A 55,227-nucleotide genomic window follows, 5' to 3' on the forward strand; every position below is an offset into this window, starting at 1 on the left:
GAGCCCGGCCTTGGCGCGAGTTGGCAGTTCACGGCAGTGTCTTCGCAGATTACTGCCGTGAACTGCCAAACCGGTGTGGGGAACGTGGGTTCCGGGCGAACGCGATCCACTCCGTCTGCTGCCCGGGATCCAGGTGCCCCGCGGTCAGTCGGCGGAACTTGTCCTCCACCTCGGCCGGGCTGAGGGGATGACGCGCCCCGCCCCGGGCATGTTCCACGCGCGAGGCGAAGGTGCCACTGTCAGCCACGACCTCCACCAATGGCTCCCGCCCGGCCTCCGGATCCCGTACAGCCTCGATGCGCGCCAGCTGCGCCAATACTCCGGGGCTGTCGAAGTCCCTGAAGTCCTCTGGCATCAGCTCCTTGCCCTCCATCAGAAGGGCCAGGGACACCGGCAGGCTCATCCGGGCCTGGGCGGCGTCAGCGGGTGCGGGCGGGCAGATCATGGGGCGCAGGAAGTCGCTGACGTGCACCCGCACGGCCCGGACATCCTCGGGAGCCAGGCCTTCCGCGGCGAGGATGCCGAGGAAAGCGTCGACGGCCGTGTGGGCGCTGCGGCAGCTGGCGTAGGGCTTGATGGCGGAGTTCCCGAAGTGCCAGGTGGAGCCCAGCCCTTCCACCAGGAGACCGGGATCGACGCCGTCCGGGCCGCCGCCGTGCGTGGCGAAGAACCCGCCCCACACCGGCTCGAATACCTGCCACGGGCCGCTTCCACCTGCCTGCGCAAGAAGCGCCGCTTCGAGCCCTGCCCGTGCGGCCTGCCCTGGATGGAACTGTTTGGTCATGCTGCCGTCGGCGGAGAACGCCCAGCCTCCGGCGCTGGAACTTGCCGCGATGCCCAGGGCCGACGCCGACTGCCCGCCGTCCAGCCCCAGCATCACCGAGGCGGCGGCCGCCGCCGCGAACACCCCGCAGGTCGCCGTCGAGTGCCAGCCCCGCGCGTTGTGCCGGTCGTAGCCGCCCAGGGCGAGCTGCACCCGGCGTCCCACCTCGTAACCGGCCACCAGTGCGGGGAGGAGGCGCCCGTCCGGGCGGGACCCGCCGTCGGGCGCTGCGCCTCCGGGAAGAAGAGACAGCAGGACCGGGACCACGACGGCGCCGGAATGGTCGCATCCTTCCGTGTCGTCGATCTCGAGGCAGTGGGCCGCCACGGCGTTGACGAAGGCGGCGTCCTGCGGATCCAATGTGGCACGGTTGTGCCACAAACCCGCGACGCCCGCCACCGGCACGGGTCCGGGCCGCTGGAACACGGCCCGCGCAGCCCTGGCCGCGGGTTCGTCCTGGCCTGCCACCATGGCGCCAAGCGTGTCGAGGAGATGGTCGGAGGCCTTCTGCGCCAGAGCGGGGGAGAGCGGCCGGGAGGCCATCCCGGCTACCCATTCCCCCAAACGCACGGCCAGCGGCGGGAGCGCGAGGGGGCGGGCCGCCGTCGTCATGATTCCCGCGGCGCCGGGTCAAGCGCCAGGTCCAGGAACCGGCGGTAGGGGTGGTCCGCCTCCACCGGCTGCCCGGCCCAGTGCGCGGCAAGTTCGCCGGACGTCGCCAACCAGGCCTCCCCGGAGGCGATTGTGGAGGACAGGAAGTCTTCCAGCAGCCGCGCCCGTCCCGGGGTGCCCATGATTTCCGCGTTGAGCCGGAGCGTCAGCACGGTCCCGAAGCGCCGGGCGGCTGCGAACTCGATATCCCAGTTGTCCCGGACGGCCTCCAGGCTCTGGATCCGCGACTGTCCCGGCGGGAAGGGCGGGTCCAGGTTGAAGCCCAGGTACTGCAAGTCCTCCAGCTCGTAGCGGAAGGGCAGCTCCAGGACTCCGCTCCCGCCCAGCGGGAAGGGGCGGTCGTCGCCCGGCAGGGAGGAGGACCACTGGAAACCGGCGGCAGCCATCGCTTCCGGAAAGCCGGGCTTCCACTCGCCGGAGGGCGTGCGGAACCCGCGGGCCTGGATGCCGGAGACTTCCTCCAGTGCGCGGGCGCCGTCGAGCATTTCGGCCAGCTGGGCATCGAGGTCCAGGCTGTCGAAGTCCAGGTGGTGCATGCCGTGGCAGGCCAGTTCGTGCCCGCCCTGCAGCACGGACCGGACCAGCTCCGGGTGCTGCTGCGCGATGGCCCCGGGAACGAACCAGCTGGCCGTCACGCCCAGCCGTTCCAGCACGCGCAGGAGTCTGGCGGCGCCATGGTCCGGGCCGTACTGCCCCACGGAGCGGGACTTCAGCCGGTCCCGGTAGCCGGGGTCGAGCGCCAGGAAGGGCAGGTCGCCGTCGACGTCGATGGTGACGACGACGGCGCAGCGCGCCCCGTGCGGCCAGCCCGGCACCCGCGGCCCGTCCGCCGCGGCGGTGACTGCCGCCGTCGGGCTTTCCGGAGACACGGGGCTTTCCGGTGGGGTGTTCATCGCGGGAGCCTTTCGTTCCAGTCCTCGGCCACGGCGCGGGAGGTGGTCACCTGGACCCGCCCCGAGTCCTGGAGCGTGCCGAGGAATTCGTCCAGCAGGAGGGCCCGGCCGGGTGTGCCGATCACCTTCGGATGCCAGATGGTGCTGACCATCAGGCCTTCGTCCGCCGCGGCGAGGATCTCGTCCCGCCAACCGTTGAAAACCGGCCGGTAGGGCGCCACCCGGTCCAGTCCGGACGGGAAGTTCGGGGCGCGGTGGTAGGCGAAGGCGGTGTAGTCGTCGAAGAGGGACTTGGCCGGCAGTTCGATCAGGCCGTTCTCCGCGTGCCGGAAGGGCAGGTCACCGTTCCGGAGCGAACTGGAGTACAGCAGGCCTTCCTCCGCGAGGAGCTGCGCGGTCCGCGGATGCCAGTCGCCGGAGGGGGCACGGAAGCCCGCCCCCGGGGCACCGAGGAGCTGCCGGAAGATATCCCGGCTGCGGCGGATGATGGCTCGCTGCTCGTCCTCGGGCTTGCCGAAGAACACCTCGTGGCGGTGCCCGTGATGGGCCATTTCGTGGCCCTCGTCCAGCACCCTCCGGCAGAGCTCCGGCCACTGTTCCACCACCCAGGACGGGGTGAAGAAGGTGGCTGAGAGCCTGTGCCCGGCCAGGATGTCCAGGATCCGGGGCATGGCCCGGTGCGGACCGTAGGCCCCCAAGGTGAAGTAGCCCGGTTTGCGCCAGAGGGCGCCGCTGAGCATGGCGTCCCCGGTGGGCCCGTCGAGGTCAAAGGCCAGGGCCAGTGTGGCGCTGCGCGGTGTGGCGCTGCTGTCCACACCGGCCCCGGCGGTATCAGGCTTCACCGCTTACTTGACCCCGTTCAGGACCGGATCCGTGAGGCCGTAGCTCACGTTGTGGGAGTCCAGGATCTTCTTCAAGGTGCCGTCCGCCTTCATGTCCTGGAAGGCCTTGACCACCTTGTCCTGGAGCGCAGCGTTGCCCTTCTTGGTGGCGGCGCCGAACGGAAGCTCGGTGACGTTGCCCAGCACCATGGCGTACTTGCCCGGGTTCTTCTTCTCGAAGTAGACCAGGTTCTCCGCACCCTGGATGGCAAGCTGGGCGCGGCCCTGGTCAAGCTGCAGGCGCGCTGCTGCGCCGGAGTCGGTGGGGACGATGTTCACGGCCGGCTTGCCCGCGCCCTCGCACTTGTCCTTGCTGAAGCGCTGCAGAGCCGGGTAGTAGTCGGTCTTGGAGCTCACCGCCACGCTCTGGCCGCAGGCGTCGGTGTCCTGCGTGTACTTGGCCTTGTTGGCGCCCAGCGCGTAGAAGCGGCCCACGGACTTGAAGTAGTCGATGAAGTCGACGGTCTTCTGGCGTTCCACGGTGTCGGACATGCCGGAGAAGACGATGTCCACGCGGTCGGTGCGGACGGAGTTGATGAGCTGGTCGAACTTCTGCTGGGTGTATTCGACCTTCAGGCCCACGCGCTTGCCGATTTCGGTGACGATGTCCACGTCCACGCCCACCAGCTGGTTGCTGGTTTCATCCAGGTATTCCATCGGCGGGAAATCGGGGGACAGGCCGACGCTCAGCACGCCGTCCTTGATGGTGCTCAGCTTGGCGTCGGCGCTCTTGGCCGGCGTACCGCAGCCGGTGAGTGCGAGGGCAAGGCCGAGGACGGCGATGCCGCCCGCGAGGACGTTCTTCTTCATGTTTCTTCCTTCGGGGGGAGTGGGTTTTTCGGGGGAGGGAACGGGGGTGAGGCGCCGGAAGGAGCCCTACTTAAGGCGCCCTATTTAAGGACCCGGGACAGGAAGGCCCGGGTGCGGGGGTTCTGCGGGTTGTCGATGACTTCGGCGGGGCTGCCTTGCTCCACGATCACGCCGCCGTCCATGAAGACCACGCGGTCCGCCACCTCGCGGGCGAAGCCGATTTCATGGGTGACCACGATCATGGTCAGGCCGCCGGCAGCGAGTTCCTGCATGACCTTGAGGACTTCGCCCACCAGTTCCGGGTCCAACGCGGAGGTGGGCTCATCGAAGAGCATGAGCCGGGGCTCCATGGCCAGGGCCCGGGCGATGGCCACGCGCTGCTGCTGCCCGCCGGAGAGCTGGCGCGGATAGGCCGTGGACCGGTCTGCGAGACCGACCTTCTCCAGCAGGGCCATGGCCGCCTCGTTGGCCGTGGACACGCTGTGCCCGCGGACCAGGCGCGGGGCATGGGTGATGTTTTCCAGCACGGTCATATGCGGGAACAGGTTGAAGCGCTGGAAGACCATGCCGATCTCGCTGCGCTGCCGGGCGATGGCGTTCTCGTGGACCTGCTGGAGGACCTCGGGGTCCTCCGTACGGCGGTGCCCGATGACTTCGTCGCCCACGAAGACCAGCCCGGCGGTGGGTTGTTCGATGAAGTTGATGCAGCGCAGCAGCGTGGACTTTCCCGAGCCGGAGGGGCCCAGGATGCAGACCACTTCCCCGCTGCTTACCTCCAGGTCGACGCCCTTGAGGACTTCGTTGGGGCCGAAGTTCTTGATGATGTTGTCGAGCCGGACAAGTGGCTGGATGCTCATGCGACGCTCCTACGGCTGGTGAAGAACCAGACCACCTTCTGCCAGGGGGTCAGAGGCAGTGCCTTGCTGGAACTGCCCTTGGCGAAGCGGCGTTCCACGTAGTACTGGATGACGGACAGGACGGACACGGCCAGCAGGTACCAGATGCCGGAGACGATCAGCAGCTCCATGATCATGTTGTTGACCAGGTAGACGTGCTGGGCCTCGTTCAGGACTTCCGAGGCGCCGATCGCGGACGCCAGCGAGGTGGTCTTCAGCATGCCGATCGTTTCGTTTCCGATCGGCGGCAGGATGACCCGCATGGCCTGGGGCAGGACCACGGTCCGCATGGTCGCGGTGCCGGGCAGGCCGAGCGCCTTTGCGGCTTCGCCCTGGCCTTCATCCACGGACAGGATGCCGGCGCGGACCACCTCGGAGGTGTAGGCGCCCTGGTTCAGGCCCAGGCCCAGGATCGCCGCCACGAACGGCGAGACGATGTCCACCGTGCGGCCTTCGAGGAGCCCGGGAATGCCCACGCTGGGGAACACCAGGGCAATGTTGAACCAGAGCAGCAACTGCAGGTAGACCGGGGTGCCGCGGAAAAACCAGACGTAGATCCACGCGATCCCGCTGACCACCGGGTTGGAGGAGAGCCGCATGACCGCGACCAGCACGCCCAGCGCGATGCCGATGAACATGGACACGACCGTCAGGACCACGGTGATGCCCATGCCGGACACGATCGCCGGGAAGGTGAAGTATTCACCCACGGTGGGCCAGTCAATCTGGGCGCCCGCAAAGGAGGCGACGATCCAGGCCAGCACGGCCGCCGTCGCGATCGCGGCAATCCAGCGGGCCCAATGCTTGACCGGAACAATCCGGTAGGTGACGCGTGCAGTGACCTGGGTGGGCGTCATGGCGAAACCTCCTGGGAGGGGTTGGGGGTGGCGGAGTCGGGGGTGGCGAAGCCGGAGAGGCTGCCGGCCAGTGCGCCGCGCAGGGCGCTCGCCTGCGGGTCGATGTTCGACGGCGAGGTGCCGCCGGGTCCGGAGCGCCGGGCCAGTGCGGACTCGATGCTGAGCCGCTCGAGTGCCGCTTCAGTGATGCGGGAGTCGATGGACTGCGCCTGGGCCAGGCTCAGTTCTTCGAGCCCGATGCCTTCCGTCTCGCAGAAGTGCACCACTTCACCGGCGACGTCGTGTGCCTGGCTGAACGGGATGTCCTGTTCCGCGAGCCAGTCGGCCAGCTCGGTGGCGAGCGTGAAGCCCTGCACCGCCTGGCGGCGCATCGTCTCGGCGCGGACAGTGAAGGTGCGCACCATGCCGGTGATCGCGGGCAGGACCAGTTCGAGGGTGTCCGTGCTGTCGAAGGAAAAGTGCTTGTCCTCGGCGAGGTCGCGGTTGTAGGCGAAGGGCAGTCCCTTGAGCACGCCAAGCATGCCGCTGAGGTTGGCGTTCAGGCGGGCCGCCTTGCCGCGGGAGAGCTCGGCGATGTCCGGGTTCTTCTTCTGCGGCATGATCGAGGAGCCCGTGGACCAGGAGTCGTGCAGTCCGATCCAGCCGAACTGGGTGGTGGACCAGAGGCAAAGCTCTTCGCTCAGCCGGGAGATGTCCGTGGCCAGCATGGCGGTGGCGTAGAGGAAATCGGCTACGTGGTCGCGGCTGGAAACGCCGTCGATCGAGTTGACCACCAGGCCGGAAAAGCCCTGCTCGCGGGCCGCCGTCAGGGGCTCATGGCTGAGCGGGTTTCCCGCCAGTGCCGCCGCGCCCAGCGGAGAGAGCGACGACGATTCCCACGCGTTGCGGAGCCGCTGGACGTCGCGCGAGATCGCGGAGGCGTGCGCCAGCAGCTGATGGCCGAAGGTGATGGGCTGGGCGGGCTGCAGGTGGGTGAAACCCGGCGCGGCGACGTCGCGGTTTTCCTCCGCCCGCTGGATCAGCGCCTCGACGAGTCCGGCCGCTCCCGCTGCAAGGCGGGCCGCCGCGGCCCGGAGGTAGAGCCGCAGCTCGTTGGCGGTCTGGTCGTTGCGGCTGCGGCCGGCCCGGAGCTTTCCGCCCAGGGTGCCCAGCCGCTCCACGAGGACCCGCTCCAGGTAACCGTGGACATCCTCGTCCTCGGCGGCGGGGCGGACCTGCCCGGATTCGTGGTCAGCCACGATGTCATCCAGCGCCCTGCTGATTGCGGCGCGCTCGCTCTCGCTCAGGAGGCCTGCCCGGAGCAATTCACCGGCGTGGGCCTTCGAGCCGATCACGTCGAAGCGGACCATGCGGTAGTACTCCGGAGGGCAGCGGGAGATGTCTTCAAGGGCCTTGGCCGAGGGGGCGGAGAAGCGCCCGCCCCAGAGCTTTCCGGCCTCATGGTGCCCGGCGTCTTGTGCCTGAGCAACGCTCATTCTGTGATCCTTCCCACAAGTTTCTCCGTGAATGTATGACAATATTTGCCACAAGTGCCTACTAAGTCAAGAAATTGTCTGGCAAAATTGGTTTCATGACGTCGAATGGTGCGCTGTGGGGAGATCTGGGAACATGAGCGGCATGAGTGAAAGCAGGGGGGACACGGGAGGGGCATCCGCCCCCGCGGCCGAGACCATTGCCGAGGAGATCCGCCGCGCCGTCGTCAGCGGCGAGCTTGCCGCGGGTGCTCCCGTAACCGAGAAATGGGTTGCGGGCCAGTACTCCGTTTCGCGCACGACCATCCGTGAAGTATTGAACTACCTCATCGGCGAGGGTTACCTGGTCCGCCGCCCGTACCACAGTGCCCAGGTGCGCTCGTTTACGGAGAAGGAAGTCCGGGACATCATGGAGGCCCGCGAACTGGTGGAAGTCCACGCGGGGATCCGGTCCATCGCGGCGGGCCAGGGCAGCAAGGAGCGGCTCAGGGAGGCCCTGGCCAGCTACCTTGAAGCGATGGATTCAGGCGACATCGCGGAGAGTTCCCGGCGGCACCGCGAACTGCATGTGGCGTTGGTGGGGATGTCGGGGAACGAGCGGCTCATGAAGCAGGAGGAGCAGCTCATGATCGACTCCTCGCTCTTCGTGGCGGTCATCGATTCCCGGCGCGACGACGTCGAGAAGATGAAGCGCGTCCACACCCAACTCGTGGAGGCCTTCCTGGAAGGCGACCAGGAACTTTCGGTGCAGCTGGTCCGCCAGCACCTCGGCATGGTGGAAAAGGCCGCGATCGAGGAGCTGGAGCCCTCGCCGCGCTGAGGTTCCCCGGCAGATGCCCGACGGCGGCCGGCCCTTCCGCCCTTGGCGAGTTGGCAGTTCACGGCAATGTCTCCGCAGATTACTGCCGTGAACTGCCAAACCGGTGTGGGCGCTCAGCCCCGGGCCGTCACCGGCGGGAGGGCCGACCACGGGAAGGTGATCCACTTGTCCGTGCGCCGCCACTCGTAGTCCGGCTCCAGGATGGTGCGGGGCTTGGTGTACAGGCACACGGTCCTGACCTCGGCGCCCCAGTCGGCGATGAGTTCAACCACCTTGGCCAGGGTGCGGCCGGAATCCGAGACGTCATCCACCAGGAGCACCTTCTTGCCGTGAACCGCGCCCTCGTCCAGCATCGGCGGCAGGACCACGGGCTCGGGCAGCACGGTGCCGATGCCCGTGTAAAACTCCACGTTCAGGGCGCCGCACGCCTTGACGCCCAGCGCGTACGAGATGGAACCGGCCAGCAGCAGCCCGCCGCGGGCGATCGCGACGACGACATCCGGCTGGAACCCGCTGTCCACCACCGTCTGGGCGAGCTCGCGGGAGGCATCCCCGAAGGCGTCCCATGTGAGGACTTCGCGTTCGGGTTCGGGGAGGACGGCAGCGCCGGAATCGTCGAGGGTGGTCACCTCAGTATTCGCCCTTGATCACGAAGAACGAACCCCGGATCTCGCCGGCCAGCTTGGACTTCTGGCGGGCGAACTTGAAGCGCTCCGCAAGCTCCGCAGGCACCTCCATGCCCTGGGAAAGCTTGAATCCCACGGCGCGCTTTGCGCCTTCCGCCAGGCCGTACATCACGTTGATGGACAGTCCGGACTCGTAGAAGACGTAGTCCATCCGCAGGCCGTCGACCTCGAAGGATGACACCTCCAGCGGGGTGGAGGCGATGACGATCTCGCGCTCCTCGGCCAGGATGCGATGGATCCGCTCCAGGATCTCCGGAGCCTCCGCCGCGGGCGTGACCGTGAAGACGTGGCCGTATTTGTTCTTGTAGTAGCGGGCCTCGTTGGCGCGCAGCCCGGCGAGGGCCTCCGCCACGGGGGACGACTCCAGGCCCGTGGTAGAGACCTTCTCAAAATCAACGACGTACGACATGCACCCTCCCGATAGACGTCCTGTTCAGGACAACCATAGCGAGTCGGGGGTTTGTCAGCGCCGGGCCGCGCTGGGCCCGTGCCGGAGGCCCGGCTGCTACCGGGCCGCGCTGGGCCCGTGCCGGAGGCCCGGCTGCTACCGGGCCGGGTCAAGCTCCGGGGTGTGCGAGGTCATGCTGATCAGACGGCCGTGGGCGCCGAAGGTGAAGTGCACCGGCTCGGTGCCGGCTTCGTCCCAGCCGAAAAGGTAGCCGTGCGAGCGGATGGCCCTGACATCGCGGTGGTCGGCAATCGTCACGGAGCCGCAGGGGATGACCTTTTCGCGCCAGGTGAAGACGTAGATGCCCGGACGGATCTGGAAGGTGGTGTTGGTGTCGGTGTCTGCCAGGCCGCGTTCGGGTCCGGCCAGGCACTGCCACGTGTACCACTGCGGGCTGAGGTAGACGTGCTCGTAGGCGTGGATCTCGCTGTAGACCCACTCCACCCGGCGGCCGAGCAGCGCAGTGGTCTCCGCAACCGGCTCGCCCGTAGGCTCGGATCCGGCGATCACGCCGGGCAGGAACTCATGGCGGACGGCGGTTTCGCCTGGCTCCGCATGACCCAGGACGGCACCGACGAACAGCGCGCGGCCGAAGTCAAGGTCCAGGAAAAGCGACACCGAGTAGTTGGGGTCCGCTGCGGACTGCCACTGGGCGTAGTAGAGGCCCTCGGCCACGGCGAACGCCTCGTAGCGGTCGTCCCCGGACCGTCCCCCGGCGCTCCAGGCAACGGTGCCTGCGCCGAACTCGAAAACGAAGCTGCCGCCGTCGTTGTTCGCGGGATCGATCTTCACGGTCAGCTTGCTGCCTGCCAGGTCCTGGACGGGAGTGGCCTTGTTGGCGTCGAAGCCGGGAGCCAGGCCGTCCAGGGGCAGCCAAGTGGAGGTGTCGAGGAGGTTGTTGCTCATGGTGTGTCCTTATGTACAGCCGGCGGCTCGAGGACCGGCCGACGGCGATGGCGGCATCGGGCCCGCTGTGTGCCGGGTCACGTTTCGCGGCGGGCTTGGCTCCAGCGTAGGGAGGGTGCCGGGCCACTTCCTTGTCTGCGAGCGAAGGCCGCTTGTCGAAACCGGCAAGGCCGCTCCGGCGACCCGTCCTCCCCAAGCCCGGCGCCCAGCGACAAGTTGCGTTCGCGGCCGGTCAAGTGCCTGGGCAGGATCCGCTGGCAGCATGGGGGAAAAGTTTCCGGACAGGAGCATGTGGTGGACCTTGGATTGACGGGTAAGGCAGTGCTGCTTTCGGGCGCCGCTTCCGGGATCGGCCGTGCGTGTGCGCTCGCCTTTGCCCGCGAAGGCGCGCGGGTTGCGCTGCTTGATGTCGACGACGACGCCGGAGCCGCCCTCCAGCGGGAACTCGCCGCGGTGCCGGGGGCGGGAGATTCCCGCTTCTTCCGTGCCGACGTCAGCGATGAGGCGGACGTCCGCCGGGCCGTGGAGGCGACGGCTGAGGCCTTCGGCGGGATCGACGCCGTGGTGGGCTGCGCCGGGATCTCCGGACCGGTCGGAACCGGCCTGGAGGATGTGGCCGTGGCCGAATTCAGGCGTGTGATGGACGTGAACGTCACCGGGCAGTTCCTGCTGGCAAAGCATTCCGCGCCCTTTCTTCGGGCCTCCGCAAGCGGCGCCCCCGGTGCCGGGGCCATGGTGCTGCTGGCCTCTGATTCCAGCTTCGTGGCCGCCCCGGGAATGGTGCCGTACAACGCTTCCAAGGGTGCGGTGCTGCAGCTGACCCGGGCGCTGTCCGTGGAGCTGGCCGCCAACGGTGTCCGCGTCAACTGCGTCTGCCCGTCCGTGGTGGACACCCCGATGGCGCGCGCGGACCTGGGGGAAAGCTCAGAATCCCTGAACGCGCGGGACTTCCCGGTCCAGAGCCCGGAGCAGGTGGCCAACCACGTGCTGTACCTGGCTTCCGCTGCCTCCGCGCCGGTCAATGGCACCAGCCTCGTATCCGACTTCGGCTACCTCGCCCGTTCGTCCTTCCCCGCCTGAACAACTCCTGAACCTGTTCCACGATCCCCTACCCAAGGAGCAACAGTGACCAGTACCAAACCACTCGCCGGACAGGTGGCCCTCGTGACCGGAGGCGGCACGGGCATCGGCGAGGCCATCGCCGCGAGGCTGCTGCAGGAAGGTGCCGCGGTCGCCGTCGTCGGACGCCGCAAGGAACCGCTGGACGCCGTCGCGCAGAAGCACGGGGCCTTTCCGGTGGTCGCGGACGTGGCCGATGCCGCGCAGGCGCGGGCCGCCGTCGACGCTGTGGTGGGGGAGTTCGGCCGCCTGGACATGGTGGTGGCGAACGCCGGCGGGCACGGTTTCGCCTCGGTGGAGGAAACGGACGACGCCGCGTGGCAGGCCAGCCTGAACGCCAACCTGACCACGGCCTTCACCACCCTGCGCGAGGCCCTGCCGCAACTGAAGGAAAACGCCGGCCGCGCCGTGGTGGTCTCCTCGCTGGCAGGGCTGTTCGCGGGCCCGAACGTGGCCGGATACACCGTGGGCAAGCATGCGCTCATCGGCCTCACCAGGTCCCTGGCCCGCGACTACGGCCGCCATGGTGTCCGGGTGAACGCCCTCTGCCCGGGCTGGGTCCGCACCCCCATGGCCGACGCCGAGATGGACCAGTTCGCCGAAGGCGCCGGACTGTCCGGGCGCGAGGAAGCCTACGGTGCCGTGACCGCGAACGTTCCGCTGGGCCGGGCAGCGGAACCCGCGGAGATGGCGGGCGTGGTGAACTTCCTGCTGTCCGCGGACTCTTCGTACATCACCGGCGCAACGATCGTGGCCGACGGCGGCGCGCACGTGGTGGACCTGCCCACCATCGCGTTCGACGGGGTGGTGTAGCTGGATCCGGCTTTCACGCGAGCGATGCCTTGAGGAGATCGACGAGAGCATCGGCATGGGTCAGTTGCGGGTGGTGCCCGGCACCCGGCACCGAGATCAGCTCGACGTTCGGAAGCGACTCGAGCTGCTCAACCGCGCCCGGGGCAATTGGGTCGTCGCTTCCCGTGATGATGCGGACCGGGCCGCTGAATCGCCCAAGCACTTCCTGGAGTTCGGCGCGCCACTGCTTCGATCCCGCAAGGGCGAGCTGCTCGGCCACCCTCTTGGCGCTGCTTCGCTTGAGGTCACTGAGACTGGACCCGAGAGCAGCCGCGCTCGCTTCTGATCCGGTCAGTTGGTGTGACAGCCGTGCCAGGTCGGTGTGCCGCAAGTAGCAGCATACGAGCGGCCGCAGTCTGGCCGAAGCACCCAGCGGGGCTTGGAAGAAGAACGGCGCGATCAGCGTGAGGGACTTGACTTGCGCCGGGAGCCGGTCAGCCGCGACGACTGCAGCCGCCGCGCCGATGGAATGGCCGATGAGGTCAGCAGGTTCCCCGCCCAGCACGGCGGGCAGCCACTGTTCCCAGTCCCGGACGCCTGTTCCGCCGCTGAGGCCGAGCCCGGGCAGGTCGACGGCTCGCGCGCCGATACCCGAAGCCACCTCGGCCCACGTGTCGGCGTTGACCGGCAAGCCGGGAAGGATCACCCGGCTGGATCCGGGGACGCCTAGCTCGAAGGTCCTCAGACCGCCGGCGTCGACGAATCGACGGCCGCCGGCCATGGCGGCACCAAAGCGATGCGCGGCCAGATGGTCGGCCCACCGTTCGAGGGACGCCAGCACGTCGGGCGTCTGGATACCGTGCCTGCCGGCGAGCTCTGTGGCGGACTCGGTCGGATAGCGATCGGCCGACAGGAAGCCGAGGGTCTCGGGATCCGCCTTGGTGATCCGCTGCGGGAGCCGCTTGATGACACCGACCGGGATCTTCAGGCGCGGGACCTTCGCGCCGAGATGCCGTCCGACGTGCCTGAGCAGCTCTGCCAGCGGCGGGGTGGCGTCGTCGAGAACCCAGTAGGCCTTGCCGGCAGCAGCCGGATCGACCGCTGCCGCGGCCATGAAGGCCGCCAGATAGTCGACAGTGACGACCGGGAGGAACGTCGCTTCGCCTCCGGGCAGCGCGGCTGCGGTGCCGTCCCAGATCTGCTCGATGGTGGTGGCCAGCCCGATGTGCTGCTCGGACTCCCCGGTTACGCTGTCGCCGATCACGCTGGACGGATTGACGATGGTCCAAGGGACTCCGCGCTCCAGGGACAGGGCCTGGAAGATGGCGTCGGATTCCACCTTTGACGCTTCGTAGGCGCCAAGTTCCTTGTAGACCGCGGCGCGGTGGCCGTCTGGCCACGGAACAGTTGTGGGGTCCTGTCCGCCGACCCGGTAGCCCGACACGTGGACGACGCGCTGCAGTTTGGGGAGGTCCCCGGCGAAGTCGATCAGCTTCTCGACGATACCGACGTTCGCGCTGCGTGCCTCCTGGGCGGTCATTCCGAATCGGTAGGACCCGGCGCAGTTGTGGATCTCGGTGATTAACGGGAACGCAGATGGGCCGCCCGCGACGATCCCGGGAACATCGAAGTCGACGATCGTCGTACTGATGCTCCGCGTCAGGCCACGCTCCCTGAGCCACCGCTCGACACGCGCTCCGGACTCGGCGGTCCGGACTGCCGCCGTGACGTTCGCACCAGCCTCGGCAAGGGTCAGGACGAGGTGCCGGCCGACCAGTCCCGAGGCTCCGAAGACCAAGGCGTGACGGGAGTCTCCGGGTGATGTCATCGCGTCCCCCCGACAGTATGGCAGCGCTGGTTGATGAGCTCCGCCACGACGTCGGCGGCCGACATCAGGGGTTGGATGTTCTGCAGGGCGCGGGAGACGATGACCGCCCCCTCAATCGTCGAGACGACAACGGTTGCCAAGGACCGGGCGCCCTCGGCGTCCACACCGCTCGCCTCGAGCAACGCGGCCGTCGGGGCGATCCATGATTCGAAGGCGGTGGCGCATGCCCGCCGCAGTCGCTCGCTCTCCGCGCCCATCTCCAGGGTGACGACGGAGACCGGGCAACCCAGCCGGAAGTCACTCTCCCTGACGATGCTCGCCAGGGCCTCGATCGCGGCGCGGGCGGCCTCGGCCGGACCGCCCGCGGAAGCCGCGGCCTCGGCGATCAGCGTCCCGAACTGCGTCGCGGCGAGTTCGACCGCTGCGACGCCCAGGCCCTCCTTCCCGTCGGGGAAGTGGAAGTAGATCGACCCCTTTGGTGCTGCGGCGTGTTCGATCACAGCATTAAGGCCGGTCCCGCTGTAGCCGCTGGTCTGGATGAGTTCGAGCATGGACTCTGTGAGCCGTGCTTTGGTGAGGGTTCCTTTGGACGCCATGAAAAAAACAATGCAGTCCTCCTCCACAAGCGCGCTGTGGAGGAGGACTGCTTTTTGTCTTGCGGGGAACGGTTAGCGCTTCGCGGCCACCGTGGCGGTTTCGCCGTCGGACATTGCCTTCCACTCGGCCACGCGGGCCTGGTGGAGGGGCGATTTCCGGACCACCGCGTAGGCTACGCCCAGGATGGCGAACCAGATCGGGGTGACCAGCAGCGCGGTCAGGGTGTCCGGCTGGGTGGTCAGGGCCCACACCAGGAAGGCGAAGAACGCGAAGACCACCCACACCATCGCGATGCCGCCGGGCATCTTGTAAGGGGATGCGGCATGCTGCTCCGGCCGGCGCTTGCGGTACACGAGGTAGCTGGCCAGGATGATCGACCACACGAACATGAAGCACACGGCGGAGACAGTGGTGACCATGTCGAACGCCGCGCCAACGTCCTTGCCTGCGTAGAGCAGCACGACGCCGGCCAGCAGCAGCACGCAGGACAAGAACAGGGCGTTCTGCGGAACCTTGCGGCTGGAAAGCTTGCCGAACACCTTGGGGGCGTCGCCGTCGTTGGCCAGGCCGAAGACCATCCGCGAGGTGGAGTAGATGCCGGAGTTGGCCGAGGACATCGCGGAGGTCAGCACCACCAGGTTCACCACGGTGGCGGCGATGCCCAGGCCCGCCAGGGAGAACATGGCGATGAACGGGCTGTGGCCCGCCTTGAATTCGGTCCACGGGGTGACGGACATCAGGATGATGAGGGCGCCGACGTAGAAGAGCATCACGCGCACCGGGATGGCGTTGATGGCGCGGGGCAGGTTGTGCTCCGGGTTCTTGGTTTCGGCCGCAGCGGTGCCCACCAGTTCGATGCCCACGAAGGCGAAGACGGCGATCTGGAAGCCGGCCACGAAACCCATGAACTCCTTGGGGAAGAAGCCGCCGTGCTGCCACAAATTGGCGAAGGTGGCTGCGCCGGCGTCGGACTTGAAGCCGGTGAAGATCAGCACCAGGCCCACCACGATCAGCGTCACGATGGCCACGATCTTGATCAGCGCGAACCAGAATTCGGTTTCGCCGAAGGCCTTCACCGTGGGCAGGTTCAGCAGGAGCAGGATCACGATCGTGGTCACGCCCGGGATCCAGAGCGGGATGCCCGGCCAGAGCTCGTTCGCGTAGCCCGCGATCGCGATGACATCGGCAACACCGGTGACCACCCAGCAGAACCAGTAGGTCCAGCCGGTGAAGAAGCCGGCCCAGGGGCCGAGGAGGTCGCCCGCGAAGTCGCTGAAGGACTTGTAGTTCAGGTTGGACAGCAGCAGCTGGCCCATGGCGCGCATGACGAAGAACAGCATGAAGCCGATGATCATGTACACGAAAATCACGGAAGGGCCGGCCACGGAAATGGTCTTGCCGGAGCCCATGAAGAGGCCCGTTCCGATGGCCCCGCCGATCGCCAGCAGCTGGATGTGGCGGTTGCTCAGCGAGCGGGAGAGGTGGGGCTCGCTGTCCTTGCTGGAGGCAGTGCGCTGCCCCGTGGTTGTCTGCTCAGGCATATGTGGGTCCTTTGAGTGATTCGCCGCAAGAGTGATGTGGCTAACAAAACGACGTATCAAAGGTAACGCTTGTCGGCAGAAATCGAGTGATTGAACGTTTTACTCTGAATTTCACACTTCCGTCGGTTAGCCCGGAGCGGAGCCCGCTGCGGATGTCTGCCCGCTCACATTCCATTTACTTTAGGGTCCCTAACTATTAGGCTTCCTAAGTATGAACACCGAGCACCCCGGCGACGCCCTGATCGACCTGGCCCAGGAATTCCGCAACGCGCTGCGCCAAAGCGTGTTCGTCCTGCGCCGGCTGGATGCCCATGCCGAATTGAGTTCCGCCCAGCTGAGCGTCCTGAAGATAGCGCTCGACGGCGGTGCCCGGGTGGGCGAGATCGCCCGCGACCTGGGGGTGAAGGTGCCCAGCGCCACGGAGCAGATCATCAGGCTCGAGCGCGCCGGGCTGCTGCGCCGGGAAGCCGATCCGGATGACTCCCGCGCTGTGCGCGTGCTTGCCACCGCGGAAGGCCGTGCCGCCGTCGACCTCGCGGACCGCCGCCGCAATGAACACATCGCGGCGATCCTCGCCACCCTTGATCAGGACGAACGCGACGCGATCCAGACCGCCCTGCCGGTGTTCCACAAGATCAACAGCTCAGTCCGGGACTGAAGCTGACCCGAACCGCAACCAACCACGCAAAACAACAGGAGCGTTACGCCATGAACGGCCAGCTCGCAGAGCACATGCATCCAGCAGAAGAAACCCTCGAGGCGGAGAAAGCCTCATTCCTCAGGCAGCCCAAGGCTGTATGGGCCACCGCGATCGCGGCGGTCTTCGCGTTCATGGGCATCGGCCTGGTGGACCCCATCCTGCCGGCGATCGCGAAGAACCTTGAAGCTTCGCCCAGCGAGGTCTCGCTGCTGTTCACCAGCTACTTCCTGGTCACCGCCGTCGCCATGCTCGTCACGGGCTTTGTGTCCTCGCGGATTGGCGGCAAGAAGACCCTCATGATCGGCCTGGCGCTGATCGTGGTGTTTGCCTCGCTCTCCGGATTTTCCGGCTCCGTCACTGAACTGGTCGGCTTCCGGGCGGGCTGGGGACTGGGCAATGCACTGTTCGTCGCCACCGCGCTCGCGGTGATTGTCGGCGTCGCGAGCGGCGGTGCCGGAACCGCGATCATCCTCTACGAGGCCGCCCTGGGCCTGGGCATCTCGCTCGGCCCGCTGCTCGGCGCACTCCTTGGCGGCTGGCAGTGGCGTGCACCGTTCTTCGGCACCGCCGTGCTCATGGCCGTCGCCTTCATTGCCCTGATGGTGCTGCTGCCCAAGACGCCGGCTCCCGCGAAGAAGGCCCGGCTGCGTGACCCGCTGCTTGCCCTGGGCCACAAGGGGCTGCGGACCACCGCGGCCAGCGCGCTCTTCTACAACTACGGCTTCTTCACCATCCTGGCCTTCACCCCGTTCATCCTGGGCATGGACGCCTACGGCATCGGCGCCGTGTTCTTCGGCTGGGGCGTGGCCGTGGCCGTGTTCTCGGTCTTCGTGGCCCCGATGCTGCAGCGCCGATTCGGCACCAACAACGTCCTGGTGGGCACCCTGGCGGCCCTCATGCTCGACCTGGTTGGGCTGGGACTGGCTGCGGGGCACTCGGTGCCGGCCGTCGTCGTGCTGGTGATTGTGGCGGGCGCGCTCCTGGGCATCAACAACACCCTCTACACCGAGCTGGCCATGGAGGTCTCCGACTCGCCGCGGCCCGTGGCGTCGGCCGGATACAACTTCGTGCGCTGGATGGGCGGTGCCCTGGCCCCGTTCGCCGCGGCGCAGCTCGGCGAGCACTTCGGCCCGCAGCTGCCGTTCTTCGCCGGGGCCGTGGCCCTGCTGTTGGCGATCGCCGTGGCCCTGGGTGGCCGGAAGTTCCTCGCGGCCCACGAACCGCACCTGGTCTAAGGGCCCACCCACAACGCGAGTTGGCACTTCGCGGCAATGTTTCACCGGAACACTGCGGCGAAATGCCAACTCGGCGTGGTTAAGGGGCGGGTTATCAGCTGCTGACCGCGGAGACCTTCGCGCCCTTGGGGACGAACAGGGTCTCGGCCTGCTCCAAGGACATGCCGTTGGTCTCCGGCACCTTGAACATGACGAAGAAGAACGACGCCGCCGCGAAGAGGGCGTACATGCCGTACGTCAGCGGCAGCGAACCTGCCGCCATCACGGGGAAGCTGAGCGTGATGGCGAAGTTGGCCACCCACTGCGCCGCGGCAGCGAGGCCCAGGGCGCGGCCGCGGATGCGGGACGGGAAAATCTCACCCAGCAGCACCCACACCAGCGGGCCCCAGGACACGCCGAAGCTCACCACGAAAAGGTTCGCCGCCACGAGCGCCACCGGTCCCCAGGCGCCCGGCAATGCGATGTCCGAGCCGTTGCCGGTGGCCGAGGAAAACGCCAGGGCCATGGCGCCCAAAGACGCGGCCATGCCGATGGAGCCCGCAAGCAGGATGGGGCGGCGGCCGATCCGGTCCACCAGGGCGATGGCCACGAGCGTCACCAGGATGTTGGTGATGGAGGTGGCCACCGAGATGGTGAGCGAGTCCTTCTCGTGGAATCCGACGGCCTTCCACAGGGTGGTGGAGTAGTAGAAGATCACGTTGATGCCCACGAACTGCTGCAGCACCGAGAGGATGATGCCGATCCACACCACGGGCTGCAGGCCGAAGGCGGTGCCGCGCAGCGAACCCTTCTTGGCGGAGAGCTGGTCCTGCTGGATGGATTCGCGGATTTCCCGGATGTGGCGCTCGGTGTCGTCGCCGGGCATCAGGGCGTCAAAGGTCTTGCGGGCAGCGTCCTCCTTGCCGTTCAGGACCAGGAAGTGCGGGGATTCCGGCAAGGTGTAGGCGATCACGCCGTAGACGGCGGCGGGCACGGCACACGCGATGAACATCCAGCGCCATGCTTCCAGTCCGAGCCAGAAATCGTGGTGGGCGCCGCCGGCGGAGGTGGCCAGCAGCGCGTCGGAAAGCAGGGCCGCAAAGATGCCGCTGGTGATGGCCAGCTGTTGCAGGGACGCGAGCCGGCCGCGGATCTGCCGCGGTGAGATCTCGGAAATGTACGCCGGCGCGATCACCGAGGCCAGGCCGATGCCCAGGCCGCCCACCAGGCGCCAGAAGATCAGGTCCCAGACGCCGAACGCCAGGCCCGTGCCGATCGAGCTGACCAGGAACAGGACTGCTCCGAGCTTCATCGCGGGCACGCGGCCGCGGCGGTCGGCCACTTTCCCGGCAAGGTAGGCGCCGGCGGCGCAGCCAAGGAGGGCAATCGCCACGGCGAAGCCCGTGACGGCTTCGCCCAAGGCGAATTCGGTCTTCATGGCGTCCACGGCGCCGTTGACCACCGAGGAGTCGAAACCGAAGAGGAAGCCGCCGACTGCCCCGGCGACGGCCAGTCCGATGACCTTGCGGTGGACGCCTGGATGGCTGTCGGTTGTGGAAATGGACATGGCTCTCCCTTGAGGTCTGGTGGCTTGGGTGGCGCGGCAATCGACGGCTGCTGACTCCAAATTGGAGGCGCCGGTGCACTCGCGCTAAACAGTGTGGCACGCCACATCCGGGAAGTTCCAGTCGAGGTGATGCACATGACATGCATTCATATTGTTAACGCAACGCCTCAGCCGTGTCCCGGCAGGGAGGCCTTCGGGATTTCCCCGAGGCCTCCCCGCCGTCCGGACCGCGGCGTCAAGCGGCTTTTTGAGTCAACTTATTGAACGCAAAAGGACGACGACGGCGGGCCGCCGGCAGCGCCCCCCGCCTTCCTGTGGCGTCCCCGTGCGGGGCACGCCACAGCGCGGGTGAGCGGTTACGAGAACTCCTTCAGTGCCTCCGTCAGCAGGCGGCCCGGTTCGCCGAGGCGGCCGTGCACGCCGCGGGACGCAATAAGTTCCCCGGCGACAACGACCTCCGTAACGTCGCCCGCCGTCGCGCTGAACGCCAGCTGCAGCGGACGGGATCCGGCGGTGCGGGTTGAAGCGGGATCGATGACCATAAAGTCGCAGACTGCGCCGACATGGAGTGCCGATGGGGCGATCGGGGTCGCCATGGAGCGGGCAGCCCCCTCCGTTGCTGCCCGCAGCAGCTCCCGCGGCGAGAACCTGCCGCGCTGCCCGCTGCCCAGGCGTTCCCCGTGCTCCAGGGCGCGCATTTCAGTCCAGGGATCGATCACCGCGTGCTGGTCCGTGCCGAGCGCAATCGCCGCACCCGCGTCGGAAAGCTCCCGGGCGGGGCCGATTCCGTCTGCCAGGTCGGCTTCGGTGCTGGGGCACATCACCACGGTTGACCCGGCATTTCCGAGCAGCGCGATGTCTTCCTGGGTCAGGTGCGTGGCGTGGACGGCGGACAGTCGCCGGGACAGCAGGCCGTGGCGGTCAAGGAGCCCGGCCGGCGTGGTGCCGTATGCCTCGAGGCAGGCTTCGTTCTCTGCGGGCTGTTCGCTCAAGTGGATGTGAAGGGGAATGTCAGCGGGCAGCTGCCGGGCCACTGCCTTGAGGTCCTCTTCGGGTACGGCGCGGATCGAGTGCAGTGCGGCCCCGACGCTGACAAGATCCGGCGGGAAGTCCTGCGCGATCCGGGTCCGAAGCGAGGAGAGGCGGTCCAGCCAGGCCTGGACGTCCGCGTCCCCGAACCTCGTCTGTTCCGGACTGAGCGGGGTGCCGATGCCGCCGGCCAGGTACAGCGTGTCCAGCAGGGTGAGGCGGATCCCGGCCGACATTGCCGCCCGGGCCAGGGCCAGCTCCATGGCATGGGGTTCGGCATAGGGTGCGCCATCCTGCCGGTGGTGGACGTAGTGGAACTCGGCCACACTGCTGAAGCCGGAGACCACCATTTCGGCGAAGACGGCGGTGGCCAGCTTCTCGTACTTTTCGGGTGTAAGTTCCGAGGCGCTCCGGTACATCTGTTCCCGCCACACCCAGAAGTCCCCCCGCCCGTCATGCGTGCGGCCACGCAGGACCCGGTGGAATGCGTGGGAGTGGGCATTGGCCGCCGCGGGGAAGGCTATGCCGTGCAGTTCCATGTCTCCGGCCTGGGGCCGGGTTCCGGTGGTGATCGCGCGAATCCGGCCGTCCTGTGTTTCCACCCGTACGCCGCCGGCGACCTCCGGAACTCCCGTGCCGCCGTCGGCGGTAACAAGCGCCGCCTCGCACCAGAACGCGCTCACAGGAGCCCCTCCAGGACATCGGCGAGGGCAACCGCGCCGGTAGCGGCGTCCTCGTCGGCCACGTACTCTTCCGGCGAATGGGAGATTCCGCTGGGATTCCGCACAAAAACCATTGCCGAGGGGACATGTGCGGCCAGGACGCCCGCGTCGTGCCCGGCGCCGGTCGCCAGCACGGGAGCCCCCGGCAGGAGCGCGCCGATGCGCCGGCTCAGCGATGCATCGAGATGCACGGTGTCGCTGTACGACTCCTCCGTGAGGGTGACTGTGCATCCTTCGCCCGCAGCGACTTCCTTGGCCGAGCGGTAGATCGCTTCGATGAGTTGCGCGGTCACGGCGTCGTCGGGGTGACGGGCGTCCAGCCACAGGTCGACGCGCGAGGCGATCACGTTGGTGCCGCCCGGAACGGGCGTGAGGCGCCCGACGGTTGCCCGGGCATCCGCCTGCTTCGCCGCGGCCTCGCGGACGGCCAGGATGATCTGCGCAGCCGCCACCATCGGATCGGCGCGGTCGGCCATCAGCGTGGTGCCGGCGTGGTTGCCTTGGCCGTGCACGCTCAACTTCCAGCGGCCGTGTCCCAGGATCGAGCTTCCGACGGCGATGGCCGGACCGCCCTGCCCCAGTCCCTTGCCCTGTTCCACGTGCAACTCAACGAAGTCGCCGATCCGCGCAAGGGCCTCCGGGTCCGGGCCCACGTGCCGGGGATCGAGCCCGTTGGCGCGTGCGACGTCGGCGAACGTGTCGCCGCCGGCGTCGCGCAGGTTCAGCGCCTTGTCGACGCCGATGGCGCCGGTCAGGAGCCGCGACCCCAGGCATGCCACACCAAAGCGGGATCCTTCTTCTTCCGGGAAGACCGTGATGGCGAGCGAGCGCGGCGGCTGGACTCCCCGTGCTTTGAGGAAGTCGACGGCGGCAAGTGCCGACGCGACGCCGAGGGGACCGTCGAATGCGCCGCCGCCCGGGACTGAATCGAGGTGGCTTCCGGTGACCAGGGCGCCGTCCTGCGGCTTTCCCCACCAGGCCCAGATGATCCCGTTGCGGTCGGTCTCGACGGCAAGGCCGCGCTGCTGGGCCTGATCGATGAACCACTGCCTGAGGTCGAGTTCGGGCGTCGAGTAGACCGCCCGTGAGTAGCCTCCGCGCACCGCGTCGCGGCCCACGTCCTTGATCGAGTCAAGGAGCTGATTGACGGTTTCCACGTGTTCCTCCGATGCTAACAATGCCACCAAGTAAAAAGCAGTTGCCAATAGATGGCAAGGGTTTGGGTGGAAAAGACGCAACAGTTAACGGGCTTGAAGCATGCGCGGCGCCGCGGCCCGCCGGGTGACCCAGGCTCGAAATCCAGGGAAATCTTCAGAAAATTCTCGCCATGCCGTGAAAAGTCATTTTTACTTGGTGGCAAGACGTTATGATCCAGACCTCTTGAAAGCAGGTTGTGCAGTGGCGGCAGATTCCTCGACCCGGACAGTGGAAAGGGCGCTGGCCCTTCTCGGTGCGGTCTGCACCGACGGGTCCATCAGCCTGAGCGACGCCGCACGTGTCGTTGACTTGTCTGCCAGCACCGCGCTACGCCTTCTCCGCACCCTGGAAGGCAGCGGCTTTGTGACGCGGGACCCGGGCGGGAACTTCCGCCCGGGAGCCCGTGTCATCCAGCTGGGCGCCCTCGCCCTGGGACAGGAATCCCTCGTGTCCCTCTGTACTCCGCACATGAAGCAACTTGTGGCCGAAACGGGAGAGTCCTGCTATTTGAGCATTCCCGGTCCTGGGGAGACCGGAATTTACATTGCAATCGTTGAAGGTACCCGCTCCGTCCGGCACGCCAGCTGGGTCGGCAGGAGCATCCCGCTGGAAGGATCCGCCGCCGGAAAGATCCTGACCGGCGGGCAGGACGGCCGCGGCTACGCCATAGTGCGCAGCGGCGTGGAAGACGACGTCACGGCAGTTGCCGCGCCCATCGTGATCGGTGGCCGGACCGTGGCAGCCCTCAGCATCGTCGTGCCCAGCTACCGCCTGGACGAAGCGAAGGCCCACATCTTCGGCGAGGAACTGGTGAGGGTGGCAGGCAACATCCTCGAACCGACTGGGCCCGGTACTGACTGAGCCCGGTACTGGCTGGGCCCGCCGCCGCCAGTGGTGGCCGCCGCTAGTGCGCCGGCGCCGCTTCCTTGGCCGCGGCTTTCGGATCGCTCAGTTTCTTGTTGGGCAGCGCGAAGCTGACCAGGAAGGCCAGCAGCGTCAGCCCGGCGGCGGTGAGCATGACGACGTCGATCGCCTGGGCGAAGCCCTCGGTGATGGGACGCGTCAGGACCGGGTTGGCCGAATGCAGCCAGCTGGTGTCGTTGAGCGAGTCGTTGGACGCCCCGTTCTTGAAGAAGTCGTACAGCTTGGCGTTGGCCGGATCGGCGGCAACTGCCGGGTCCTTGAGCACCTTGAGGTAGTCGGCGCTGCCGGTGGCGGTCTTCATCCCGTCGGCGATTTTGTCCGCGGCCTGGCTGAACAGCATCGAGATGAACACGGCCGTGCCCACCGCGCCGCCCATGGAACGGAAGAACGCCGCCGTCGACGTTCCCACGCCCATGTCCTTCGCCGGCACGGACACCTGCATGGCCAGCGTGAGCGGCTGCATGCAGAAGCCCAACCCCATGCCGAAGAACACCGCGATCAGCCCCGGTACCCAGAGGCCGGTGTCCACACCCAGCGACAAGCCCATGACGACGGCGGCGGACGTCAGGATAGCCGTGCCGAGGATCGGGAAGATCCGGTACGTGCCCGACGACGAGATGGTGCGTCCGGCGGTGATGGAACCGGTGAGGATGCCCACCGTGAAGGTGATCATCATGAGCCCGGCCTGGGTGGGGGTGAGGCCCTTGACCAGCTGCAGGTACATCGGCAGCATCGCGATGGCGCCGAACATGCCGATGCCGATGATGAAGTTCAGCAGCGAGGACAGGCCGAACGTGGCGTTGCGGAACAGGCGCAGGGGGATCAGTGCGTAGTCCCCGGCGCGCCGCTCGGCCAGCAGGAACAGGGCGATGCCCGCCACGCCCAGGCCGTAGCAGAGCCAGGAAGCGGCCGAGTTCCAGCCCCAGCTGCGGCCCTGTTCGGCCACGAGCAGCAGCGGCACGATCGCCAGGGTGATGGCTGCTGCGCCCCAGTAGTCGATCTTCTGCTTCACGTGCCGCGGCGGCAGGTGAAGGTAGAGGAAGACCACGGCCAGGGCGGCCAGGCCGATGGGAAGGTTGATGAAGAAGACCCAGCGCCAGCCGTCGAAGCCCAGGATGTTGGACGTACCGGCGAACGCGCCGCCGATCACCGGGCCGAGCACGGAGGAAACACCGAACACGGACATGAAGTAGCCCTGGTACTTGGCGCGGTCCTTGAGTGCCACGATGTCGCCGATGATGGTCAGGGCCAGTGCCAGCAGGCCGCCGGCTCCCATGCCCTGGATGCCGCGGGCGATGGCCAGTTCGGTCATGGAGTGCACGGAACCGGCGTACAGGGAGCCGGCCAGGAAGATCAGGATGGCGGCCAGGTAGAGCGGGCGGCGGCCGAAGATGTCGCTGAGCTTGCCGTACAGCGGGGTGCTCACCGTCGAGGTGATGAGGTAGGCCGTGGTGGCCCAGGCCTGCAAGGAGAGGCCGTCAAGGTCGTTCGCGATGGTGTAGATCGACGTCGACACGATGGTCTGGTCCAGGGAGGACAGGAACATGCCGAGCATGAGGCCCACCATGACGGTCAAGGTCTGGCGGTGGGTCAGGACTTCGCCGGGTACCCGGACAGGGGTGGATTTGGACATCGGTCCTCCAGGAAGGCGCAGTAAGGGGAAGGCGCAATTGATAGTTGCTTTCAGTAACTATCCTAATTGACGGTCTATTCCCCGCATAGCCGGATGGATTCCGTGAAGGCTTACGGCTCCAGGCTCAGGGAGAAGGCTCAGGGCTCCACGAGGATCCCGTCCGGGTCGCAGTAGATCGTGTTCCCGGGCTCGATGTGCACGCCGTCGATCACCACGGGCACATCCACCTCACCGCGGCCGGTCTTGGTGCTCTTCTTCGGGTTGCTGCCCAGCGCCTTGACGCCGAACGGCAGCTTCGCCAGGGCGAGCCGGTCCCGAATGGCGCCGTTGATGACGACGCCGGCCCAACCGTTCGCCACGGCGCTTTCGGCGATCATGTCCCCCATGAGAGCCGTCCGCAGCGAACCGTTGCCGTCCACCACCAGCACCGCCCCGTCGCCGGGCGTGCCGAGTACGGTCTTCACCAGCGCGTTGTCCTCGTAGCACTTCACCGTGCGGACGGGTCCACTGAAGCTGCTGCGGCCGCCGAGATCCTGGAACTGCAGCGCGATGGATGAGAGCTCGTCACCGCGCTCGTCGTACAGATCCGCGGTGCTCAGGATTTCGTTCATCGTTGACTCTCCTTGCTCTGATCCTGCAACACTAACCCCATCGGCCGGGCCCGGCGGTAGGCTGAATCAACACGTCACATGCCAGGGGGAGCCACCATGAGTCCGAGCGATCTGACCGGATTGCCCGGTTCGCTGCCCGAGCGTCCGGTACCGGATCCGGCCGCTTCCGCGGGAAGCACGACGACGGCGCTCGCCGAGCCGGTGGACCGTGTCCGGGCGCTCTGGATCACCGGAGTCGTGCTGGTCAACCTGGGCATCAATGCCGCCTTCTTCGGGCCGATCCAAGTGCTGCTCGGCCAGCAGGCCATCCATTTCGATGAGGGCCAGAAGGAAGCCATCCTGGCCCTGGTCACCGGTTGCGGCGCCGCGGTCTCCCTCGTGGCGAACCCGCTGTTCGGCGCCTTCAGCGACCGCACGGCTTCACGCTACGGGCGCCGCGTGCCCTGGGTCCTGTTCGGCGCGATCCTGGGCGCTGCCGCGCTGGTGGGCCTGGCCGGTGCGCCGAACGTGGCGGTCATGACCATCCTCTGGTGCTTTGTCCAGGCCGGTTGCAACGGCGCCTACGCCGCGGTCACCGCGGCCATCCCGGACCGTGTTCCGGTGCCGCAGCGCGGCACGGTCGGCGGCCTCGCCGCGATGGGCCAGACGGTGGGCATCCTGCTCGGGGCGGTGATCGCTTCGGTGGTTGCGGGGAACTTTGCCGCCGGTTACCTGGTGTGCGCAGCGGCGCTGATCGCCGGCGTCGTGCTCTATCTGTTCAGGAGCGACGACGCCCCGCTGGCTCCCGCCGCCCGCCCGCCCTTCAGCCTGGCCGCCTTCTTCAAGGGCTTCTGGGTGTCGCCGGTGAAGTATCCGGATTTCGCGTGGGCCTGGCTGACCCGGCTGCTGGTCAATATCGGCAACCACATGGTCACCCTGTACCTGTTGTTCTTCCTCAAGGATGCCGTGCACCTGGACCGGACGCAGGGCATCGCGCCGGAGTTCGGCGTTCTGATCCTCACTGGCCTGTACGCGGTGATGGTGATCGTCACGAGCGTGATCGGCGGCGCCCTGAGCGACCGGATGGGCAAGCGGAAGCCGCTGGTGATCGCGTCCTCGGTGGTGATCGCCGTGGCCAGCCTGATCCTTGGCTTCGCCCCCACCTGGGCCGGAGCGATCACCGGTGCCGTGGTGCTCGGCGTCGGCTTCGGCGCGTACCTGGCGGTGGACTTTGCCCTCATCACCCAGGTCCTGCCCACTGCGCTGGACCGCGGCCGGGACCTTGGTGTGATCAATGTGGCGAACTCCCTGCCGCAGGTGATCGCACCGCTGATCGCCTTCCCCTTCGTCACCTACTGGGGCGGATACGTGTCCCTTTATGTGGCCGCGGCGGTGGTCGGCGTGCTGGGCGCGGTGTTCGTGGTGAAGATCAAGAGCGTGACATAAGCCTTCCGGGCCTCTCCCAGACAACTCCCACCTTCCTGCCGTAACATCGTGAGGTCACGTAGGATGCCGCCCGGCGCAGAGCACAGATCACCGGACATGCCCGAAGAAAACTACCTGGAACCGTATTCGCTGGACCTTGCAGCGGGACTGCCGCATATGGCCGCCGCCCCCACCACGCCAAGGCAGCAGCTCCGCTATGCCCGAATCCTGAAGGCCGCCGCCGGATTCACGCAGCGGCAGTTCGATACCGTCAGCCTCTCCGACGTCGCATTGCGGGCGCACGTCCCGCTGGGCACCCTGTACCGCTACTTCCCGTCGCCCGCGCACTTGATGCTCGCCGTCTACCGGCAGCAGTTGCGCGAACTCGGCACCGGCCAGGCGAAGGCAGCAGCACGGCTCGGACGCGAAACTCGGGGCAGCCAGCCACAGCGCGGCAGCCGCCATGCGCTGACCGGCCTGCTCATGGAGATCTTCCACCTGCGGGTGATGCAGCCCGCCGTCGAACACTGCCTGACCCGCAGGTCGGACAGCTGGGACGGGGACATCCCGGAACTGCTGCGCGAGATCGACTCACTGGCCGAGTCCTTGGTGGTGTCAGTGACCAACGACGCCGGGCGGGCCCGGATCCTGCTGCATACGGTCAGTGGTCTGGTCCAGTTGGTCCGCTGCCGCCGGCTTTCATTGTTTGACGCCGAAAAGGACCTCAAGAACGCCTGCGCTTTGCTCGGTGAAAGCGCGAAAACGAAGTAACTGGTCTAGACCGGCAGGGCAAAATATCCGCCTTTTTGCGTGATGTGGCTCACATGACTTGCCGGGTAAACGTTTTATCAGTGCTCCGGACGCTGTTTCCGGCATTCGGCACCCCTGCGGTTGCCTACCATTGCAGAACCGACGCGGCCAGCGGCCCACCCTGCAGGAGATGTGCAGCCCGGGCCAGCCACCATTGGCCCGAAACCAACGCTCCTCGAAGCCCATATTCGTGCCGGATCCGCGCCCAGCGCGTCGACGGCTAGCCTGAGGAGAACAACGACGTGTCCACTGAAACCATCGGCACCGGCAATGAAGCAGCACTCGTCCTGAGCGACGAGGAGATTTTCACGGCCCACGAGGGCGGCAAGCTCTCCGTGTCCAGCACAGTCCCGCTGAACGACAAGCGCGATCTGTCCATCGCCTACACCCCGGGTGTCGCCCAGGTCAGCCGCGCCATCCACGCCAACCCGGAACTCGCCCGCACCCACACCTGGGCCGAGCGCCTCGTCGTGGTCGTCAGCGACGGCACCGCGGTCCTGGGCCTGGGCAACATCGGCCCCAGCGCGTCCCTTCCGGTCATGGAGGGCAAGTCGGCCTTGTTCAAGTCCTTCGGCGACCTCGACTCCATTCCACTTGTCCTCAACACCACGGATGTGGAGGAGATCATCGAGACCCTGGTCCGGCTCCGCCCGAGTTTCGGTGCCGTGAACCTCGAGGACATCGCGGCTCCGCGCTGCTTCGAACTCGAAGAACGCCTCATCGAGGCACTCGACTGCCCGGTGATGCATGACGACCAGCACGGCACCGCCGTCGTCGTCCTTGCGGCCCTGACGAACGCCGCCAAGGTGACCAAGCGTGAACTCAGCGGCCTGAAGGTAGTTGTCTCCGGCGCGGGTGCCGCGGGCATCGCCGTCGCCGAAATCCTGCTGACTGCCGGTGTCGAGGACGTCATCCTGCTCGACTCGAAGGGTGCCATCAACGCCGGCCGTGCCGACATCGCCGCGGATCCCGCCAGCAAGAAGGCCCAGATGGCGCAGCGGACCAACCCGCGCGGCATCAGCGGCGGACCGGGCGAGGCCCTGCAGGGCGCCGATGTGTTCGTTGGCGTTTCCTCCTCCAAGCTGGACGAAGAGCACCTCAAGCTCATGGCCGAAAACTCCATCGTTTTCGCCCTGTCCAACCCGGACCCCGAGGTCCTGCCGGAGGTCGCCGCCAAATACGCCGCGGTCGTTGCCACCGGCCGGAGCGACTTCCCGAACCAGATCAACAACGTGCTGGCATTCCCGGGCATCTTCCGCGGTGCCCTCGACGCCGGCGCCCGCCGCATCACGTCGGCCATGAAGCTGGCCGCGGCCCGCGCCATCGCCGAACTCGCCGAAGAAGAGCTGTCCGCCGACTACATCGTGCCGAGCCCGCTGGATGCCCGCGTGGCCCCGGCTGTTACGACTGCGGTCGCGGCGGCTGCCGAGTAGGGTCCCCACCGCCTCCCTCGCTTCGCTCCGCTCAACCAGGGGACCCTCGGCGGCGGAGGCCCCACAAGAGCCACGACGGCGGCGCTCCCGTGCTGGGGAGCGCCGCCGTCGTTTCTTGTTCCCGTTGCAAGGATTGAACGGCTGCCGGCGACCCTAGACTCATTGCATGACCGCTGAAACCATCGTGACGATCTTCTGCGGCCTGGCCATCGCCATCGGCGTGGCCGGCACGATCATCCCGGTGCTGCCCGGAAGCGTCCTGATCGGTGCGAGCCTGCTGGCCTGGGCGCTCTGGGGCGGCGCCGGAGCCACGGGCTGGGTGGTGTTCGGTATCGGCCTGACCCTTGTGGCCGTGGGCATGGCCTCCAGCGCCATCCTCACGGGCCGGAAGCTCAAACAGCACGGCATTCCCAACCGCTCGGTGTTGGCCGGTATTGTCCTGGCCGTTGTGGGCATGTTCGTGATCCCCGTGGTGGGGCTCTTTGTGGGTTTCGCCATCGGGCTCCTGCTCAGCGAATTCCTGCGCACGCGCCAGTTCAGGGCTGCGGTCACCTCCAGCCTTGCCGCCCTGAAAGCCACCGGCCTGGGCATCCTGGCGGAGTTCGGCCTGGCTTGCCTCGCGGCCAGCACCTGGGCGATCGGCGTGTGGGTGGCTGCGCTCAGCTAGTCGTTCCCGGACCTATGCGGACCGCAGCTGTCCGCATACCCATGGCTGCCCCCGCATCCGGTGGGGCATAGTCGGGCGCATGATTGGAAAATTCCATGCACTGGTAATCGACTGTGAAGACATCGAGCCGATGGCGCGCTTCTATCAGGAACTTCTGGGGATGCAGCGGGTGGAGGGCGACGCCGACTGGATCACCATCGGCGACGCCGCCGACCGCCCTGCGGTGGCCTTCCAGCGGGTCGACAAATTGACGCCGCCGCAATGGCCCTCCGCCGAGCACCCGCAGCAGATGCACGTGGACGTGCGGGTCGGCAATCTGGACGAAGCCGAGGAGAAGGTGCTGGGCCTGGGCGCCAAGAAGGAGCATCAAGACAAGACCTTCCGCGTCTACCTCGACCCTGCGGGCCATCCGTTCTGTTTGGTGGCCTGGTAGGGAGGGACCCACGAGCAAAGCGGCGGCCGCTCCCCGAAGGGAACGGCCGCCGTCGTAGTTTCAGTTGTGGTATTTCCGAAAGGGAAGGCGCGCTACATGGCGCGGCCCTTCATCTCCTCTCTGGCATCACGGCCAAGCCACAGGCCCACAGCAACCATCACGACACCGAGCACCAGGTGCAGCCAGTTGTCGGCGGTGTTGAATGGCACAAAGTTGGCTCCCGAATCCGCACCGATCACCAGTCCGTAGATCCACAGGACCAAGTAGACGGCGCCGCCGCCAATCAGGAACCCGCGTGCCATCCTCATGGTCCTGGCCATGTACAGGCCGACCGCGCCGAAGAGCATATGGACGATGTTGTGCAGAATTGACACTTGGAAAATTCCAAGAAGCATGGCGCCCGAGTCATGCCCAGCAAAGGTCATGGCGCCGTAGTTGCTCGTGATGCCGGGGATGAACCCCAAGACACCAACGACCAGGAATACCCAGCCCAAACCCAGCGCCGTGTTGTGCAGCGAGAGTCCCATCACATGGTGGTGTTGTGCCGGGTGTGAAGCGGTGGTCATAACTCCTCCCAACCACATTTTGTACCGGCCGGCCAGATGGCCGGCCGTTTTGCGGCAAGGAGCTGTCGGAACCCTGCCGACGTCCATAGTTTACTCCCGATAACCCCGGAAATAGAGGGGAGGGTTGGCGGGGGCCGCTGTGGGGCCCGGACTGGCGTACCGGGCTGCCGTGGATAGCATGGAGGAATGATTTCGGGCCACCCCGTTCCCGGATACCGGGACACCCGGGACCTCACCCCTTTCCGCCGTGCCCGGGTCCGAACCCAAGTGCGGGGCGTCGCTGACGGCGTGGGCGGGGCCGTGGCCGGGGTGCTGCGCAGGCGCAATGCGGACCGCCTGTCCGTAGCCGGGGAAGTACCTCCGCTCAGGCGCTTCGCCGGCCGCACCGCGAAGGCCATGCACGCGGCGATCTTCACCGGCACCGAGCCCGACCGGCTCCTGCTCCTGGCCCGGGCCCACCCCGGATGGGCCGGCCTCTGCCAGGTCCTGGCCGGCCTGCTCGCCTACAAGCACGGCAGCTACCTGCGTGCCGCGGAGCTGCTGCGCCTGGGGATTTCCACAAGGATCGACGACGCCGCCAGCCAGTTCTCCGCCGCGTACCTTGGCCGGGTGGTCAGCACCATTGAGGTTGCCGAGCGCGTCGAGGTGCAGGTGCTGTTCAGCGAGGAGTCGGTGTTCCTTGCCCTTTCGCACTGCCTGCGGGAAGCGGGCCGGATGGACGCCGCGCTGGACGCGCTTTCCGGCCTGCCGCCGTCGCTCCCGGCTGCCCTGGCCCGCTGCACGGCGGCATCGGCACTCGGCCGGCACCTCGACGTCGTCGGCTGGACCGACGGCCTGGAGAACGCGGACGACCTTTCCGCCGCCCTGCTGCTCCTCCGGGCAAGGTCCCTGCGGGCACTGCGCGAGTTCGGGGCCGCGCAGGCGGCGTTGTCCGAGGTGCTGCGGCGGCGGAAGACCAGCCTCGCGCTGCGCAACGACGCCCTCACCGACCGCGCGTTGCTGGCGTTCGACGCCGGCCGGCGCGCTTTGCGGCCCGGCTCGCGGCGTGACGGCCTGCCCGGCGGCGCCGGCAGGAGCGGCGCGCTGGAAGGCGGCTTGATCCGCAAGGATGCCGAGATGCGCCGGCTCTGGGAGCAGGACTGGAAGGACCTTGGCGGGGATTGACGGAACCCTTGTGCACGCAGGCAAGCGGACCTATCCTTTTAGTCAACTAGTTAGTTGATCAACTAGATGGTTGAGTAAAAGGATAGGAAGTGCCACACCAGGACCCGCTCGACGCGGCCCTGCTTGATAGGGCTTTCATGGCGCTCGCGGATCCGGTCCGGCGGAACATCGTGGCCCGGCTGTCGCGGGGCGACGCCACGGTCAACGAGCTCGCCGAACCGTTCGCCATCACCAAGCAGGCCGTGTCCAAGCACATCCAGGTCCTGGAACAGGCCGGCCTGGTCACCCGTTCACGCGACGCCCAGCGGCGCCCCGTCCATCTGGATGCGGCAGCCCTGGAGCGGCTCACGGCGTGGATCGATCAGTACCGGCTCCAAGCGGAAGGGCGTTACCGGAGGCTGGACGCCCTGCTGGAAAACCAGGCCTCCGCGCGGGCCCCGGAATCCGCGCAGACTCCAAGGAGCGGGGAACAATGAGCAATCCAACCAACATCACGGCCGAACCCGGCGTTCCGTTCGTCGAAACGGTCCGGGAATTCGACGCCCCCGTGGACGCCGTCTACCGCGCCCACGTCGAACCCGAGCTGATGGTCCAGTGGCTGGGCCCGCGGCGCGACTCCGTGGGGAACATCCAGTACGACACCAGGGTGGGCGGCCGCTGGAGCTTCGACGGCGCCAGCAGCGAGGGCTACGAGTTCAGCTTCAGCGGGGTGTTCCACACGGTCGAGCCAGGCAAGCTCCTCATCATGACCTTCGAATTCTCGGGCGCTCCCGGCGAGGTGGGCATCGGTACCACCAGGTTCGAGGACCTCGGCAGCGGGCGTTCACGGGTGTCCATCCACGATGTCTACCCCACGGTCGAGGCGCGGGACATGGCCATCGGCAGCGGCATGAACTCCGGGGTGATCGAAGGCTACGAACGGCTGGACGAACTCCTGGCCGCCCAGCGGGTGTAGCCCTTTCGTCTCTGGGGCGCGACGCCTCAGGCGGTCCGGGCCACGAGCGGGATGACCTGCTCGGCCAGCAGCACGACGCCGAGCCCCACCATTACGATGCCGCTCACCAGCGTCACCACCCGGGCAGCCGCGGGCCGCGAGTGCAGCAGCTTGCGGGACGCCAGCGCGACACCCGTGTAGATCATGGCCACCAGCAGCACGAAGGTCAGGCCCAGCACGCCCGATTGCACGGGAACCGGCAGCGAGGCCTCCGGGCTGACGAACTGCGGCACGAGGGCCAGGAAGAACAGCAGGCCTTTCGGGTTGATTCCGCTGGTGCCCATGCCCAGCAGGAAGCTGCGGAACTGGTTGTGGGACTGCCCGACGGCGTCATCCGCGCTGAAGCGCGCACCGCGCCAGGACCGGAGGGTGCTGAAGCCCAGCCACAAAAGGTAGGCCGCGCCGGCCACCGTCAGCCAGCCGAGGAGCCCCGGGACGCCTGCCAGCAATGCCGCCAGGCCGAGCGCCATCAATGCCGTGTGCACCACGTAGCCGCTGCACAGTCCGGCCACCGCGGGGATGAAACTACGCTGCCGCAGCCCGGCCGAAATCGAGTATGCCCAGTCCACGCCGGGGGTGCAGGCCAGGGTGACCGCAACGATCGTGAAGGCAAGGAAGAGCTGGGGATTCATGGGTACTCCTGGGTTGTTCCACCGGGGTGATCCGGTAGGAAAACCCTAGAGAAAAACGGCCCATAAGTGTTCGCGTTTTTATCCCATCCGAGCGCTGGGTCGGTAAGATATTTGCGTGATTGACGGAATCGACAGAACTATTTTGCGCCACCTTAAAGAGGATGGCCGGATGACTGCCACGGCACTGGCATCCAAGGTGGGTTTGACCGTGGCGCCGTGCCACCGCAGGCTACGGGAACTGGAGACCTCCGGCGTCATCCGTGGCTACCGGGCGGACATCGATCCGGCCGCGATCGGCCTGGGCTTCGAGGCGATCGTTTTCGTCACTTTGGCCAAGGTGGAGCGCAGCATCATGTCCGATTTCGAGGAACGCGTGGCGGCGCTGCCCAACATCGTCGAAGCCCAGCGGCTGTTCGGCTCGCCGGACTACCTGCTCCGCGTGATCGCCGCGGACCTCCCGGCGTACCAGCGCTTCTACGACGAACAGCTCACGGTGCTGCCCGCCGTCGAACGCCTGACCTCGACGCTGGTGATGAAGAACCTTAAGAGCAACGCCGGCCCGCCGGTTTAGCGATGCCCCTGCCTGGGCGGCTTAGGGCTTGCCCGTCGACGCGATGTTGGATTCGGCCTCAGGGGTGTAGTACTCCGGGGCGAGCTCCACGGAGTAGATGAATGTCATCCGGCCGGTGGTGTGGTTGGAATGGATTTCGGCGGAAAACACAGTCCCGGTCTTGTTGCCCATGCCGGGAATCCACTGCTCTTTGCTGCGTCAGCATGCCTGGCTATTCCACCGGCCTGACGTGCACGATGATGACCTGCACGTCCTTGCTCCCGTCGTAGCGCAGGTCGTAGTTTACGTCCAGTCCCGTGCTGGTGCCGCTGGTGATGGAAAAATCGCTCTTCATCTGCGGATCGTCAGTAGCCGAGCTGATCCAGCCCTCGGCGGAGTCGGAGTCGATCCCGTACTTCTCGACGCCGTCGCGGATCAACGCAAAGAACCCCTCCCTGGAGTTTGCGGTGAGGAAGTAGGTGATCTCGCTGAAGTCAGGCTGGATATTGGTGGTGTTGAAGCGGATCCGGTCCGTTTCCCCACTGATCTGCCCGGCGGGTCCCACGATGGTGAGGTTGATCTTGCCTTCGTCCCGCGTGTTGATTTCCGGTCCGTAGCTGGTGTCCGTGACGCCGACAGCGGACTTCAGCAGCTTGCCGCTGCTTAGGTCCAGCCGGGCGCGGAGTTCGGTGCGGATCTTTTCGACGCCGGCGGTATCCAGGGTGGAAAAGTCGGAGGTGTTCACGGTGCTCCCTTGCGAGGTTTGTGGCGTCTGGGCAGGTGTTGCGGATCCGGGGAGTTGGCAGGCGGCGAGGGCGAGGCACGCCGCGGCGGTCAAAGAAACGGCCGCAGCCCGCGCTGCCTTCTGCAGGGGCGGCCTCACTGGTGCACCTCCACATCGAAGCCCGAAAGGAAGCGCCCCGTGATGTCCGGAATGTTGTTGAGGGGGCGGTGCTCCTCAACGCGGCCGTTGAAATCGGAGGCGATGTTATCCCGGGCGCGGTCCGGGTCCGTGGCGAGCAGGTTCTGGTACGCCGGCAGCGTGTCCTGGCTGATGAGCGCCCAGCGGGAGTCGGCGTCGGCGATGTTCCCGTCCGGGAAGCCTGTGGTGAAGTCGGTACGGAACTGGAGCGGGTTGTCCCAGCCGGTGACCGGCAACTTCTCCGGGCCGGGGCTTTCCACGCTGTAGGTGTAGGGGAACACCTCCGGGAAGCTCTTCGCGCCCGGGATGGAGGGTTCGCCCGCCAGGGTGACCATGTAGGTGACCGCCTCGCCGCCTGGGTGGTTCTTCATGTTGACGTAGTCGTCGGCGATGATCTCGTTCTGCTCGCGGTACAACAGCGCCGTGTTGCCCTTCTGGATCCCGGCGGGGTCGCCGGAATCAATGGCCGCCCAGGCTTGGGCGGTACCCGCGTCGATTGCGCCCGAATCCCGCAGCCGGTTGATCTCCTCGATGCCGCCGTTCATGTACGCCTCGTGCTGGCGGGCCTGGTCAAGGAAGATCTCCTTGTTCATGTCCAGCATGGAGGTTTCGTAGAACTTGATCTCCTGGTCCGTCATCCCGGCCAGCTGCTCAAGCTGGTCCATGACCGGCAGCGGAATGTCGGACACCGGATTGTTGGTGATCTGTTGCGCGAGATCCCGCATCAATGCCATGTCCTTGAACCCGCCGGCAAAGGACGGTCCGATCATGTTGGCCATGCCCGCCCACTGCAGGTCCGGATTTTCCAGGTAGGCCTTGCCGTAGAAGTCATAGACCTTCTTGATGGTTTCCCAGTTGTATTCGGTGCCCTTGGAGGTGTCCCAGTCGGCCGGGTCGATGCCCATCTCCCGCATGGCCTGTTGGTTCCAGTAGTCGCTCAGGAAATCGGCGTACTCCTTGGAGTTCTTGGTGATCAAGCCGGAGTCGGCGGCCGCGTCCGTGGCGGCCTTGGCAGCTTCCGGGTGCTCGAGTGCCCATCGCTTGAACTCGTCGCTCGCCAGGTAGGCCTTCCGCTCGGCCGGCGTCATGTGCTCGAGCCTGTCCGTGAGTTCATGGCCATCGGCATTTTGCCCGCGCGGTCCGCCGGTGCCGCCGATCCCGCCGCCAGTGATGCTTGCCTTGTCCTGTTCGTCGGCGTTCTTCAGCAGGGTCTTGCTCGCTGCCTCCATCTGCCCCGCCGCCTTCTTGAGGGCCGGCAGGTGGGCGGAGCTCCAGTCGCTGCGGAACCGCTCGCCGTCAGTCCCGCGCCAGCCGGTGCCGGACAGCGTGCTGCTCAGCTGCTGGCCCAGCGCAGTGAGCTTGTGCGCCCCGCCGGCCATGGTCTTGGCGAGCTGGCGCAGCTGTGCGACGTCTGCGCCGTAAAAAGTTCCGGACATGATTCCCCCGAGCAAATGTCTGTGCTGCGCCAGCCGTTCCGGCATTGCCGATCCTACGTGCCCTGCCGGCGGGCGGCGATGGGGAGAGCTGGCCCCCTGTGGACGGTGCTTCGGGGGGGGGCACCGTTTCCGGGGACACCGCCGACGGCGGCCTGCGCCTTTGGCGCGGTGCGTCACCCGGGGGTGCCGCTCAGCTCCGCAGCAGCCCTGTGGTGCGGTACGGGATCACTTCGCGCAGGAACATGCTGGTGGACGTTCGGACGATACCCGGGCAGAGCCGAATCTCCTCGGAAACCCGGTAGAGGTCATCCGGGCTCGTGGCGACCACGCGGATGATGAGGTCGGTGTCGCCGGCGGGGGCGTGGCATTCCAGGACTTCGGGGATGTCCCGCAGCGCCGCGATGGCCTCGTTCAGCCGGTGCTGGTCCAGTTCGGCGCTCACCGCCGCGGCCACCCCGCGGCCCAGTGCGGCGGGCACAACCCGGCTGCTGTTGGGACGCAGGGCGCCGGATTCCGACATCCGCTCCAGGCGCGACTGCACGGTGCCCCGGGCCAGGCCCAGGCGCTGGGCAAGCACCATGACCGGGAGGCGGGGATCGTCGTCGAGCGCGGCGAGGATCCGCCTGTCCGTTGCGTCCAGTTCCTGCAAAGTGACCACCGCCTGTCTATCGCCTGCTGCCAGATTGATCAGATTGACCAGTTTGGATTTGATCCGTTGCACCAACTGTAGTGTCTCTGCTCGAATAGTGGCAGCAAAGGGAGACGGCCACCGCCGCGTCCCACCCGGCAACGGAATCCCCGGCACACCTCCCGGAAACCGCACAACCGTCCCGCAAGGACGCCGCCGCTGATTGACTCTTGTTCACACCAACGTCAGTCCTACACAGCCGGCCCTGCCGGCCGCCAGGAGCCCCTGAGCCACCGATCCTGCCGGTAGCTGAGGGGCTCTTGTGCTGTCCCGGGAACCGTCGAATCCGCGGGGCGCCGTCGCGCAATTCCGTCGGTGCCGCCGATTACGCTGGACCCATGACAGCAGCCGGCCGCTTCGCTCCCAGCCCCTCAGGTGAACTGCACGTCGGCAACCTCCGCACGGCGCTCCTGGCATGGCTGTTCGCCCGCTCCACCGGCCGCCGTTTCCTGCTCCGGGTCGAGGACCTGGACCGGGCCAGGGCCGGTGCCGAAGAAGTGCAGCTGCGGGACCTGTCCGCGGTCGGCGTCGACTGGGACGGCGCAGTGGTGCGCCAGACGGACCGCGGTCCGCTCTACACGGAGGCCATCCGGCGCCTCGAGCAAGCCGGCCTCACCTACGAATGCTTCTGTACCCGCCGCGAAATCCAGGACGCGCCGTCCGCCCCACACGCACCCCAGGGCGCCTACCCCGGAACCTGCCGCCGGCTGACGGCGGCGGAGCGGGACCTCCGCCGGGCCAACCGCCCCGCCGCCATCCGGCTGCGCGCCAGCGTCAGCGAATGGACCGTCGAGGACGAACTGCACGGCCGCTACCTCGGCACCGTGGACGATTTCGTGCTACGCCGCAACGACGGCGTCACCGCCTACAACCTGGCCGTGGTGGTGGACGACGCCGAACAGGGCATCGACCAGGTGGTCCGCGGTGACGACCTCCTCTCCTCCGCGCCCCGGCAGGCGTACCTCGCCTCGCTGCTGGGACTCCAGGTGCCGCAGTACGCGCACGTTCCCCTGGTGGTTAACCACGACGGCGCCCGACTGGCCAAGCGGGACGGTGCCGTGACGCTCGCGGACCTCGCCGCCGTCGGGCTTTCGGCCGAAAAGGTGCGGGAGCTGATCCTGGCGTCCCTCGGGCTGCCCGGTGACCTGAAGGAGGCGCTCGCCGTGTTCGACCCAGCCGCGCTGCCGAGGGAACCGTGGGTGTGGGACGCCGCGATGGCTGCCCGCTAAGCTGTTTTCCCATGGATGCACGGACCGCCGCTTCTGGACACATTGCCCCCGGTTTTGAAGCCGTTGCCGAACTCTTCGGCCGCTACCTTGCCGAAGATCCGGAGTATTCGGCGCAGCTGGCCGCCTACCACCGCGGCGTCAAGGTCCTGGACCTGAGCGGCGGGCCGCATATCCGTCCCGATTCCGTCACCGGCGTGTTCTCCTGCTCCAAGGGCATGGCCGGCCTGGTCATCGCCTTGCTGGTGCAGGACGGCGTGCTGGATCTCGACGCCGAGGTGGTCAAGTACTGGCCGGAGTTCGGCGCCCAAGGGAAGTCCGGCATCACCGTCGTGCAGCTCCTCTCGCACCAGGCCGGGCTCCTGGGCGTCGAAGGCGGACTCTCCTTCGACGAATGCAACCACTCGGAACTGGCCGCGGCCCGGCTCGCCGCCCTGCCTCCGCTCTGGAAGCCGGGAACGGCCTTCGGCTATCACGCCCTGACCATCGGCGTCTTCATGGAGGAACTCTGCCGCCGCATCACCGGGAGCACCCTGCAGGAGATCTTCGAACAGCGGATCCGTTCCGTGGCCGGGGCGGATTTCTATCTGGGTCTGCCCGAGGCCGAGGAGCCGCGCTACGCCACCCTGCGCTGGATGGCTGATCCCATCCGGCCCTGGACCGACCCCGCCAGCCACTTCGGCCTTGCCGCCAACGCCGGGACCGCCGAGGTCCTTGACCTGCCCAACATCCGCGAAGTCCGGGCGGCCGGGCTCAGCTCGGTTGCCGGTGTCGCCAGCGCGGAAGGCATGGCCCGCGTCTACGCTGCCGCCCTCACCGGACTGATGCCCGACGGCGGCGCGCCGGGTTCCGGAACCGGACCCGCCGTCGCGCCTCTTCTCAGCGAGGAGACCATCCGGGCTGTCTCGGCCGAGCAGGTGTTCGGGATGGACCGCGTCTTCGGCGATGCCGGCTGCTTCGCCACCGTTTTCATGAAATCGCACGCCCGGATGCCGTTCGGCAGCTACCGGGCCTTCGGCCACGACGGCGCCGGCGGTGCCCTCGGCTACGCGGATCCGGTGTACGGACTGGCCTTCGGCTACGTGCCGCAGCAGGCTGAGCCCGGCGGCATCGGCTGCCGGAATTTCGAGCTGAGCGCAGCCGTGCGGAAAGCTGTGTCGGAACTGGGCGGCTAATACTGTCGGAGCCGGGGCCTAGTATCAAGGCATGAGCGCACCCCGATTTACCGTTGAAACTGCCCGGGTCCTGGCCGAGGTGGCGCACAACCGCCAGAAGGACAAACTTAAGCGGCCGTATGTGGAGCACGTGTTCGCGGTGGGGGACGCGCTGGCTGATTTCGACGACGACATCCGGATTGCCGGTTACCTGCACGATATCGCCGAGGACACTCCCATCACCCGGCAGGCCCTCGAGGACATGGGTGTTTCGCAGCGCGCCATCGGCATTATTGAGCGGGTCACGCGCCGCCTCCATGACAACCCTGACGATTACGCCGCCGGCATCCGCTTCGTCGCCGAAGACCACGACGCCACTTTGGTCAAGATCGCGGACAACGCCCACAATTCACTGCCGGAACGTGTCCAGGCCCTGGCGGAGAAGTGGCCGGACAAAGCCCCGAACCCGCGCTACGCCGAGGCCCGCCCGGTTCTCTACAGTGCCGTGCCGAAGGAAGAAATCCGCCTGATCCTGGAGCGCGTCAACCCGCATCTCCTCCAGGAACTGGAGGAGCTCGCAGGGCCCGCGCCGGCAGGGGTCCCTGCCGAGCGGAGGGAGGACGGGGAAGCCGGTGAGGATTAGCCCTCCATCAGCCGGCGCCGGTGCCGGAGCTCCTTGATCCAGTCCCTGGTCTGCATCGCCCCGAAAGGCGAGGCGCCGCCGTCGAGGTCTTCGGCAAGGGGCCCGGCCGCCTTCAGCGCGATGTCCAGCACCCGCAGCGCCGCCCGTTCCGGCAGGCCCAGGTGCTGCGCCCAGGCGAGGTAGTGCTTGCGCGAGATGCCGAACTTCTTGCCGCCGATGCCCAGGGCCAGGGTCTTGTCGCCGTAGACCACGGTTGAGGGGATGTCGTAGACCGGGGCGATCGTGTATTCGCCGCTCTGTCCCTCCACAGACCGTCCCTGCACCATGGAGACGTTCTTGGCGTGCAGGTCGCCGTTGCCCGTGAGCCAGGCGAAGGCCAGCTGCAGCGCGAGGTTCCGCAGCGCCGGCAGCGGGGCCGCGCAATGGGCGGCCAGGGCCGCGCACACTTCACCGTAGGGCACGCTGTACTTGTCCGCCGGATACAGCCCCATCACCTGGGCGCCATCCTCGACGGCGAGCCGCAGCGTGCCGCCGTCACCCGAGGTGACCCGGTCGAAACGTTCCACGAGCAGCCCGGCCCGCCCGCCGACGTCGTGCACCAGCTGCACGCCGGCCACCGGAACCCGCAGCCGCCGCGCATAGCGGAACATCAGGAACTCGTTCTCCACAACGAAGGGGAACTCCGGGGCGTTGAGCTTGAGGATGAAGCGCTTGCCGGACTGCGCTACAGGGAGCGAAATCATCCCGGCCGACAACTTGTCCTGCACACCCGCCAGCGCCACCGGGTCGATGAGCCCGGAGTCGCCGAGCAGGGCGTCGAAATCCAGCGGCAACTTAGGGTCCATCACGACGGCGGAGCCGCCTTCCGTGGGCGGCTCGCCGTGCGGAACGGTCTGGACATCTCCCACGGCGTCGCCGCCGGCGGCCATGAGGAGGGCGAGTTCGTCGTCGGCGCTGGCCTTGACCGCGCGCCGGAGGGAGTTCAGGCGGCGGCCCTCCGGCAGCAGCCCGGTGAAGTAGGGCGGCACCGCGCCGCTTGGCGTGAAGACCGGCTCGCCCGAGAGGGGGAGCGTGGTCGCGACGGGCGGGCCGCCGGCGTCGAGATACTTCGGCAAATAGCTGAACACGGTGCCGCCGGCATGCCGTTCAATGCGCCCGGCCAGGACGCCCTGCTTATAGACGTCGGCGATCCGGTGGAAGGTCATTGCGCGGGCTCCGCTGCTGAAACGGACGCGGCCGTGGACACGTCCAGCTCGAGCCCCAGCGTGCCGAGCACGGCCAACAACTGTTCGAGCTGCACGGTGGTTTTGCCCTGCTCGACGAAGCGGACGAAGCGTTCGGAGACCCCGGCGAGGTCGGCGACGTCGGCCTGGCTGAGGGACAGCGCGGCACGGCGGGAACGGACAGCGCTGCCCAAAGCGGTGCTGAAGTCCGCGGGATCCATCCGATTGCCTTTCGTCATATCGGCACGAACGTGCCGATATGACCATTTTCCCTCCGGGGTCGGTCCGGAACAAGGGCCATCACACGGAAATCGGCACGTACGTGCCGCAAGGACTCAGTCCGCCGGGGGACGGATGCGTTGCGAGGCCTGCTCTACGTCCTTTCCCGTGCTCAATGCACGTAGAGCGGGCCCCACAACGTGGGGGTCTCAGTCCGTGGCGGGAGCGGAGGCTTCTGCTTGAGGCTTCTGCTTCGAAGGCGGCTTCACGAGTCCGCCGCCGGCCCAGCGCCTGAGCTCCGCGACCTCCGCCTCGTCGAATTCAAGAAGGGCCAGGCGGCAGAGTTCCTCGACGTTCCGGGTCCATGCGGTCGCAAGGCTCACCGCGGTGGCTTCGTCCGCCAAGGCGTCCGTGTAGTTCAGCCCTTGGATGATGAAGTTCACCGCGGCCCGGGAGACGGCATGGCCGGCGGCCACGCAGTGGTCCCGCACCGATCTGGTGAGCTCATTCCTGTTGGGCGGGTGCTCGCGGAGAACAGCCTCCAAGGAGAGGAACACCTGCCGGAACTGCGCCCTGGAGAGCGCCGGCACGTCGGTCACCCTTGCTACGTGCTCCTCGACGGCGGAGCGTGCTTCCGCTTCCTGGGGAAGGTCCGCAGCGGAGAACCGCCGGGCGTCCCACACCCAGCCGGGCGTCGGCGTCGGCGAGTATTCGATTCCGTTCCCGAGCTGCGCGATCCATGCCCCGAACTTGCCGTGGCCGCCCCAGTCCGTTTTCAGGGACGGTTCCGCGGTCAATGCCCGGTGTGCGGCCACGGATCCAGTGACCGGTCCCGGCGACGAGCGGACAAGGCTGCTGACTTCCTTGGCGGCGGCACCCTTCCGCGGGGCCGGTGCGGGCGCCCGTCCTTCGCCGCGGGGGAGGACTCCAGTGCCGGCGTCGGCAGAGGATCCGGTGAGGATGGCGGCGAAGTCGTTCGATTCCACCACGTGGTCCGCCATCTCCCGGTAGGCGAACGCGACGGGGCCGGCCGCGATCACGGTGGTGATGCGGTCGGCGGCCCGGAACCGCGCGATCAATGAGGTGAAGTCGGCATCGGCGGACGCGATCACGAACTCATCGATGCCCACCGGCCCGGCCAGGACATCCATGGCATCCAGGACGAGGTTGATGTCAGTGCTGCTCTTTCCCCTTTGCGTGAGGGAAGGGCAGTCAATGACACGGAAGCCGGCCCGCGTCCAGTACACTCGGTACTTCGAGTAGATCACGGGGTTCAAGTAGCAGTTGCGGATAAGGAACCGCCGGGCCGCTTCCCGCCCGCCTCCTCCTGCCAGGGCCGACGTCCATTGCTTGGGGTCCTCGGCGAACACCTTGGCAGCCGCGGGATCCACTGCCTGCAGACCGGAATAGACGTTGTCGAAGTCGACAAACATGGCCGCGCGGATGCCCGGACGGCGGACCTGGCTCGGAGGCACGATCATCCGCTTAGTTTTGCATTCCGCGGGCCCCCGGACCAGTGGTCCGGGGGCGCTTTCCGGGGGTAGACGCCGCGTTGTGAGGCCCGCTCTGCGTCCTTTGACGCGCGCAAAGGACGCAGAGAGGGCCTCACAAGTTGGCTATCCGGGATTAGCCCGCCGTCTCGATGCCAAGCTTTTCGAGGGCCCGTGCCCGGCGCCGGTGCCCCACGAGTTCGTCTTCGAGGATGGCCGCAGCCGGGGCCGCGAGGATCACCAGCAGACAGATTGTCACCGGCACGTTGACGGCCGCCAACGCAACAGCGGCGGCCGCTGCAACAAGCACAAGGAAAGTGAGCATTAGGTTGGCGCGGTTCACGCCCAACAGGCTTCCGTAAATCCAGGTGAGGGTGACTTTGAAGACCGCCACCGGAATGGCGACGCTGGCAACGGCAGCAGCGGCGCTGATGTGGGCCTCATGGTCGATGTAGTAGGCCATGACGTGCAGGCCGGCGCCGGTGGCGGCGATGGACGCGAAGATGATCATGTGCCCATAGCCGAACGTGAAGGCGTGATTCCTGCGCAGGTGCAGGGCCTGGCCGGCCGGAAGGATGAAGTACACCCACCACATGGTGAAGGCCAGCCCGGTTCCGCCGAGTCCGACCAGTGCTGCGTCCAAGGTCCAACCGTGCAAGGCAACGATCGAACGGAGCGTTTCGATGGCACCGATCAGGCATTCGCCAAGCGCAATGATGGCAAGCAGGCCATAGCGTTCTGCGATGTGGTGTGCGTGCCACGGAGTCTTGACCCTGCGCTCGGCGATGAGAGGAGCGGCCATTTCCAGAACGAACAAAGGCGCGTAGATCAGGAAAGTAGTGGGGATATCCGTCTTCACGAAGACCACAACCACCCACCCCACTTGTGCCACGGCCAACAGGCTGGCGTACGTGAGGCAGGTCTTGCGTCGTTGCGGGTCCTGCCGGGCGGCCCGCAGCCACTGGAAGATCAGGGCAACGCGCATCACCACGTAGCCGAGCACCAGGACGCCGTTGTTCACGTACTCGCCTTCAAGCAGCGATTGGAACAGGGGCTCGATTCCCATGGTCAGGATGAGCACGCCAACCATCTGGACCATGGTGACGATCCGGAAGATCCAATCATCGGTGTCGTACGCGCTGGCGAACCAGGAGAAATTGATCCAGGCCCACAGCACGCCGAACATCGCGAAGGCGAAGCCGATCAGGCCTGCGCCCACGTGGTTCTCCGCCACTGTGTGCGCAAACTGGCTGCCGGCCACGCTGAACGCAATGACGAACGTCAGGTCGAAGAAGAGTTCCAGGGGAGTGGCGGCACGGTGCTGTTCATGGGGATCGCGGCCGCCCATACGGGAGAGCGCATGGCGGAGGGGGTTGCTCGGCATGGTCACACAGTATCGCGGGGGACTAAACCCGCCCCAGGACGTCGATGTCCTCGAGGAACTCCTGCTGGACTTCCTCGCTGACGGTGGTCTTGGTGTCCGCGATCGCGTCCAGGTAGTCCTGCGTGGTCGGGCCCTTGCGTCCGTTGCCTGAAGAACCGCCGTTGGAGTAAACAGCGAATTCCAGCGCCCGCTGGGAGGCGCTGCGGGCGGCGAACTCGATGTCCGCGGGGGAGAAGCCCTCGGTGCGCTCCACGAGCAGGGCCACGTCCACGGAGTCCACCACGGTTGCCGGGATGAAGCGCTGCCACATGGCCTCGCGGGCGTGGACATCCGGCAGGCCGATCGGGATGACGTAGTCGAAGCGGCCGTGGCGCAGGAACGCCGAGTCGAGGGCCCGGATGAAGTTGGTGGCGCAGACCAGGAGGCGGCCGGGCTGTTCGCGGAACGCCGGGATGATCTTGAGGAGCTCGTTGGTGACGCCCTGCAGCGGTGAAGGCGGATCCCCGGCACGCTGGGCCGCGATCTCCTCCACCTCGTCAATGAACACCACGGCATGCTCCAGCTCGGCGATTTCCAGGAAGGTCTCGCGCAGCGCGCCGGCCAGGCCCTTGGGGTCGGAGGCGAGCCGGGAGGGGAAGACCTCCACGAACGGCCACTCCAGCCGGGACGCGATGGCCTTGGCGAAGGTGGTCTTGCCGGTGCCGGGCGGACCGAAGAGCACCACCGCGCGCGGCGGCACCACGCCGTATTCGTCGGCGAGATCGGCCTCGGCCAGCGGCAGCACCAGGCGCCGCTCCAGCAGTTCCTTTTCACGCTTCATGCCAGCCACGTTTTCCCAGAGGTCGCGCGCCAGCACCCGGCCGCCGAGCAGGCTCAGCGGCTCCAGCTCCTGGCGCTGCACCGGGATGGTCCGCTCGAAGTAGCGCAGGTTCTTCTTCACCACGAAGCCGCGGCCCAGGAACGCCTCCACCCGGGTTTCGCTCTCTGGCATCAATGCGGACAGTTTGTTAAGGCCGTGCGGGGCCATCCGGTTCTCGACGGCGGCCAGCAGCGACGTGCCGATCCCGCGGCCGCGGAACTCGGGGAGCGTGGACAGGAAGACGATCCAGCCCTGGTCGTGCGCGGCCCGTCCGACGGCGGCACCCACCAGCTGTTCGCCCTGAGTCGCCACCACGGCGTGGTCCTTTTCGCAGGAGGCGAGGACCTCGGAGAGGGCGTAGACCGGTTCGACACCGTCAGCCTTGAGCGACTCCCAGAGGTGCAGGATGCCGTCCAGGTCGGACGAATGAAAGTCCCTGATGCGCCAGGTGGTCATGTGCTGCTCCTTGGTGAATCGCCATTGATTGCTGGTGTCGAGCATAGGCGACCAGGGGAACGAGGAAGGTTGCGTTACGGGCAGCACGCCCTCAGTCCTGCGCTCGCTGATTCCAACCGTGCCCGCGGTTTGCAAACCGCGAGGCGGAACCGAAGCCGCGAGCCGGGTGGACGGCAGCGTCCCCGCTTATCCCACCGGGCGCAGCCGCAGCCCCTGCATGCCGCCGTCGATCGCCAGGGAGGTGCCCGACGTCGAGCCGGACAACGGGCTGGCGAGGTATGCGACGGCGCCGGCAACCTCCGCCGGGTCCACCATCCGGCCGTGCGGCTGGCGGGCGTTCAGGGCGGCGCGTTCGGCGGCGGGGTCCGCTGCCGAGTCGAGCAGCCGGCCCACCCACGGGGTGTCCACAGTGCCGGGGTTCACGCAGTTGACGCGGATGCCTTCGCGGATGTGGTCAGCGGCCATGGCGAGCGTCAGGGACAGCACGGCACCCTTCGACGCCGAATACAGCGCCCGCTGCGGCAGCCCCGCCGTCGCGGCGATGGAGCAGGTGTTCACGATCGCGGCGGCCGGCGACTGGCGCAGATAGGGCAGGGCGGCCCGGCCGACGCGCGCGATGCCCACCACGTTGATATCCAGGACCCGCAGCCATTCTTCGTCCGGGTTCGCGGCGATGTCGCCCTGGGCGCCGATGCCTGCGTTGTTGACCACCACGTCCAGGCGGCCGAACTCGCGGACCACGGCGTCGACGGCGGCCCGCACCGAGGCGTCGTCCGCAACGTTGCATTCGACGCAGAAGTGCGGCGAACCGGCCGGATTCAGGTCCAGCACGGCCACCTTCGCTCCGCCTGCGGCGAGCCGGTCCGCGATGGCCGCGCCGATGCCGGAGGCGCCGCCGGTCACGAGGGCGGCCAGGCCCTCGAATTCGCGGCTCACGGAGCCGTTCACGGAGCCGTTGGTCGGGTTGTCAGCCGGTCCGCCGGCCGGGCTGGTCACCGGACTGCCGCGGGGTCCCCCGCGGAGGCTGCGGCGAGGGACTCATTGCCGGCGTCGGGGCGGCCAGCCCGGTAGAACTCCTGGCGCTGGCGGCCCAGGCCTTCGACCTCGAGCTCCACCACGTCGCCGGGCTGCAGGAACGGGAAGCGGCCGGAGAGGGCCACGCCTTCCGGGGTGCCCGTGAGGATCACGTCGCCCGCCTCAAGCACCATGTACTGGCTGAGGTGGTGCACCACGGTGGCGGGATCGAAGATCATGTCCGAGGTGTTCGAGTCCTGGCGGATCTCCCCGTTGACCCAGGTGCGCAGGCGAAGATTGCCGGCGTCCACCTGCTCGGCGGGAACGAGCCACGGGCCCAGCGGGCTCGACGCCGGCAGGGACTTGCCCTTGGTCCACTGGCCTGCGGCGCCAGGCAGCTGGTAGTCGCGTTCGGAGAGGTCGTTGGCCACCACGTAGCCGGCAATGTGCCCAGCGGCTTCCTCGACGGAAGAAAGGTAGGACGCTTCCTTGCCGATCACCACGCCGAGCTCCACTTCCCAGTCGTACTTCGCCGACGACGGCGGGATGGGGGCGGCGTCGAACGGCCCGGCAACGGTGTTGGACGGCTTGAGGAAAACCACCGGAACCTCGGGCGGGGTGGCGCCGGATTCGGCGGCGTGCGCGGTGTAGTTCAGGCCGATGCAGACCACTGAGGCCGGGCGGGCGATGGGGGAGCCGATGCGCAGGCCCTCTGCGGAAATCTCCGGAAGTTCCCCGGATTCGAGGGCTTTCCGGGCGCGGGCAACGCCGTCCGCGGCGAAGAATGCGCCGTCGATGTCCCGGGTCAGTCCGGTGAGGCTGAAGTACTTCGCGGCGCCGTTGCCATCTTCGACGAGGACAACCGGCTGCTCGTTTCCGGCTGCACCCAGCCGGGCGAATTTCACGTTCATGTCTTCCTCCATGCTCAGCGTCATTGCTCCGAGCTTCAAGTGTGTTGTCTTCCCCATTCTTGCGGAAATGTGACCCATTGACAATGGAAACATCCGATGTTTAGTCTCGGTGTGGATGGACAGTCCCGATCAGCCTTCCGGGCCGTACGCGCCGCCTAAGCTAGGAGCACGATGAGCGTCATCACCGCCATGGAAACCCTCGACATCCGGTTCCCCACGTCCCGGGAGCTGGACGGCTCGGACGCCATGAACCCGGATCCGGATTATTCGGCCGCCTACCTGATCCTGCGCACCGACGCGGCGGACGGACACGAAGGCCACGGTTTCGTGTTCACCATCGGCCGCGGCAACGAGGTGGAAACCGCCGCCATCGCCGCGCTGCGGGAACACCTCCTGGGCCGCAACGCTGAGGAACTGCTGGCGGACATGGGCGCCGCTTGGAAGCTGCTCGCCCACGATTCCCAGCTGCGCTGGCTCGGCCCGGAGAAGGGCGTCATGCACATGGCGATCGGCGCCGTCGTCAACGCCCTCTGGGACCTGAAGGCCAAGCGCGCCGGCCTGCCGCTATGGGAGCTGCTGTCCCGCATGAGCCCGGAGGAACTCGTCTCCTTGGTGGACTTCCGCTACCTCAGCGACGCCCTCACGCCCGAGGATGCGCTCGGCATCCTGCGCGCCGCGGAGCCGGGCCGGGAGGCGCGCCGCGCGCGGCTGCTCGCCGAAGGCTACCCGGGATACACGACGACGCCGGGCTGGCTGGGATACAGCGACGAGAAGCTTTCGCGCCTGGCCAGGGAAGCCGTGGCCGAGGGATTCACGCAGATCAAACTCAAGGTGGGGGCCTCCCTGGAGGACGATATCCGCCGCGTCCGCACCGCCCGCGAGGCCGTGGGCCCGGCCATCAGGATCGCCGTCGACGCCAACCAGCGCTGGGACGTCCACGACGCCATCGACTGGATGCGCCACCTCGCCCCTTACGACATCGCCTGGATCGAAGAGCCCACCAGCCCGGACGACATCCTGGGCCATGCCGCGATCGCCCGGGCCGTGGCGCCCATCCCGGTGGCCACCGGCGAACATGTCCAGAACCGGGTGGTGTTCAAGCAGATGCTGCAGGCAGGTTCGCTGCAGGTGCTCCAGCTCGACGCCGCCCGGGTGGCCGGCGTCAACGAGAACGTCGCCATCCTGCTGCTGGCCGCGAAGTTCGGGGTCCGGGTCTGCCCGCACGCCGGCGGGGTGGGGCTGTGCGAGGCGGTGCAGCACCTGTCCATGTTCGACTTTGTGGCGGTCTCCGGCACGAAGGAGGACCGCATGATCGAATTCGTGGACCACCTGCACGAACACTTCGTCACGCCGGTCGAGATGCGAGGAGGCCGCTACTGGCCCCCGACGGCGCCCGGCGGCGGCAGCGAAATGCTCCCCGCAAGCCTGGCGGACTACCGTTACCCGGACGGCCCGGTGTGGGCGGCGGAGGCGCGCACCGCCGCCGAGACGGCCGCCGCCGTCGCCGCAGCAAGCACCGCCGTCGAGAGCTGAAGGAGAAGCCGTGATCCAGCACGCCCCGTGGTTCGAGGAGTCCCGCCTGGGGATGTTCGTGCATTGGGGGCTGTATTCCCTGGCGGCCCGGCACGAGTGGGTGATGAACCGCGAGGAGATCACTGTGGAGGAGTACTCGAAGTACTTCCGCCGCTTCGATCCGGACCTCTACGATCCCCGCGAATGGGCCCGCGCCGCCCGGAACGCCGGCATGAAGTACGTGGTGCTGACCACCAAGCACCACGAGGGCTTCTGCCTCTGGGACTCGGCACTCACGGACTACAAGGCCAGCAACACCCCTGCCGGCCGGGACCTGATCGCACCCTATGTGGAGGCGCTGCGGGCCGAGGGGCTGAAGGTGGGCTTCTACTATTCACTGATCGACTGGCACCACCCCGACTTCACCGTGGACTCCGTGCACCCGCAGCGGAACGCCGACGTCGGGAAGCTGAACGAGGGCCGGGACATGGCCCGCTACCGGGAGTACCTGCATGGCCAGGTCCGCGAACTGCTCAGCAACTACGGCACCATCGACTACCTCTTCTTCGATTTCTCCTACCCGGGCGGCATGGACGGCCACCCGGCCGGCGGCAAGGGCCGGGACGACTGGGGTTCGGAGGAACTCCTGGCCATGGTCCGGGAGTTGCAGCCCGGGATAGTGGTCAACGACCGACTGGACCTGCCGGGCGACTTCCTCACCCCCGAGCAGTACCAGCCGGCCGGTCCCATGATGTCCGGCGGCGTTCCACTTGCTTGGGAGGCGTGCCAGACCCTCAACGGCAGCTGGGGCTATGACCGGGACAACCTGGACTACAAAAGCCCGGACCTCCTCGTGCGGATGCTGGTGGACGGGGTGTCCAAGGGCGGCAATCTCCTGCTGAACGTCGGCCCGACAGCCCGCGGCAGCCTGGACCCGCGCGCCGCGGAGTCCCTGGCGGGCATCGGTGAGTGGATGCGGCTGCACGGCCGCTCCATCTACGGCGCCGGGCCGTCGTCGTACGTTCCGCCCGCCGACGCCCGCTACACCCGGCGCGGCGACCGGCTCTACGTCCACCTGTTCGCGTGGCCGTTCGGCTTCGTGCACCTGCCCGGGCTGGCCGGCAAGGTGGAGTACGCCCAGCTGCTCAACGACGCCTCCGAACTCCGCCTCCAGGAACCGGATCCGGAGCAGCAAGCCTATGGCACCACCCCCGGCGCCCAGCCCGCCGGAACCCTGAGCATCAAACTGCCGGTCCAGCGGCCGCCGGTGGCCGTGCCCGTGCTGGAACTGTTCCTCAAGGAGGGCGCAGATGCCTGAGACCAACGCTCCGCAAGCCAACGCTCAACAAACAACCGCTCCGCAAACCGTTGCCCTGCACACCCGCCTCAAGCCGGGCGCGGAGCAGGAGTACGCCGACGCGCATGCCGCAATTCCGGCCGAACTGGTGGCCGCGCTGAAGGACGCCGGCGTGCGGAACTGGCGCATCTGGCGCAGCGGCCTGGAGCTGTTCCACCTCGTGGAGGTGGACGACTACCAGGCCATGCGCCACGCCCTCGCGAATCACCTCGCCAACGTGCCTTGGCAGGCCCGCATGGCGGAGCTGCTTGAGGTGGAGGACGACTACTCCGGCAACGACTCCGGCATCCCGAAGGTCTGGGAACTGCCATGAGCGGGGGCATTACCGGAAAGCTCGGCAGACTCGGCTTCGGCGGGGCCGGAATCGGCAACCTCTACACCGCGGTCCCCGACGGCGAAGCCCTGGCGACCATACTCGCCGCCTGGGACGCCGGCGTCCGCTACTTCGACACCGCCCCGCACTACGGCCTGGGCCTGTCCGAGCAGCGGCTCGGCGCCGTCCTCCGCGACAAACCGCGCGCCGACTTCGTCATTTCCACCAAGGTGGGCCGGCGGCTCGAACCGCAGGACGCCGCCGGTCGCAGGGACGACGGAGGCTTCGACGTTCCGGCGGACGCCGTGCGCCGCTGGGACTTCAGCGAAAAAGGCATCCGGCAGAGCCTCGAGGATTCCCTCGAACGGCTGGGACTGGACCGGGTGGATATCGCCTACCTGCACGACCCCGATGTGTTCGACCTCGACGCCGGTATCCGGCAGGCGCTACCCGTGCTGGAGAAACTCCGCGGGGAGGGCGTGGTGAACGCGATCGGCGTCGGCACCAACTCGGCGGAAGCCGCGCTCGCATGCGTCGACGGTGCGGATCTGGACCTCGTGATGCTCGCGGGCCGCTACACCCTGCTGGAGCAGCCCGGCGTTCCGCTGCTGGAGCGCTGCGTGGCGCGGGGCACCGGCGTCGTTGCCGTCGGCGCCTTCAACTCCGGGCTCCTGGCCCGGCCCGAGGTGCCCGACACCGCCCATTACAACTATGGGCAGGCACCGCCAGCCCTGCTGGAACGCGCCCGCGCACTGGCGGCACTCTGCCGGGACTTCGGCGTCGAGCTCCCGACGGCGGCCCTGCACTTCCCGCTGCGGCACCCGGCCGTGGTGAACGTGACAGTGGGGGCGCGCAGCCCGGAGCAGGCCGCGGAGAATGCCGCGCGGATGGATGCCGTCGTGCCGGAGGAACTGTGGGAGGCCGTCGCGGAGCTTGCCGGTGATTGACGCGCACCTTCACCTGTGGGAGCTCGAGCCCGGAGGGTATTCCTGGCTCGGGCCGCAGCACGGTGCACTGTTCCGCAGCTTCGGGTCAGTGGAGGCGGCGGGCACTCTGGACGCAGCAGGCGTCCGCGGCGCCGTCCTGGTGCAGGCGGACGACACCCTCGCGGACACGGAGGCGATGCTCGCGGTGGCGGACAGCAACGAGTGGGTGCTCGGCGTCGTCGGCTGGATCCCGCTGGAGCGGCCCGGGGAAGCAGAAACCCAACTGGACCGTTTCACGCGGAACCCGAAGTTCCGGGGCGTGCGGCACCTGGTCCACGACGATCCGCGGGACGGCTTCCTTGAGCTGAGCCCGGTCCGGGAGTCCCTGCGGCTCGTGGCCGGCCGTGGCCTGGCCTTCGACGTCCCCGACGCCTTCCCGCGCCACCTCGGTGCCACCGTCCGCCTGGCCCGGGAGCTCGCGGAGCTCACGGTCGTCCTGGACCACCTAGGCAAACCGCCGCTGGGTGCGGGCACGGATTCGGAGCCCATGGCGCAGTGGCGGGCGGACTTCCGCGCGCTGGGAGCGCTACCGAACACGGTCGCGAAGCTGTCCGGACTGCACCTGCCCGGCGTTCCTTACACGGCCGCGGCCCTGCGGTCCCTGTGGGAGGAGGCGCTGGAAGCGTTCGGTCCGGAACGCTTGATGATCGGCGGCGACTGGCCGGTCAGCACGCTCGGCGCACCCTACGAGCAGACCATCGGCGTGCTGCTGGAGCTGATCGGGGAACTGTCCGACGCCGAACGGCACCACGTTCTCGAAGGAACCGCGGCGCGGATTTACGGACTGGAACTGTAGCTAGAGCGCCTGCCGCAGCCAGTTCTCCACGCCGCTGATGTGCACGGTGACCAGGGCCCGCACCAGTTCGGAGTCGCCGTGCTCCAGGGCATCCGCGATGGCCTTGTGCTCGGCCAGGGTGTGCGCCACGGCCTTCTCCTGGGTGATGCCGCGCCAGATGCGCGCCCGGACCGTGTCTCCGGAGAGGGCCTCAAGCAGCCCGCTGAGGTAGTCGTTCCCGGCGGCCGCGGCGATGATGCTGTGGAACTCGAGGTCGTGGGCCACGAGTTCCTCGACCTCGGTGCCCTCGTCGATGCCTTCCATGGTGGCGCGCAGAGCGGCCACCTCCTCAGGCGTGATGCGGCCGGCCGCCATGTGGGCCGTGGCCGGTTCCAGGATCCGCCGGACTTCGAAGAGCTCCAGGATTGAGCGGTTCTGGTGCAGCTCCACCACAAAGGCCACGGCCTCGTTGAGCAGCTTTGCGTCCAGGCTGGTGACGTAGGTGCCGTCGCCGCGCCGCACGTCCAATACCCGGATCAGCTCCAGGGCCTTCACGGCCTCGCGCAGTGAGCTGCGGGACAAGCCAAGGCTTTCGCTGAGCTCCTTTTCCGGCGGCAGGCGGTCTCCGGCCTTGAGCTCGCCGCGGATCAACATGTCCTTGATCTTGCCGATCGCCTCGTCAGTCACAGCCATGGCTCAATCGTAGCGGCGAGTGGTCCGATGTCTGGGGAATGGCGGTGCCAAGTGGCGGGATTTGAAACTGTACCGTCTGGACGGTATAGTTTGTGATTGTCAGGCTTCCACCCTTTTCGAGAAAGCGGCCACCATGACCATCTCCGTCACCAAGCGCGAACGCTTCGCCGAGAGCGAGGCGGTTTTCCGTCCCGATCCCGTCCGCGGCATGCAGCATGGTGCCGGACGCCGCTGGCTCGCCCTCGGCGCGCTGATGTTCCCCGTGCTGCTGATCGCCGTCGACAACACCGTGCTCAGCTTCGCGGTCCCGTCCCTGTCCCTTGCCCTGCGGCCCAGCGGCACCGAGCTGCTGTGGATCATCGACGTCTATGCCCTGGTGCTGGCCGGCCTGCTGGTCCCGATGGGCAGCATCGGCGACCGGATCGGCCGCCGGAAGCTCCTGCTGATCGGCGCCACGGGCTTCGCGCTCGTCTCCGTGCTGGCATCCTTCGCCACGAACGCCGGCCAGCTGATCGGCGCCCGCGCCCTGTTGGGCGTCTTCGGCGCGATGCTGATGCCCGCAACGCTTTCCCTGATCCGGAACATCTTCACGGACGCCACCGAACGCCGCACCGCGATCGCCGTCTGGGCGGCGGGCTTTTCCGGCGGCGCGGCCCTCGGTCCGCTGGCCGGCGGCCTGCTCCTGGAGCACTTCGAATGGGGTGCCGTGTTCCTGCTGGCCGTGCCCATGCTGCTGCCGCTGCTGATCCTGGCGCCGCTCGTGCTGCCGGAGTCCAAGGACCCGAACCCCGCGCGGATCGACCCGGCCAGCATCCTGCTGGTCATGGCCGCGATGGTTCCGTTCGTCTATGGCATCAAGGAATTCGCGCACGACGGCGGCCCGGCCGCGCTGCTGCCGCTCGCCGTCGGGCTCGCGGCAGGGGTGCTGTTCGTCCGCAGGCAGCTGCGGCGCCAGCGCTCCGGCAGGGCGCCGATGCTGGACATGACCCTGTTCCGGAACAGGGCGTTCAGCGTGTCCCTGGCTGCGAACCTGCTGAGCATCTTCTCGCTGGTGGGCTTCATCTACTTCATGTCCCAGCACCTCCAGCTCGTGGCAGGGCGCACTCCGCTCGAGGCCGGAATGCTCATGCTCCCGGGCATGGCGCTGACCATTGTCGCGGGCCTGCTGACCGTGCCGGTGGTGCGCCGGATCCGGCCGGCCCGCGTGGTCACCGCGGGGCTGCTGATGAACATGAGCGGCTACGCTGTGGTGCTGCTGTTCGGCCAGGGCGGTGACATGTGGGCGCTGCTGCTCGGCTTCGCGATCGTGGGCTCGGGGGTGGGCGCCGCGGAGACCATCTCCAACGACCTCATCCTGGCCAGCGTCCCGGCGCCGCAGGCAGGTGCGGCCTCGGCAATCTCCGAGACCGCCTACGAGGTTGGCTCGGTGATGGGCACCGCGGTGCTCGGCAGCATCCTGACCGCCGCCTACCGCGCCGGCGTCGAGGTCCCGGAAACGCTGTCCGGGGACGCCGCCCGGCAGGCCTCCGAGACCCTCGGCGGAGCGGTCGACGCCGCCCGGCTGCTCCCCGCGGAGCAGGCCCAGGCGCTCCTGGAGTCCGCCCGGCACGCCTTTGACTCCGGCGTCGGGATGACCTCGGCGATCGGCATGGTCCTGATGCTGTCCGCCGCGGTG

At 67.6% G+C, this 55,227-nt stretch carries 57 protein-coding genes (2 of these 57 running past the window's edge); 25 read left to right on the forward strand and 32 right to left on the reverse strand.

Features of this window, described 5'->3' with window-relative positions; genetic code table 11:
* Positions 1-2, forward strand: partial view of a hypothetical protein gene (locus ACNQPB_RS05495; protein ID WP_498749762.1) — a 2-nt sliver only. 232 nt of this gene lie to the left of the window's left edge; only 2 of the gene's 234 nt are visible here; its start codon lies beyond the left edge, outside the window; only part of the stop codon is in view: it crosses the left edge, with 2 bases visible at positions 1-2.
* A gap of 47 nt (positions 3-49) precedes the next feature.
* Here the strand turns inward: ACNQPB_RS05495 and ACNQPB_RS05500 are convergent, their stop codons facing one another.
* The 7 genes from ACNQPB_RS05500 to argH form a co-directional block, all read right to left on the reverse strand.
* Entirely contained in the window at positions 50-1,435 is a 1,386-nt protein-coding gene (locus ACNQPB_RS05500; RefSeq protein WP_498749763.1) for an MmgE/PrpD family protein, read from the reverse strand.
* On the reverse strand, positions 1,432-2,388 hold the full coding sequence (locus tag ACNQPB_RS05505; RefSeq protein WP_498749765.1) for a polysaccharide deacetylase family protein: 957 nt from the start codon (positions 2,386-2,388) through the stop codon (positions 1,432-1,434). Before ACNQPB_RS05505 ends, ACNQPB_RS05500 begins: the two co-directional genes overlap by 4 nt.
* Positions 2,385-3,230, reverse strand: coding sequence for a polysaccharide deacetylase family protein (locus ACNQPB_RS05510; protein ID WP_498749767.1), 846 nt, complete (start codon positions 3,228-3,230; stop codon positions 2,385-2,387). Before ACNQPB_RS05510 ends, ACNQPB_RS05505 begins: the two co-directional genes overlap by 4 nt.
* Before the next feature lie 3 nt (positions 3,231-3,233).
* Entirely contained in the window at positions 3,234-4,079 is an 846-nt protein-coding gene (locus ACNQPB_RS05515; RefSeq protein ID WP_498749769.1) for an ABC transporter substrate-binding protein, read from the reverse strand.
* Between the two features lie 80 nt (positions 4,080-4,159).
* Positions 4,160-4,936: an amino acid ABC transporter ATP-binding protein gene (locus tag ACNQPB_RS05520; RefSeq protein ID WP_498749771.1), complete on the reverse strand. Its 777-nt coding sequence runs from the start codon at positions 4,934-4,936 to the stop codon at positions 4,160-4,162.
* Entirely contained in the window at positions 4,933-5,832 is a 900-nt protein-coding gene (locus ACNQPB_RS05525; protein ID WP_498749772.1) for an amino acid ABC transporter permease, read from the reverse strand. The genes ACNQPB_RS05520 and ACNQPB_RS05525 overlap by 4 nt, the downstream gene beginning before the upstream one ends.
* Positions 5,829-7,307 (reverse strand): argininosuccinate lyase, encoded by a 1,479-nt coding sequence (argH, locus tag ACNQPB_RS05530; protein ID WP_498749773.1) that lies wholly within the window; start codon positions 7,305-7,307, stop codon positions 5,829-5,831. Before argH ends, ACNQPB_RS05525 begins: the two co-directional genes overlap by 4 nt.
* Positions 7,308-7,449: 142 nt before the next feature.
* Here argH and ACNQPB_RS05535 point away from each other — a divergent pair, with 142 nt between their 5' ends.
* Entirely contained in the window at positions 7,450-8,124 is a 675-nt protein-coding gene (locus ACNQPB_RS05535; RefSeq protein WP_498749774.1) for a GntR family transcriptional regulator, read from the forward strand.
* A gap of 113 nt (positions 8,125-8,237) precedes the next feature.
* On the opposite strand, the gene ACNQPB_RS05540 is transcribed toward ACNQPB_RS05535, so the two are convergent.
* The 3 genes from ACNQPB_RS05540 to ACNQPB_RS05550 all read right to left on the reverse strand — a co-directional run bounded on the left by ACNQPB_RS05540 (position 8,238) and on the right by ACNQPB_RS05550 (position 10,164).
* The gene (locus tag ACNQPB_RS05540; protein WP_498749776.1) at positions 8,238-8,753 is read right to left on the reverse strand and encodes a phosphoribosyltransferase; all 516 of its coding nucleotides are present in this window, start codon (positions 8,751-8,753) and stop codon (positions 8,238-8,240) included.
* Position 8,754: 1 nt separating this feature from the next.
* A complete protein-coding gene (locus tag ACNQPB_RS05545) occupies positions 8,755-9,219 on the reverse strand; it encodes a DUF8821 family protein (RefSeq protein WP_498749778.1) in 465 nt (154 codons plus the stop codon).
* Between the two features lie 135 nt (positions 9,220-9,354).
* Positions 9,355-10,164, reverse strand: a complete 810-nt coding sequence (locus ACNQPB_RS05550) for a MoaF C-terminal domain-containing protein (RefSeq protein WP_498749780.1) — start codon at positions 10,162-10,164, stop codon at positions 9,355-9,357.
* Between the two features lie 294 nt (positions 10,165-10,458).
* Between ACNQPB_RS05550 and ACNQPB_RS05555 the strand changes: the two genes are divergently transcribed.
* Both ACNQPB_RS05555 and ACNQPB_RS05560 read left to right on the forward strand, forming a co-directional pair.
* Entirely contained in the window at positions 10,459-11,244 is a 786-nt protein-coding gene (locus ACNQPB_RS05555; protein ID WP_498749782.1) for an SDR family NAD(P)-dependent oxidoreductase, read from the forward strand.
* Between the two features lie 45 nt (positions 11,245-11,289).
* Complete coding sequence (locus ACNQPB_RS05560) at positions 11,290-12,096, forward strand: SDR family NAD(P)-dependent oxidoreductase (RefSeq protein ID WP_498749784.1); 807 nt, start codon at positions 11,290-11,292, stop codon at positions 12,094-12,096.
* Between the two features lie 13 nt (positions 12,097-12,109).
* Here ACNQPB_RS05560 and ACNQPB_RS05565 read toward each other — a convergent pair whose 3' ends face one another.
* The 3 genes from ACNQPB_RS05565 to cycA all read right to left on the reverse strand — a co-directional run bounded on the left by ACNQPB_RS05565 (position 12,110) and on the right by cycA (position 16,041).
* A complete protein-coding gene (locus ACNQPB_RS05565; RefSeq protein ID WP_498749786.1) occupies positions 12,110-13,903 on the reverse strand; it encodes an alpha/beta fold hydrolase in 1,794 nt (597 codons plus the stop codon).
* Entirely contained in the window at positions 13,900-14,499 is a 600-nt protein-coding gene (locus ACNQPB_RS05570) for a TetR/AcrR family transcriptional regulator (protein WP_498749788.1), read from the reverse strand. The genes ACNQPB_RS05565 and ACNQPB_RS05570 overlap by 4 nt, the downstream gene beginning before the upstream one ends.
* A gap of 72 nt (positions 14,500-14,571) precedes the next feature.
* The gene (gene cycA / locus ACNQPB_RS05575) at positions 14,572-16,041 is read right to left on the reverse strand and encodes a D-serine/D-alanine/glycine transporter (RefSeq protein WP_498749790.1); all 1,470 of its coding nucleotides are present in this window, start codon (positions 16,039-16,041) and stop codon (positions 14,572-14,574) included.
* A 211-nt stretch (positions 16,042-16,252) separates the two neighbouring features.
* Here cycA and ACNQPB_RS05580 point away from each other — a divergent pair, with 211 nt between their 5' ends.
* Both ACNQPB_RS05580 and ACNQPB_RS05585 read left to right on the forward strand, forming a co-directional pair.
* Complete coding sequence (locus tag ACNQPB_RS05580) at positions 16,253-16,699, forward strand: MarR family winged helix-turn-helix transcriptional regulator (RefSeq protein WP_498749792.1); 447 nt, start codon at positions 16,253-16,255, stop codon at positions 16,697-16,699.
* Between the two features lie 50 nt (positions 16,700-16,749).
* Positions 16,750-17,976 (forward strand): MFS transporter, encoded by a 1,227-nt coding sequence (locus tag ACNQPB_RS05585; protein WP_498749793.1) that lies wholly within the window; start codon positions 16,750-16,752, stop codon positions 17,974-17,976.
* A gap of 94 nt (positions 17,977-18,070) precedes the next feature.
* On the opposite strand, the gene ACNQPB_RS05590 is transcribed toward ACNQPB_RS05585, so the two are convergent.
* The 3 genes from ACNQPB_RS05590 to ACNQPB_RS05600 form a co-directional block, all read right to left on the reverse strand.
* Complete coding sequence (locus ACNQPB_RS05590) at positions 18,071-19,522, reverse strand: sugar porter family MFS transporter (protein WP_498749795.1); 1,452 nt, start codon at positions 19,520-19,522, stop codon at positions 18,071-18,073.
* 356 nt (positions 19,523-19,878) lie between these two features.
* Positions 19,879-21,234: a formimidoylglutamate deiminase gene (locus ACNQPB_RS05595; RefSeq protein WP_498749797.1), complete on the reverse strand. Its 1,356-nt coding sequence runs from the start codon at positions 21,232-21,234 to the stop codon at positions 19,879-19,881.
* The gene (locus tag ACNQPB_RS05600) at positions 21,231-22,430 is read right to left on the reverse strand and encodes an allantoate amidohydrolase (RefSeq protein ID WP_498749798.1); all 1,200 of its coding nucleotides are present in this window, start codon (positions 22,428-22,430) and stop codon (positions 21,231-21,233) included. Before ACNQPB_RS05600 ends, ACNQPB_RS05595 begins: the two co-directional genes overlap by 4 nt.
* 241 nt (positions 22,431-22,671) lie before the next feature.
* Here ACNQPB_RS05600 and ACNQPB_RS05605 point away from each other — a divergent pair, with 241 nt between their 5' ends.
* A complete protein-coding gene (locus tag ACNQPB_RS05605; RefSeq protein WP_498749800.1) occupies positions 22,672-23,331 on the forward strand; it encodes an IclR family transcriptional regulator in 660 nt (219 codons plus the stop codon).
* Positions 23,332-23,374: 43 nt separating this feature from the next.
* On the opposite strand, the gene ACNQPB_RS05610 is transcribed toward ACNQPB_RS05605, so the two are convergent.
* Both ACNQPB_RS05610 and rraA read right to left on the reverse strand, forming a co-directional pair.
* Complete coding sequence (locus tag ACNQPB_RS05610; protein WP_498749802.1) at positions 23,375-25,027, reverse strand: MDR family MFS transporter; 1,653 nt, start codon at positions 25,025-25,027, stop codon at positions 23,375-23,377.
* Positions 25,028-25,164: 137 nt separating this feature from the next.
* Positions 25,165-25,638, reverse strand: coding sequence for a ribonuclease E activity regulator RraA (gene rraA / locus ACNQPB_RS05615; protein WP_498749804.1), 474 nt, complete (start codon positions 25,636-25,638; stop codon positions 25,165-25,167).
* Between the two features lie 96 nt (positions 25,639-25,734).
* Between rraA and ACNQPB_RS05620 the strand changes: the two genes are divergently transcribed.
* The 5 genes from ACNQPB_RS05620 (at position 25,735) to ACNQPB_RS05640 (ending at position 30,385) form a co-directional block, all read left to right on the forward strand.
* Positions 25,735-27,063, forward strand: a complete 1,329-nt coding sequence (locus ACNQPB_RS05620; protein WP_498749805.1) for an MFS transporter — start codon at positions 25,735-25,737, stop codon at positions 27,061-27,063.
* A gap of 96 nt (positions 27,064-27,159) precedes the next feature.
* Entirely contained in the window at positions 27,160-27,813 is a 654-nt protein-coding gene (locus ACNQPB_RS05625; RefSeq protein WP_498749807.1) for a TetR/AcrR family transcriptional regulator, read from the forward strand.
* Between the two features lie 281 nt (positions 27,814-28,094).
* Positions 28,095-29,285 (forward strand): NAD(P)-dependent malic enzyme, encoded by a 1,191-nt coding sequence (locus tag ACNQPB_RS05630; protein ID WP_498749809.1) that lies wholly within the window; start codon positions 28,095-28,097, stop codon positions 29,283-29,285.
* A gap of 166 nt (positions 29,286-29,451) precedes the next feature.
* The gene (locus ACNQPB_RS05635; protein WP_498749811.1) at positions 29,452-29,952 is read left to right on the forward strand and encodes a DUF456 domain-containing protein; all 501 of its coding nucleotides are present in this window, start codon (positions 29,452-29,454) and stop codon (positions 29,950-29,952) included.
* Between the two features lie 79 nt (positions 29,953-30,031).
* Positions 30,032-30,385, forward strand: coding sequence for a VOC family protein (locus ACNQPB_RS05640; RefSeq protein WP_498749812.1), 354 nt, complete (start codon positions 30,032-30,034; stop codon positions 30,383-30,385).
* 92 nt (positions 30,386-30,477) lie between these two features.
* On the opposite strand, the gene ACNQPB_RS05645 is transcribed toward ACNQPB_RS05640, so the two are convergent.
* A complete protein-coding gene (locus ACNQPB_RS05645; RefSeq protein ID WP_498749813.1) occupies positions 30,478-30,951 on the reverse strand; it encodes a DUF4383 domain-containing protein in 474 nt (157 codons plus the stop codon).
* 186 nt (positions 30,952-31,137) lie between these two features.
* On the opposite strand from ACNQPB_RS05645, the gene ACNQPB_RS05650 reads away from it, so the two are divergent.
* The 3 genes from ACNQPB_RS05650 to ACNQPB_RS05660 all read left to right on the forward strand — a co-directional run bounded on the left by ACNQPB_RS05650 (position 31,138) and on the right by ACNQPB_RS05660 (position 33,070).
* Entirely contained in the window at positions 31,138-32,115 is a 978-nt protein-coding gene (locus tag ACNQPB_RS05650) for a hypothetical protein (RefSeq protein WP_498749815.1), read from the forward strand.
* A 137-nt stretch (positions 32,116-32,252) separates the two neighbouring features.
* Positions 32,253-32,591 carry an ArsR/SmtB family transcription factor gene (locus tag ACNQPB_RS05655; protein WP_498749959.1) on the forward strand — a complete coding sequence of 113 codons (339 nt, stop codon included), beginning with the start codon at positions 32,253-32,255 and terminating at the stop codon, positions 32,589-32,591.
* Entirely contained in the window at positions 32,588-33,070 is a 483-nt protein-coding gene (locus tag ACNQPB_RS05660; protein ID WP_498749817.1) for an SRPBCC family protein, read from the forward strand. Before ACNQPB_RS05655 ends, ACNQPB_RS05660 begins: the two co-directional genes overlap by 4 nt.
* Before the next feature lie 26 nt (positions 33,071-33,096).
* On the opposite strand, the gene ACNQPB_RS05665 is transcribed toward ACNQPB_RS05660, so the two are convergent.
* Positions 33,097-33,741, reverse strand: coding sequence for a LysE family translocator (locus ACNQPB_RS05665; protein WP_498749819.1), 645 nt, complete (start codon positions 33,739-33,741; stop codon positions 33,097-33,099).
* Between the two features lie 115 nt (positions 33,742-33,856).
* Here ACNQPB_RS05665 and ACNQPB_RS05670 point away from each other — a divergent pair, with 115 nt between their 5' ends.
* Positions 33,857-34,312 (forward strand): Lrp/AsnC family transcriptional regulator, encoded by a 456-nt coding sequence (locus ACNQPB_RS05670; RefSeq protein WP_426300607.1) that lies wholly within the window; start codon positions 33,857-33,859, stop codon positions 34,310-34,312.
* Between the two features lie 21 nt (positions 34,313-34,333).
* On the opposite strand, the gene ACNQPB_RS05675 is transcribed toward ACNQPB_RS05670, so the two are convergent.
* From ACNQPB_RS05675 to ACNQPB_RS05690, 4 genes are all read right to left on the reverse strand, one after another.
* Positions 34,334-34,483, reverse strand: a complete 150-nt coding sequence (locus ACNQPB_RS05675; RefSeq protein ID WP_498749820.1) for a hypothetical protein — start codon at positions 34,481-34,483, stop codon at positions 34,334-34,336.
* 40 nt (positions 34,484-34,523) lie between these two features.
* Positions 34,524-35,036 (reverse strand): hypothetical protein, encoded by a 513-nt coding sequence (locus ACNQPB_RS05680; RefSeq protein WP_498749822.1) that lies wholly within the window; start codon positions 35,034-35,036, stop codon positions 34,524-34,526.
* A gap of 134 nt (positions 35,037-35,170) precedes the next feature.
* A complete protein-coding gene (locus ACNQPB_RS05685) occupies positions 35,171-36,649 on the reverse strand; it encodes a WXG100 family type VII secretion target (RefSeq protein WP_498749823.1) in 1,479 nt (492 codons plus the stop codon).
* Positions 36,650-36,839: 190 nt separating this feature from the next.
* Positions 36,840-37,298, reverse strand: coding sequence for an Lrp/AsnC family transcriptional regulator (locus ACNQPB_RS05690; protein ID WP_498749961.1), 459 nt, complete (start codon positions 37,296-37,298; stop codon positions 36,840-36,842).
* Between the two features lie 377 nt (positions 37,299-37,675).
* Between ACNQPB_RS05690 and gluQRS the strand changes: the two genes are divergently transcribed.
* The 3 genes from gluQRS to ACNQPB_RS05705 are packed head-to-tail and all read left to right on the forward strand — an operon-like array spanning position 37,676 to position 40,360.
* Positions 37,676-38,566, forward strand: a complete 891-nt coding sequence (gluQRS, locus tag ACNQPB_RS05695; protein WP_498749825.1) for a tRNA glutamyl-Q(34) synthetase GluQRS — start codon at positions 37,676-37,678, stop codon at positions 38,564-38,566.
* A gap of 11 nt (positions 38,567-38,577) precedes the next feature.
* A complete protein-coding gene (locus tag ACNQPB_RS05700) occupies positions 38,578-39,738 on the forward strand; it encodes a serine hydrolase domain-containing protein (protein ID WP_498749827.1) in 1,161 nt (386 codons plus the stop codon).
* Positions 39,739-39,769: 31 nt separating this feature from the next.
* Positions 39,770-40,360 (forward strand): HD domain-containing protein, encoded by a 591-nt coding sequence (locus ACNQPB_RS05705; protein ID WP_498749828.1) that lies wholly within the window; start codon positions 39,770-39,772, stop codon positions 40,358-40,360.
* Here the strand turns inward: ACNQPB_RS05705 and ACNQPB_RS05710 are convergent.
* The 7 genes from ACNQPB_RS05710 to ACNQPB_RS05740 all read right to left on the reverse strand — a co-directional run bounded on the left by ACNQPB_RS05710 (position 40,357) and on the right by ACNQPB_RS05740 (position 47,916).
* Positions 40,357-41,565: a type II toxin-antitoxin system HipA family toxin gene (locus ACNQPB_RS05710; RefSeq protein ID WP_498749830.1), complete on the reverse strand. Its 1,209-nt coding sequence runs from the start codon at positions 41,563-41,565 to the stop codon at positions 40,357-40,359. The two genes, ACNQPB_RS05705 and ACNQPB_RS05710, sit on opposite strands and share 4 nt — an antisense overlap.
* Positions 41,562-41,804 carry a helix-turn-helix transcriptional regulator gene (locus ACNQPB_RS05715; RefSeq protein ID WP_498749832.1) on the reverse strand — a complete coding sequence of 81 codons (243 nt, stop codon included), beginning with the start codon at positions 41,802-41,804 and terminating at the stop codon, positions 41,562-41,564. Before ACNQPB_RS05715 ends, ACNQPB_RS05710 begins: the two co-directional genes overlap by 4 nt.
* A 207-nt stretch (positions 41,805-42,011) precedes the next feature.
* Positions 42,012-43,283 (reverse strand): NYN domain-containing protein, encoded by a 1,272-nt coding sequence (locus ACNQPB_RS05720; protein WP_498749834.1) that lies wholly within the window; start codon positions 43,281-43,283, stop codon positions 42,012-42,014.
* Between the two features lie 145 nt (positions 43,284-43,428).
* Positions 43,429-44,676 carry a low temperature requirement protein A gene (locus ACNQPB_RS05725; RefSeq protein ID WP_498749836.1) on the reverse strand — a complete coding sequence of 416 codons (1,248 nt, stop codon included), beginning with the start codon at positions 44,674-44,676 and terminating at the stop codon, positions 43,429-43,431.
* Between the two features lie 22 nt (positions 44,677-44,698).
* Positions 44,699-45,991: an ATP-binding protein gene (locus ACNQPB_RS05730; RefSeq protein WP_498749837.1), complete on the reverse strand. Its 1,293-nt coding sequence runs from the start codon at positions 45,989-45,991 to the stop codon at positions 44,699-44,701.
* Positions 45,992-46,177: 186 nt separating this feature from the next.
* A complete protein-coding gene (locus tag ACNQPB_RS05735) occupies positions 46,178-46,939 on the reverse strand; it encodes an SDR family NAD(P)-dependent oxidoreductase (RefSeq protein ID WP_498749963.1) in 762 nt (253 codons plus the stop codon).
* Positions 46,940-46,983: 44 nt separating this feature from the next.
* The gene (locus ACNQPB_RS05740) at positions 46,984-47,916 is read right to left on the reverse strand and encodes a fumarylacetoacetate hydrolase family protein (protein ID WP_498749964.1); all 933 of its coding nucleotides are present in this window, start codon (positions 47,914-47,916) and stop codon (positions 46,984-46,986) included.
* A gap of 171 nt (positions 47,917-48,087) precedes the next feature.
* Between ACNQPB_RS05740 and ACNQPB_RS05745 the strand changes: the two genes are divergently transcribed.
* The 5 genes from ACNQPB_RS05745 to ACNQPB_RS05765 are packed head-to-tail and all read left to right on the forward strand — an operon-like array spanning position 48,088 to position 52,880.
* Positions 48,088-49,449: an L-fuconate dehydratase gene (locus ACNQPB_RS05745; RefSeq protein WP_498749839.1), complete on the forward strand. Its 1,362-nt coding sequence runs from the start codon at positions 48,088-48,090 to the stop codon at positions 49,447-49,449.
* Positions 49,450-49,459: 10 nt separating this feature from the next.
* The gene (locus tag ACNQPB_RS05750; RefSeq protein WP_498749840.1) at positions 49,460-50,746 is read left to right on the forward strand and encodes an alpha-L-fucosidase; all 1,287 of its coding nucleotides are present in this window, start codon (positions 49,460-49,462) and stop codon (positions 50,744-50,746) included.
* A complete protein-coding gene (locus ACNQPB_RS05755; RefSeq protein ID WP_498749842.1) occupies positions 50,739-51,098 on the forward strand; it encodes an L-rhamnose mutarotase in 360 nt (119 codons plus the stop codon). The genes ACNQPB_RS05750 and ACNQPB_RS05755 overlap by 8 nt, the downstream gene beginning before the upstream one ends.
* Positions 51,095-52,045, forward strand: coding sequence for an aldo/keto reductase (locus ACNQPB_RS05760; RefSeq protein ID WP_498749844.1), 951 nt, complete (start codon positions 51,095-51,097; stop codon positions 52,043-52,045). Before ACNQPB_RS05755 ends, ACNQPB_RS05760 begins: the two co-directional genes overlap by 4 nt.
* Positions 52,038-52,880: an amidohydrolase family protein gene (locus tag ACNQPB_RS05765; RefSeq protein WP_498749846.1), complete on the forward strand. Its 843-nt coding sequence runs from the start codon at positions 52,038-52,040 to the stop codon at positions 52,878-52,880. Before ACNQPB_RS05760 ends, ACNQPB_RS05765 begins: the two co-directional genes overlap by 8 nt.
* Here the strand turns inward: ACNQPB_RS05765 and ACNQPB_RS05770 are convergent, their stop codons facing one another.
* Positions 52,881-53,552, reverse strand: a complete 672-nt coding sequence (locus ACNQPB_RS05770; protein ID WP_498749848.1) for a FadR/GntR family transcriptional regulator — start codon at positions 53,550-53,552, stop codon at positions 52,881-52,883. It abuts the gene before it with no gap.
* 208 nt (positions 53,553-53,760) lie between these two features.
* Between ACNQPB_RS05770 and ACNQPB_RS05775 the strand changes: the two genes are divergently transcribed.
* Positions 53,761-55,227, forward strand: partial view of an MFS transporter gene (locus ACNQPB_RS05775; protein WP_498749966.1) — the 5' portion only. Its footprint extends 39 nt past the window's final position; the window shows 1,467 of its 1,506 coding nt (coding positions 1-1,467); the start codon lies at positions 53,761-53,763; the stop codon falls past the right edge of the window.

Origin of the sequence: Curtobacterium sp. LFS079, assembly GCF_047977865.1 — a bacterium.
In the GTDB taxonomy this organism is placed as follows: domain Bacteria; phylum Actinomycetota; class Actinomycetes; order Actinomycetales; family Micrococcaceae; genus Arthrobacter.

Bases quoted from the DNA above. Each gene is read 5' to 3' on its own strand.
- ACNQPB_RS05685 (WP_498749823.1), bottom strand. From the start codon at position 36,649: ATGTCCGGAACTTTTTACGGCGCAGACGTCGCACAGCTGCGCCAGCTC.
- ACNQPB_RS05675 (WP_498749820.1), bottom strand. From the start codon at position 34,483: ATGGGCAACAAGACCGGGACTGTGTTTTCCGCCGAAATCCATTCCAAC.
- ACNQPB_RS05625 (WP_498749807.1), top strand. From the start codon at position 27,160: ATGCCCGAAGAAAACTACCTGGAACCGTATTCGCTGGACCTTGCAGCG.
- ACNQPB_RS05760 (WP_498749844.1), top strand. From the start codon at position 51,095: ATGAGCGGGGGCATTACCGGAAAGCTCGGCAGACTCGGCTTCGGCGGG.
- ACNQPB_RS05645 (WP_498749813.1), bottom strand. From the start codon at position 30,951: ATGACCACCGCTTCACACCCGGCACAACACCACCATGTGATGGGACTC.
- ACNQPB_RS05585 (WP_498749793.1), top strand. From the start codon at position 16,750: ATGAACGGCCAGCTCGCAGAGCACATGCATCCAGCAGAAGAAACCCTC.
- ACNQPB_RS05720 (WP_498749834.1), bottom strand. From the start codon at position 43,283: ATGATCGTGCCTCCGAGCCAGGTCCGCCGTCCGGGCATCCGCGCGGCC.
- ACNQPB_RS05610 (WP_498749802.1), bottom strand. From the start codon at position 25,027: ATGTCCAAATCCACCCCTGTCCGGGTACCCGGCGAAGTCCTGACCCAC.
- ACNQPB_RS05725 (WP_498749836.1), bottom strand. From the start codon at position 44,676: ATGCCGAGCAACCCCCTCCGCCATGCGCTCTCCCGTATGGGCGGCCGC.
- ACNQPB_RS05525 (WP_498749772.1), bottom strand. From the start codon at position 5,832: ATGACGCCCACCCAGGTCACTGCACGCGTCACCTACCGGATTGTTCCG.
- ACNQPB_RS05535 (WP_498749774.1), top strand. From the start codon at position 7,450: ATGAGTGAAAGCAGGGGGGACACGGGAGGGGCATCCGCCCCCGCGGCC.
- ACNQPB_RS05550 (WP_498749780.1), bottom strand. From the start codon at position 10,164: ATGAGCAACAACCTCCTCGACACCTCCACTTGGCTGCCCCTGGACGGC.
- ACNQPB_RS05505 (WP_498749765.1), bottom strand. From the start codon at position 2,388: ATGAACACCCCACCGGAAAGCCCCGTGTCTCCGGAAAGCCCGACGGCG.
- ACNQPB_RS05715 (WP_498749832.1), bottom strand. From the start codon at position 41,804: ATGGATCCCGCGGACTTCAGCACCGCTTTGGGCAGCGCTGTCCGTTCC.
- ACNQPB_RS05590 (WP_498749795.1), bottom strand. From the start codon at position 19,522: ATGTCCATTTCCACAACCGACAGCCATCCAGGCGTCCACCGCAAGGTC.
- rraA (WP_498749804.1), bottom strand. From the start codon at position 25,638: ATGAACGAAATCCTGAGCACCGCGGATCTGTACGACGAGCGCGGTGAC.
- cycA (WP_498749790.1), bottom strand. From the start codon at position 16,041: ATGCCTGAGCAGACAACCACGGGGCAGCGCACTGCCTCCAGCAAGGAC.
- ACNQPB_RS05730 (WP_498749837.1), bottom strand. From the start codon at position 45,991: ATGACCACCTGGCGCATCAGGGACTTTCATTCGTCCGACCTGGACGGC.
- ACNQPB_RS05635 (WP_498749811.1), top strand. From the start codon at position 29,452: ATGACCGCTGAAACCATCGTGACGATCTTCTGCGGCCTGGCCATCGCC.
- ACNQPB_RS05740 (WP_498749964.1), bottom strand. From the start codon at position 47,916: ATGAACGTGAAATTCGCCCGGCTGGGTGCAGCCGGAAACGAGCAGCCG.
- ACNQPB_RS05580 (WP_498749792.1), top strand. From the start codon at position 16,253: ATGAACACCGAGCACCCCGGCGACGCCCTGATCGACCTGGCCCAGGAA.
- ACNQPB_RS05650 (WP_498749815.1), top strand. From the start codon at position 31,138: ATGATTTCGGGCCACCCCGTTCCCGGATACCGGGACACCCGGGACCTC.
- ACNQPB_RS05565 (WP_498749786.1), bottom strand. From the start codon at position 13,903: ATGACATCACCCGGAGACTCCCGTCACGCCTTGGTCTTCGGAGCCTCG.
- argH (WP_498749773.1), bottom strand. From the start codon at position 7,307: ATGAGCGTTGCTCAGGCACAAGACGCCGGGCACCATGAGGCCGGAAAG.
- ACNQPB_RS05620 (WP_498749805.1), top strand. From the start codon at position 25,735: ATGAGTCCGAGCGATCTGACCGGATTGCCCGGTTCGCTGCCCGAGCGT.
- ACNQPB_RS05755 (WP_498749842.1), top strand. From the start codon at position 50,739: ATGCCTGAGACCAACGCTCCGCAAGCCAACGCTCAACAAACAACCGCT.
- gluQRS (WP_498749825.1), top strand. From the start codon at position 37,676: ATGACAGCAGCCGGCCGCTTCGCTCCCAGCCCCTCAGGTGAACTGCAC.
- ACNQPB_RS05705 (WP_498749828.1), top strand. From the start codon at position 39,770: ATGAGCGCACCCCGATTTACCGTTGAAACTGCCCGGGTCCTGGCCGAG.
- ACNQPB_RS05520 (WP_498749771.1), bottom strand. From the start codon at position 4,936: ATGAGCATCCAGCCACTTGTCCGGCTCGACAACATCATCAAGAACTTC.
- ACNQPB_RS05745 (WP_498749839.1), top strand. From the start codon at position 48,088: ATGAGCGTCATCACCGCCATGGAAACCCTCGACATCCGGTTCCCCACG.
- ACNQPB_RS05660 (WP_498749817.1), top strand. From the start codon at position 32,588: ATGAGCAATCCAACCAACATCACGGCCGAACCCGGCGTTCCGTTCGTC.
- ACNQPB_RS05655 (WP_498749959.1), top strand. From the start codon at position 32,253: ATGGCGCTCGCGGATCCGGTCCGGCGGAACATCGTGGCCCGGCTGTCG.
- ACNQPB_RS05710 (WP_498749830.1), bottom strand. From the start codon at position 41,565: ATGACCTTCCACCGGATCGCCGACGTCTATAAGCAGGGCGTCCTGGCC.
- ACNQPB_RS05700 (WP_498749827.1), top strand. From the start codon at position 38,578: ATGGATGCACGGACCGCCGCTTCTGGACACATTGCCCCCGGTTTTGAA.
- ACNQPB_RS05640 (WP_498749812.1), top strand. From the start codon at position 30,032: ATGATTGGAAAATTCCATGCACTGGTAATCGACTGTGAAGACATCGAG.
- ACNQPB_RS05665 (WP_498749819.1), bottom strand. From the start codon at position 33,741: ATGAATCCCCAGCTCTTCCTTGCCTTCACGATCGTTGCGGTCACCCTG.
- ACNQPB_RS05770 (WP_498749848.1), bottom strand. From the start codon at position 53,552: ATGGCTGTGACTGACGAGGCGATCGGCAAGATCAAGGACATGTTGATC.
- ACNQPB_RS05570 (WP_498749788.1), bottom strand. From the start codon at position 14,499: ATGGCGTCCAAAGGAACCCTCACCAAAGCACGGCTCACAGAGTCCATG.
- ACNQPB_RS05515 (WP_498749769.1), bottom strand. From the start codon at position 4,079: ATGAAGAAGAACGTCCTCGCGGGCGGCATCGCCGTCCTCGGCCTTGCC.
- ACNQPB_RS05500 (WP_498749763.1), bottom strand. From the start codon at position 1,435: ATGACGACGGCGGCCCGCCCCCTCGCGCTCCCGCCGCTGGCCGTGCGT.
- ACNQPB_RS05545 (WP_498749778.1), bottom strand. From the start codon at position 9,219: ATGTCGTACGTCGTTGATTTTGAGAAGGTCTCTACCACGGGCCTGGAG.